This is a genomic window from Paenibacillus terrae, assembly GCF_000943545.1.
Lineage (GTDB): Bacteria > Bacillota > Bacilli > Paenibacillales > Paenibacillaceae > Paenibacillus > Paenibacillus terrae_A.
The window spans coordinates 1-52,428 of sequence record NZ_JTHP01000048.1; the positions used below are offsets into that span (position 1 = coordinate 1).

Consider the following 52,428-nt stretch of genomic DNA (forward strand, 5'->3'; position numbering starts at 1 on the left):
ACACGACGACTGCACGCGATTCCCTGTCGTATACCGGCCATTCCCCCTCCGGCAGCACAGGCTTTCCGTCACGTGCAAAAGCAACCCATGCCTGCTGCATATCGTAAGCCAGCGTCCTCATAGGCGGATGAACGTCCAATCCGAGCTTACCTAGCAGCTCCAGATTATCAAAAACAAACGCAATTTCCGCGCCGTGAACCGCTTGTCCGAATACAGGATGCCCCGGCAGTGTCCAGTCAAAACGGTACATCCACACCGGGGCATGAACCGCTTGTGCAACCGCTAGAGCCAGCGCAGGTCGCCAGAAGAACAGATCGGTCAGCATCTGCGCTTGCCCCTCAATCGTAACAGGGAAAGGTTCCGTCAAATCGCCAACATCTGACATGCCCGTCATCATTTCCAATGCCTGGCTCGCCATCGACTTGTTCATCAGATGGGATTCCTTGCGAATAAAGTAAGCACCCTCATGCAAATTCGTTCCGATCAAAACGGATACCTGCTTGGCTGATCCTTTGGCAATCGCAGATAAAGGTACGTCAGGCAAGGTCACACCGTCCACAACGGGTTGATAGAGCATCGCCAGCCCCGAACCCATCATTTCATGCGTCTTGGCCATGGCAAGCATGAGCGCTTCCGTCGGTAGCGTAAACAATCGTTCCGGATGCAGGGTGTCCACCCCCAACTGCTGGAGATATGCAGCCGTGACTTGCTCCGCCTGTGAAGTCGGCAGCACCTGCGATGCTCCGCTTTGTAAAATAGCACGCTGGAACAGGCCCTCAGCGGCCGGCATAGCCAATAACGCGGCAATGCTCATAGCTCCCGCTGATTCACCGAACACCGTCACCTCGTCCGGGTTACCGCCAAATGCGGCGATATGGTCCCTGACCCATTCCAAGGCAGCAATCTGATCCAGCAGCCCCGCATTAGAGGTCAGTCCGTCTCCCCGTGGAGTCAGGTGCAAAAAGCCCAACGGCCCGAGCCGATAATTGAGCGTAACGACGACAACATCGCCATTTTCTGCCATCCGTGCCCCATCATATAATGGAATAATTCCCGACCCGGTTACAAAGGCTCCGCCGTGAATCCACACCATCACGGGTCGTCCCTTTGCAGGTGCCTCCGAAGCAGGCGTCCAGACGTTCAGGTACAAGCAGTCCTCCGACTGCTCAGGCGGTTCCACCAGATTCCCAGTCATACTCTCAGCAGATGGCATAGGCTGCGGACAGATCGGTCCAAAGTTCGTCGCATCCCGCACTTCTTCCCAAGGCTTCAAAGGCTGAGGTGCGTGAAAACGCAATTCTCCCACAGGAGGCTGTGCATATGGGATGCCTTTCCATACATGATATCCATTCACCGTTTCCCCACGAAGCTGACCCAGGCGGGTATGTACTGTAATACTCTCCATAATGAAGCCTCCTTTAACTCTATTATACCCTTTGCGCAGGCCCAAACCAAAAATCGAACAAAGCTAATCCAAAGTTTACAAAGCCAAACACAAAAAACGCCGGGAACGCTTTTTGCGCTCCGGCATTTTTATGGAAAGAAAAGAGGATAAGCGATTAATCACGAACCTCTTCCTTCGGGATCAGCTTGTATATTTCTTCGCTTTCCATCGAATCAATCAGTCGGTCCAGCCACTTGTAATAGGCCACAGCCTGCTTCATTTTCAAACGATCCTGCTGGAGAACAGCCTTAAACTCCTCATATTCCCCGCCCTGCTCCAGCAATCTGTCCAGCTCCTCAATGGCCTTGCGCAGCACCAGCAAATTCGTTTCAACCGCTTTTCTCCATTTAATAGCAAAGAAGTCTGTGAACGTTTGATGCCAGTCATATTCGACTTCATACAAATCCTTGCGTGAGCCTTTGCTCCACACCTTGTTGACCATTTTCAAATCCAGCAGTGTTCGGACACCGGTACTCATGCTCGTTTTGCTCATTTCCATTTCACGACCCATTTCGTCCAGCGTCATCGGTTTATCCGCAAAAAAAAGCAAACCGTACAAATGCCCCGCAGACAGGGTGATCCCATACAAGTCCATATTTTTACCTATAGCTTCTATGACACGTTTGCGAATTTTTTGCAGCGAAGCCTGCTGCTCATCACCTAACTGGTACAAGCTCATGCTTGCATCCTCCTAATTTTAGAGCATTTTGCCTAAGATCGTATGAACGACTTTTACCCGTAACCGATTGGCTTTGACGCAACACATGAAATCTTTCAATAAAAAATGAAATGTTTCAAAAGCAAAGCTCCTGTCTATATTACAACAGCATGGGTCGTTCAAAATCATAATTCGCAAAATTGCTAATGATAGTAAACTTTTAAAATTATGGATATACATAAATCTTTTGCTTATGGTTATATTTCATTGTCTATTTTAAAAAAAGAGCTATCGGTTGTAAAGTTCCGGATGTTTGAGCATTCTAAAGAACGAAGGAGCATATGGCAGGAAACTTTGTACAGTTTTTACTGTACGTACTTTATGAACAGTTTTTTAGTTTGAAAAGTAAGCAATGCTTCTGTTACAATTAATTTTGTCATTAACCGTTTCAGGATGTTCAAAATATTGATTTTTATACTCGATCCTTAATGCAACACGGGGTTAATACCAAGCAAAGTATAGAAAGAAGAGGTGTATGTATGACGATTTTGGAAGTCAAAAATGTCAGCAAACTCTTTGGTCCTCACGCAGAGCAAGGTGTTCCGCTCCTGGAGCAGGGCTGGGGCAAGGAAAGGCTGGCCAAAGAAAAACAAATTACCGTTGGTGTTAATAAGGCCAACATGGAAATTAAGCAAGGTGAAATTTTCGTTATTATGGGTCTTTCGGGCAGTGGCAAGTCCACTTTAGTGCGAATGCTAAATCGCTTGATTGAACCTACCTCCGGTGAAATTCTGGTACACGGCAAGGATCTCCGCAAGATGAACAAAGAACAACTCCGCGAAGTTCGCCGTAAAACCATCAGTATGGTTTTTCAAAAATTCGCCCTGTTCCCACATCGGACTGTAATGGAAAATGTAGAATACGGCCTTGAAATTCAAAAGGTAGAAAAAACGAAACGCCAGGAAAAGGCACAGCAAGCGCTGGAACTGGTCGGTCTTAAAAACTGGGGCGATAAAATGCCCGATGAACTGAGTGGCGGTATGCAGCAGCGGGTCGGTCTGGCACGGGCGCTGGCTAATGACCCTGAAGTGCTTTTGATGGATGAAGCATTCAGCGCACTGGACCCCCTCATTCGCCGTGACATGCAGGATGAGCTGCTGGAGCTTCAAGATAAAATGAAGAAAACGATTGTGTTTATTACCCATGACCTGGATGAAGCGCTGCGGATCGGTGACCGGATTGCATTGATGCGGGACGGATCGGTCGTGCAGATCGGTACACCGGAAGAAATTATGATCCAACCGGCTAACTCTTATGTAGCCCGCTTCGTCGAGGATGTGGATCTGTCCAAGGTATTGACGGCTGCTCATGTTATGCTTCGTCCAGAAACGATCACAATGGATCGCGGTCCGCGTGTTGCTCTGGAATTGATGCGCGAACGTGGGATTTCCAATCTGTTCGTCATTGATCGTACCAAGAAGCTGTTGGGCGTTATCAATGCTGAAGATGCTGTCCATGCGCTGCGCAATAATTTGAAGATTGAAGATATTCTCATGACGGACGGACCGCAAGTTGCTGCGGAAACGGTCATTAATGATTTGTTCGAAATTACAAGCTCGGCCAAGGTCCCTCTGGCTGTGGTCGATGACAAACAGAAGCTGTTGGGTGTTATCGTCCGTGGAGCTTTGTTGGGCGCACTTGGCGGAGATGTAACCACCACGAAGGAGGTGAATGCCCTTGATACCGAAACTGCCAATCGCTGAGTGGATTCAGACTATTGTAGACTGGATGGGTATTCATCTGGCCGGATTGTTTAATGTTATCTCTTCTGTTATTGAAGCTGTTGTAGGCTTTTTCTCTGGGCTGTTCATGCTTCCGCACCCTCTGGTGTTCATCGTGATCATCGGAATTATCGCATTTATGATCGGTCGGGTTCAGCTTACGCTGTTTACCGTCATCGGCTTCCTGCTGATTGACAACCTGGGCTATTGGAGCGAAACGATGAATACGCTCGGACTGGTCATTACGTCCGCACTCGTATCCATTGTCATCGGGATTCCGATCGGGATCTGGTGTGCATACAGCAAAACGGCGTCACGCATTATTACGCCTTTGCTTGATTTTATGCAGACGATGCCCGCGTTCGTCTACTTGCTCCCTGCGGTTACCTTTTTCAGCCTTGGTGTTGTACCGGGCGTAATCGCATCTGTTATCTTCGCGATCCCTCCAACCATTCGCATGACGAATTTGGGGATTATGCAAGTGTCGGGTGAATTGGTCGAAGCCTCCGACGCATTCGGTTCAACCTCGGCGCAAAAGCTGTTCAAAGTACAACTGCCGCTGGCTATGCCAACCTTGATGGCTGGTATTAACCAGACGATTATGCTGTCACTGTCTATGGTTGTTATTGCTTCTATGATCGGTGCGGAAGGTATTGGTGCCGTTGTATACCGTGCCGTGACACAACTCCAAATTGGTAAAGGTTTTGAGGCCGGATTGGCTGTCGTTGTTCTGGCTATCGTGCTTGACCGTTTCACGCAGAACCTGTTCAAACCAGCGAAAAGAGGCAAAAGCCGCGTATCTACCAAACAAAAGGTATGGATTACCTCTGCGGTTACGGCTGTCATTCTGATCGCTGGCGCATCGCAATATTTTGTTGGATCGAACCCTTCTGCATCTGGCAAAGGAAACGCTGCTGCCAACCCGGTTGGCGAAGAAGTCGGCTACAAAATTATCGGAATTGATGCCGGGGCAGGTATTATGAAATCAACTGCCAAGGCGTTAAAGGACTACAATTTGTCCGACTGGAAGCTGGTAGAAGGTTCCGGTGCAGCGATGACTGCAACACTAGACAAAGCCATAAAAGCGAAAAAACCGATCATTATTACAGGTTGGACGCCGCACTGGATGTTCAACAAGTATGATCTCAAATATTTGGAAGACCCTAAAAAATCTTATGGTGAGGCCGAGGGTATTCATACGATTGCCCGTAAAGGACTGCAACAGGATGCTCCTATTGCTTACGAGTTTCTAAAACGGTTCAAATGGACACCGGAAGACATGGGTGAAATGATGGTTGCTATTCAAGGCGGAACCAGCCCTGAGCAAGCTGCCAAGGATTGGGCTGAAAAGCATGCCGATAAGGTGCAGGAATGGACCCAAGGACTGCAACCTGTCAATGGTGACACCTTCAAGCTCAGTTATGTGGCTTGGGATTCTGAAATTGCCAGCACGAATTTGCTGAAATATATTTTGGAAAACAAATTGGGCTACAAAGTAACCGCGTTGCAAGTTGAAGCAGGTCCAATGTGGACGGGTGTCGCCAGTGGGGATGTGGATGCTTCTCCGGCTGCATGGCTGCCACTGACACATGCGGATTACTGGGCTAAATACAAGGATAAGCTTGATGATCTGGGCGCTAATATGACGGGTGTCAAAACAGGCTTGGTTGTTCCAGCTTATATGAATGTTAAATCTATAGCTGATTTACAAGGCAATGGAGCCGCAGCGGCTCCAGCTTCTGCCGCTGCGGGGGACTTTGGCAAGGAGGTCGGATACCGTATTGTCGGTACCGACCCCAGTGCCGGTCTGATGAAGCTGACTGCCGAAGCTATGAAGGAATAAGCCGCTTCAAGTGGACTGCCGAAGATATGGGTGAAGTGATGATCGCCATTCAAGACGGTGCTGCTCCACAACAAGCTGCCAAGAGCTGGGCTACAAAGTGACTGCCCTTCAGGTAGAGATTGGCCCTATGTGGACAGGCGTTGCAGGCGGGAGTGTGGATGCTACCGCCGCTGCCTGGCTTCCACTGACGCATGCCGATTACTGGGCAAAGGACAAGGCTCAGGTGGACGACATCGGAACCAGCATGACTGGCGTTATGTCCGGGCTTGTAGTTCCATCCTACGTTCCCATTGATTCTATTGAGGACTTAAAGACGCAATAATATTTCATTCAGCCAATACGATATACACTTAAAACCAAAAGGCAGATCAGGAGTAAAAACCTGGTCTGCCTTTTTAATATGCGTATTTAGTTACTCTTAGCCTTTTAGCCTTTAAGTGTAACTCCCTCTTGCGTTGATATATCGGCATGCTGGTCTGCCGTCTGACGCTGTCTAAAGAATAGCGGATAAATGGCGAAGGACACCAGCAGACTCACACAGCCAATAACGCCCAGCGCAATCGTATCCTTGAAGACGTACGTGATATCCAGTCCTTTGAGGGTGATATTCCGTACAGCATCCAGAAAATACGTCAGTGGCAATATTTCGGCAACCCCCCGCAAGAAGCCGGGCATCGCTTCCAGTGGCCACGTATAGCCTGACAGCATAAAGGAAGGAACGGCAATCAGCATGAGGGTTTGGGTCGCATCCACTCTTGTCTTGGAAAAGAGGCTGAACAGGAACCCTAAACCACACAAGGCAAAGTTAAAGGCCAGCGACACCAGAATCAGCGGCAACACCTGCCCCCTGAACGGAATATCAAAGCATAGGGCGCTAATACTGAATACAGTCAGCACATTGAAGGCTCCCGCCACATAATACGGTGTCAGCTTGGCAATTGCCAGTCGCCAAGGGGTATTTTTCCATGCGGCAAATTTTCCCCAAGTCCCTGCTTCCTTATCCCGCGTACAGGACAAAGCAATACCGAGCAGCAAACACTGCTGGAGAGCGGCAGAAATGACCCCCAGCGGCATGAACAGCTTGTAATCATATACCGGGTTGAACAGCACTCTGGACCGGAACGGGATGGTACTCAGCGTTGAGGCGGCCTGATCGGCGTTCATTCCCTTTTGCTTCATGGAATTGACCGAAACCCCGGCGCTCACGCTACTGATGACCTGATTTGCGATCCGGCTGGCGCTGTTGGAATACATCATGTTACTGCCGTCAATCAGGGTCAGCACAGGCGGGTTCTCCCCATGCTTAAGCCGGGTGGTGAAATTGTCGGGAATGACGATGCCTACCTTGGCTTCCCCGGTTTCCACCTGACGGACAACATCCTCCTGATTGGTGGCCTGCCGTGTAACGGCAAACGAATCTGTCGCATCGAACGCCTGAATGATCTGGCGACTGAGTTGTGAATTGTCTCCGTCATACACAGTGACAGGCATCTCGGTAATCCGCTGATGAGAATACAGGAAGCCGAACAAGATGGTATACACAATCGGTGTAATCAGCAGAATAGCCATAAAGCGCCGATCCCGGAAGATGCTCAGCCATTCCTCACGAAATACATCGCGGATACGAAGTCTTTCCTGTTGATCCTGCATATTACTGCGCCCCTTTGCCTGTAAACAGAACCGTGGAGCCTGTCGGAACCGAAGCCGCAAGATCCGGCAAAGCTATTTTAACACCAAAGGAACGGACATCCTTATCACCGGAACTTTGGCTCGGTTTTTGAATAGCAAAGTCGGCAGCCGATTCCAGCAAAATAACTTTACCTTTCAGCTCCTTGCCGCCCGACAGCAGTTTAACTTGTACAGTATCCCCTGCCTGGAGACCATTCAGGGACGTTTCCGGCACATAGAATTTAGCCCAACGCTGCGTCGAAGTTTCAATCGTATAGACCGGGAAGCCTGCACTGGCCATTTCGCCCAAGCTGAGCGATTTGGATTTTACAATACCGTCCTCAGATGCGCGTAGCGTGGTGTAGCTCAAGTAGGTCTGAGCTTCCTGAAGGGCAGCTTCCGCCTGAGCTACTTGTGCGTTGGCACCTGCAACCGCCGACTGTGCCTGCTCTACCGTGGATTGCGCCGCCTTCACAGCGGATTGCGCCTGTTCTACCGAAGCCTGGGCGGCTTTGACATCCTCCTGCTGCAAAGTAACCTTGCCTGCTCCTGCCTGTGCTTCCTTCACCGCAGCCAATGCCTGACGGTATTGCGCTTCAGCCGCCGTAATTTCTTCCTTGCGGCTTCCCTCGCGTACCATATTCAGTTGCTGGGATGCTGAATTGTACTTGGCTTCCGCCTGTTGATGGTCCAGCGTCGCTTGATCCAGTGAGGCTTGGGTTGCTGCCCCGGCTTCTTGAAGCTTTTTGGCACGCTCCAGGTTTTTAGCGGTCAAATCCAGCGTTTCCTTGGCAGCCTTCACACTCACTTGTGCTTGCTCCAGCTCTTGCGGTCTTGCGCCGCTCTTGAGGGCATCCAGCTTCGCTTTGGCCGCAGCCGCAGCCGCTTGTGCCTGTTCGATCTGACTGGAGGAAGCCTGTGCAGTCACGCCAACTGCTGTGGTACCTTGGCTCTTTTTGGCCTGAGCTGCACTCACGGTAGCCTGTGCCTGCCCCACTCCCGCTTGAGCCTGCAATACTCCTGCCTTCGCTTTGGACACATTACTCTGGGCTGCCAGCAATGCCGCCTGTGCCTGTTTCACCTTGTCTTCCAGCTCACGGCTTTCCAGATGGGCTAACACCTGCCCTTTTTTTACCTTGTCGCCCTCACTCACGAGCATCTGATCAATACGTCCCGCCATCTTAAAGCTGGCATTGAGCGTATCCGATTCTACATAAGCTGTCGGAATGGAAGAGGACTGATCCGCAGACAGGCTACTGCCACCCTTTTGAAAAGCGGTCAGAGCATAAATCCCTATGGCGATTAAAACAATAAGTACGGCGTAAATCGTATATTTTTTAGCTTTCATGTTCTCATCACTCCATCTGTCTATTTATGATGCATACCCAGCGCATTACAAACAAAAATTTCAATACTCTCCCGAACTTCCTGCAAGTTCATCGTTTCGCCCCAAACCATTGATCGCATCGGTGCAAAAATGTAAATACCAAATAAGCAATTTGCCGTCGTTTTCGCATCAAGCTTACTCGAAATTTTCCCGTAAAACTTACCAGAGTCGATCTCCGCTTCCATAAAATCAAAATAGTCAGCCAATACCTGCCTGATATTAAAATGCTGCTCCTGCGAAACCCATCCCTTGCTAACTAGCAAACGACAAAAATCCGGCTCTCTTCCAATAAACTCAACGTGTACTTGAATCAGCTTGTGAATCCTCGTTTCTACCTGATCCTTCGGAACCTGAGACATGGTTTCACGGATATCCTGAACAAAGCGCTCCATCCCCATCTTCAAAATATAAATGTACAGATCTTGTTTATTTTTGAAGTTGTAATAAAGGGTCCCTTTAGCAATGCCGCATACCTTGGCGATTTCCTCCATATTGGTTTCATTGAAGCCACGTTCGGAAAAAGCCTTAAGCGCACCGTTAAAAATAATTTCCTTCGTCTGGTTTTTCATGCTTCCTCCTTTTTTGAACTGACCGTCCAGTACAAAAATTATACGTTTATTATAAGCCCATTTTTAGTTATCCAGCAATAGGAAATGTACAAAATACACAATTTTAGACAGTTCGTCTAAACGGACGTTCTAAAAACGGGAGAATTCAGACATACAAAAAACAGACCGAACAAGTGAGGGGGTCACTTATTCGGTCCGTTATTTTATAAAATCGGCTGGTAAAGGGGTCGCGTATTAAGTTTACCAGCCGCTTTTAAGGGAAGGCCGATTATTTTTTTACTGTTTGATTGTATTGCGCAATTTTGCCTGTAATCTCTTGTGCGGCTTGATCCAACGCCTGTTTTGGCTGTTGCTGTCCGCTCAAGACGGCCTCGATTGCACCCTCTACGATTTGACGCGCTTCCGGGAATACGCCCATCACTGCGCCTTGTGTAGCCGTGGATTGCGCCGATGCGTGCAATTGGTCAACAGCAGTTTGGAATTGCGGGTATTTCACCATATTGTCCTTAAGTACCTGCTCGTTATAAGCTGCTTTGGTGATCGGGAAGTACCCCGTATTCACGCTCCATTGTGCCTGTACAGCCGGGGAAGCAACGAATTTAATGAACTCCCACGCTGCCTTTTGCTGGGCTTCAGGCTTGTTGTTCATGATGTACAAGCTCGCGCCGCCTACAACCACGCCGCCTTCTTTCGCTTCGTTCGCTCTTGGCAGAAAGCCAGTGCCTACCTCAAATTTATCGCCAACCTGCTCCACAATATTACGCAGCGAAGCGGTGGAATCCAGTGTCATAGCAATTTGTCCTGCGGAAAAAGCTTTGGCAGTATCATCGGAGTTACGTCCCAGATTGGATACAACCTTTTCGTCGATCATTTTCTTCCACCAAGTCAGGGTTTTCACACCTGCATCTGAATTCAGCAGCGATTCCGTTGCTGCCTGATTGCGTCCGTTGCCATTATTCACATAATCCGCATTCTGATTAGCAAACAACTGCTCCATAAACCAGCCATAGATAGCGATGGATGCACCGGATTTCCCGTCCTTGCTCAAGGCTTTTGCAGCCTTTTCGAATTCATCATATGTTTTTGGAGGATTAGCCGGATCAAGTCCCGCCGCTTTAAAAGCATCCTTGTTATAGTACAAGATCGGATTCGACGTATTGAAAGGCATTGCATTCAATTTACCGTCGATGGTGTAATACCGTGTAATATTCGGCTCAAGCTGCGACAGATCGAACTTGTCTGCATCAATAAATTGTTGTACAGGAGTGATCATCTTGGAGTCGATCATGAATTTACTGCCGATTTCATACACCTGAATGATGTCCGGGCCGCTGTTGGAGCCAAGTGACGCTTTCAGCTTGTTCAAGCTGTCATCATATTTGCCTTGGTATACCGGCTCTACCTGAATGTCCTTGTGGCTGGCGTTAAAGTCAGCGGCGATTTGCTTGATCGCTTTTTCACCGTTACCGGACATGGAATGCCACCAAGTCAACTTCACTGGAGAACCTGCTGCTGTTCCCGCATCGCTACCGTTGCTTGGCTTCTCAGCCGCCGTGTTATTGCTACAGCCTGCTGCAACAACGATTGCAGTCAGAATGAGCAAGGTCAAAGCACTTTTCAGACGAAAAAATCTCATAATCTCTCTTCTCTCCCTTTGATTAAATGATTCTCGAATATAGATCAAGCTTTATATAGGCTGCTTGCGCAGATGTTGCTGTTTGCCCGAAGGGAAATCCCCTTCAGGATCAACCTTTAAGTGCACCCGCTGCCATCCCGCGTACCAACTGCTTCAGACCAAAGATCAGCAGAAGCAGAGACGGTAAAATGACGAGTGCCGTACCCGCGAACACAAGATTCCATGAGGTGGATTCCTGAAATTCGAGCATGGAAATTCCGATTTGTACCGTACGCATATTCTCGCTGTTCGTGATCAACAACGGCCACAGGTACGAATTGTACATATTCAGGAACGAATACACAGCCAATGTTCCGAGCGCCGGGCGCGATAGCGGAAGCACATGGAACAGGAAGTAACGGACATGTCCGCACCCGTCCATACGAGCCGCCTCGAACAATTCCTTGGGAAGCTGGAGAAAAAATTGCCGCAGCAGGAACGTTCCGAATGCCGTCGCCAGAAACGGAACCGTCAGCCCTTGATAGGTATCCAGCCAATTCCAGCTACGTACGGTCAGATAGTTCGGAATAATGGTCACTTCCCACGGGATCATCATGGTAGCGACAAACATGCTGAATATGAAGTTCTTCCCCTTGAATTCCATTTTGGCAAAGGCATAGGCCGCCAAGCTGGCTGTAATAAGCTGGCCGATCATTGTCAAGCCTGAAATGAGAAAGGTGTTACCGATGAACGCTGCAATCGGAACGATTTCAAATACGTCGGTAAAATTGGCCATATGAAAGGAATGCGGGAAAAAGCTCGGTGGATAGGCGCTTGCTTCCTCCGGCGACATGACAGCCATAAAAAACGTATAAATGACCGGATATAAAATCAAAGCAGCCGCAATCGTAAGCAACACATACACGAGTGTTGAATTAAGATGTCGTTTCATTGGTAATGCACCTTTCTTTCCAACCATTTGAACTGGATCATTGTAAGCAGCAGGATGACGACAAACAGTACAATTGCCTGTGCGCTGCCCGTTCCGAATCGGAAATTAACGAAGGCCTCCTGATAAATGGAATACACGAACACATTGGTGCTGTTCACTGGACCGCCCTTGGTCAGAATGTTAATTTGAGCAAAAGACTGGAAAGCTCCAATGATGGATACTACAGTTACAAAGAAGATCGTTGGCGACAGTAGCGGCATGGAAATTCGCCAGAATGTTACCAGCGGACCTGCCCCGTCCATTTTTGCACTCTCATACATGTCTTCTGGAATCCCTTGAAGTCCGCTTGATAAAATAATGTAATTAAAGCCTAGATTCATCCAGATGGTCATAATCGCTACGGAGAACAACGCCCAATCCGGGCTGGTCAGCCACGGAACCGGATTGATATGTAGCAGGGAAAGCACGTAGTTAAACATCCCCAGAGTCGGATGAAAAAGAAATTTCCAAATGACCGCAGATGAGCCGACCGACAGCACCATCGGCAGCGAAAAAGCGAACTGGAAGATACGCATCCCCCGCAGCTTGCTATGTGTAAGTGCAGCCAGCACCAGCGCCAGTAAAATGCCTACAGGCACCGTCAGCAGCGCAAACAGGAGCGTAACCTTGATTCCTTGCAGGAATTGACCCGAGCTAAAAAGTGTAGCAAAGTTGTCTAACCCAACATAAGCTGCAACATTTCCTGCGGGATCTGTGGAGTGCAAGCTGAGATAAACCGACTTGATCATCGGGTAAAACATAAATACAGCAAACAAAATGAGCGAAGGAGCCAAAAACGTATACGCTAGCGCGTTTTCGCGCAGTCTCTGAATTTTTAGCGAACCCGTGCGTACGCGGGCCTTAGACGAAGTCTGTTGCTGGCTCCTCGTCCCGAGTCCCATAGATTTGTTAAGCTCACCCAAAACGGAGCGCCCCTTTCTTTTCAAACCAACCTCAGTAAGTGTATCGTTTCGATGTAAAGGGAACATCAAGTGGGTTGGAGCAAAATGTTAATGTTTCATGACTTTGTAAAACCTGTCCCATCTGGGTAGCTGCACAATGGCACAGACTCCTGCATACGATACATCATTATATGAGTATGGAGGTCAGAGGCGAATGCCGTACAACACTGTCAATCCGCAAACCTTATATCAGGCAAGACCGGAATTTCAGACAGAACTCAAAAGGGTCCACGATCATCTGCATCACCAGTTGGGTCCTTACGTCAATCACACCGTCCGGGTTCAAACAATGGATCATCATGTGTATGAAGGAAGGATTGTCCACATCGACGCGGATCACTTGTATTTGAGAGTTCCTCAACCGCACCACACGCCCTCCCCAGGCACCCCCACTCCCTATCGTTCCTATGCCTACAGAGACGTCATTCTGCCGCTGGTGCTGTACAATCTGCTGGTGGTGACACTGCTGAGCTAACGCTCGATCCATTCAGTCACAAAACAAAAAACCTCCAATTTCGTGAACAGCCGACCATCGGCATATTACGAAGCTGGAGGTTTTTACGTATTTATTTTACATTTTGGACAGGAATTTAACTGAATTAGAAGCAGATAAATTTTGGGAACAAGGAATGGTATGTGCTCCTTCTTGGCAAGCTAATGTGAGAAAACGTCAGAACGGAGAAGAAGCCTAATGAAATATAACCGATTACTGTCTGCAAGTATCGTTGTTTCGTTGTTCTGTGCCAGCTTTTACGCCACACCCTATACCGAGGCCGCCTCGTATGCCTCCCCTGCACCAACAAAGGGTAGAGCCTATTATGAAGAACGTGGCGACATTGTATGGGAAGTTCCTACCCAGCGCAAGGTGATTGCCCTCACATTCGACGACGGACCGGATGAAAGAAAAACGCCCGCCATTCTGGATTTACTCAAGCAATATGACGCCAAAGCGACCTTCTTTGTCGTCGGCAGCCGTGTAGAAAAACTCCCTGACATTGTCAAACGGGAACGAAAAGAAGGCCATGAGGTTGGCAACCATACTTTCCATCATCCATCCTTCCATAATATTTCCCGTAACAAAGCTCTGTCTGAAATGGATCAGGGCCAAGCCAGCATCGTTCAAGCAACAGGGGTTGAAACCCATCTTTTCCGTCCACCGGGTGGTTCCTATACCGACTCGCTCGTCAAACTATCTAAAGAAAAAGGGCTTAAATTAATTTTATGGTCCTGGCATCAGGACACCCTGGATTGGCGGAAACCTGGTGTACACCGGATCGCCAATAAGGTACTTCGTAATGCTCGCAATGGCGATATCGTCCTCATGCACGATTATGTATATAAAAGTACACAAACCGTTGAAGCCCTCAAAATCATTTTACCTGAGCTGAAAAAAAGAGGCTTTACCTTCGTCACCGTATCCGAACTGCTTGCCAATCGTGAGACTCCTGAAGGACTTATTGAGGTGAATAAATAAAGGATGGGAATAAATTCCAAGCCAATTCTTCCCTTTGAAATCATTGGCTACATAAAACGTTCTTCATACGGAAAATATATTTATGAATTACCAACTATCTCAAGGAGGCAATAACATGAAAAAAGCAATATTGACTGTAGCGTCCCTGGCTGTACTTCTGTCAGCAGGATCAATGGTATCTGCAGCACCCGCAACGGAAAAGCATGAACACAAAATGCACCAACATAAGGTAAAGGCTCATGCGAAACATGAACACAAGCTGCACGCCAAGAGCAAACATGAGAAAGTCCACAAGCTACATGCGCGTGAAGCTGCACCTGCCAAAATGATTGGAGAAAAAAGCATTCATGCGAAAAGTATAAAAGCAAAGGCTACTAAATTACCAAAAACCGGATTCGGTGGCGCGAGCGAGCAAATGAATTAGGGAGGGGTAAAAGGAGAGGGTTAGCTTGTTAACCCTCTCTCTTTCTTCATATGAACAATAAGTGGATTATTCGTATCATTGTGCTATTGATTTTGCTGGGTAGTACGAGCTGTTCATCTTCGGCTGAACCTCAAGGTAGCTCCCATACTAACTCCAGCCACACCCCGGCTAAGCATGAAATTCAACAAACTAAAACGACGAAGCCCTTACAGGTTAAAAGTAAACCTTTCCAAGGGAGCATTCCACGTAAAATCGATATTCCTGCGGTTCGTATTCATTCGATTATAGAACCGGTAACCTACTTAGAAAATGGTCAAATGGGCGTTCCAGGCAACACGGATCGAGTAGGTTATTTATCTACTGGTATATTGCCAGGAGCGGCAGGTAATGCAATTATGGATGGTCATGTTGATACATACACGGGCCCGGCAGTTTTTTATCCTCTTAAAAAACTGAAAAGGGGGGATTTTGTGTATGTGACTGGCGATGACGGTTGTAAGCTACAGTTTGTTGTGGAGTCGGTAAAATTTTACTTAACCTCCGCAGCACCGATTCAAACGATTTTTGGCCCTACAGAAGAACACCGTTTAAACTTGATTACCTGTGCCGGACGCTACAGTCGAAGCAAGAAGGAGCATGAAGGAAGGCTGATCGTCTTTACCAAATTAACACACATGAATTCAGCCTGTGAGAAAATTATGGTTCAAAACAAGGACAATTCCAAAAACAACCCAATTATTTTCAAGGAGAATGAATAATTGTGCTTAGGATCAGAAAATTACAATTGCTGTGCATGATCTTAATAATAATTCCGGCTTACAGCTTCTCTTTATTTCGTGCACAAGCCGAGCCAGCTAAACAGGATAACGTTACCCCCTTTCTTCAAGAACTGTTTGATGACCGTACCCGGTTGTTAATGGATCAGGACAAAACGCATATCGAAGACCATTACTTATTTAAAGATAGACGAAGCAGCCAATATGCGTACCTTCATGAACTGAACAGGGCCGAATATATTCAAGAATGGGCCAAGCTTCGAAAAATAAAATTTGTGAATGCGGAAAGTTCCATTCGGATAGCCCGGGCCATAGTGTTGGGCGATACGGCAAAAGTGTCACTTGTTCAGTCCTTGAAATTGAGCTATGAGTATATCGACAGCTATCCCGGTCGGCATGATTTTGGAATTGGAACACGTCATGGCATTACACTGAGAAAAAAAGATAATCGTTGGTACGTGGAACGTGAATGGTATTCAGATCCTCTGGAAGAGAATTCAAAAAAGATTCAAAAATCCGACTTATTTTTTACTCCCCATGAAGTTCCGGCAACACCAGAAAGGGTTATTCATAAATACAACAGGGCCCGCGCCGTTGACTATGCGAACAAGTATGCAGGAACGACATGGGGAGCAGGTAATGGTCAGCGATATAATCAAAAATACCTGGATTATAACTCCAAAGGAGGCGATTGTACCAACTTCTCCTCCCAAGTTATCGGGGACAAGGAGGAAGGCGGAGGGCTTCCTATGAAATCTGGGTGGCATTACTTGTATGGCAACGGTGGAAGCCAAGCCTGGGTTCAAACGGACGCTTTTAAAAATTTTCTGTTACGCTCCGGCTATGGAAGGATTATAGGACAAGGTAGCTTCTCTGATATTGTTCAATCGGTCAATGAACGGCAGCAGCACCTTAACAGACCACAGTTGCTGCCAGGTGATTTGATTGCTTACGTATTAAAAGGTGATGTAGACCACTTCTCCGTTGTAGTCGGATTTGATCAGAGTGGCTATCCCTTAGTCAACTCCCATACCGCAGACCGTTTCAGAGTCCCCTTCGATTTAGGGTGGGATAAAAACACCAAATATTTGTTGATTCATATACAAGATTAAGCATCATGGCCCTTAAGACTTGTTCATATCCCGGAGGTTGCTGTCATAGGAATAATGTGGACAGCTTCTAATGGGGTGGAAAATGATTTGAAATTACCTCTTATATTAAAACAAACCATGGTGAGAGCTAATGCGATGATTGTTGTAAAAGCCATCGGTTTGGTTGGAAAAGTATTTATGACACGACTTGTTGGAGCTGAAGGAATGGGCCTTTATCAGCTAGCCTATTCCTTCTATAGCTTAATATTGATGATTATTTCAGGGGGATTGCCGACAGCATTGGGTATGTTTACAACCAAGCATACGGCAAGAGGCTGGCGGTTATTCAAAATTTTTTCAGTGTTCATGATCCTCACGGGATTGGTATGCAGTGTACTAACCTTTTGGTTCTCAACACCGATCGCTAATTTGCTCGGCTATCCACAGCTTAATTTTGTGATTCGATGCCTCTCCCCTGCTATACTGGCCGTTCCCTTGCTAAGTCTGCTGCGCGGATATTTGCAAGGGCTTGAAAGATACACCGCGATTGCCCTTTCGGAAATCATAGAGCAAACCGCCCGGATCGGTACTTTAATGTTGCTGGTGCCACTATTTATTCAATCCGGCATCGAGTTTGCTGTAGGCGGAGCGGTACTGGGAACTTTTACAGGCGCATTGTTAGCCTTTGCTGTGCTTACTGCTTTTTTTATGTACAATCGTCCCTCTGTAGCTTTATCCCCCCCATCAAGTCGAGCAGATTTACCTTTAGTGGTACAAGCTTCCTTTGCTATTGCGCTTACACGCTTGCTCATCCCTGCGTCTGATTTTATGGATGCGATCATCATCCCCCAACGATTACAGGTTGCCGGGGTTTCTTCCAAGGAAGCAGCGGAAATGTTCGGTATTGTCACTGGTATCGCCCTTGTCGTCGCTTATATGCCTACTTTGATTACAGGTGCACTAACACATACGCTCACTATGAAAATAACTGCGGATTGGCAAAATAAGAAATATAACGCATTCTACAAAAAAAGCCATACTGCCATTCAGGTAGCATGGGTCTGGGGATTAGCCTCAGGTTTTTTCATTTTTGAATATGCCCCAGAAATCTCCCTATTTGTTTTTGGTATACAAAATGCCGAAATCCCCATTAAATCGTTGGCTATGTTACCGCTACTCGTCGGATTGCGGGAAATTACAACAAGCATCTTATGGGCACAAAATCGAAAGAAAACTCCCTTTATTGGCCTTTGCGCAGGTGTACTTGCCAATTTCATTATTCTTTACTCCATAGTTGCCATTCCCGAGTTCGGGTATACCGGCATGTCCCTGGGAATCATAACACTGGAGCTGATCGCAACAGGCTGGAATTTCAAAACGCTAAAGCTCTTCCAACGAGCCAAATCCCGTGCAGGCATTGTGCTATTGGTGGATATTCTCGTTTTTGAAGCCATTCTTATCGTGGTTACGCTGTGTTCCAAGGCGTTATCTTCATTGGGCTGGCCGGAGACGGTTCATATGATTGTAGAGGTACTCCATTACTGCTTCTGGTGTGCTATGTATTTGAAGGTACGATTAAAGAGCGTTTTCGAAGAGTAGGGAGGGCATCCCCTTTGTTCCTCCTTTCCCAGTAACCCAGGTCAATTCGATAAGGCGATCTGGTTCAAGTCTTAGAAATCTTCCGTAATGCGGATGACGTTTTCCCTCAAAATGCGTTACTGCTTGGTCCACGCTTGATACAGGACAACAGGGGACGCCTCCATTTTTCGTTCCACCGTCAGATGAATGCGTCCTTTGTGAAATATCTGGCAAAGAAATAGGTAGTGTCATTTCATCTTCAATCCCTTCAGTCCAACAGCATTTTGATCATGTCTACATTATTATAACCATAAAGATGTAAGATAAAAAAAGCCACTCAAATGAGTGATAGCTAATCATCATCTGGATTCTTTGCTGCTGCTTCAAGTATTTGGGCGCTTCCTCAGAAGACAGAGAAAGGTTGGAGCATCATTTTTACGTCTAATGTTTTTCTCGGATTACATTTTTTATTTTGGATTGAATCTTCTAGCAGATGGTCTGTCTGGAGGCGCGCTCTGAGATATAATGAGCCGTCTTATTTGCATGTAATCAAACCAAAGAAAAAAGGCTACTCAAAAGTTCAACGAACTCATGAGAGCCTCAAAAAAATCTGATCAGAGTTAACATCTCCTAACCCCTTGCTACAACAAGGGTTTTTGGCATTTTCACATCATGCCGTCCATGTTGTGCGATTGGTATATTGGAGGATGGGCTTTTCAAAACGATTGAGGTCGGCATTCTTCCTCATCTCCAGTACTTCCACCGTACTTATGAACGTGAGGAATTCTACCGTTTACTGTGGTACATCCTTCGAAGCGATGGTAATGACCGCCTCCTGGCAAGCGAATGGCTGGTCCTGTTGTTCCTCTAATAATGTGCTTATGTTGATCGTTAAATGATGTTTCCGCATAATAATGATGAACATGCGGAACACCACTTGGAGCCGGCTTTGTTACACCAGCGTAATGGTGGCAGTGTCCCACATCAAATGATGTAGTCCCTTTAAAAGGATGCACGTGATCATTATTAACTGGTCTACCGTCCCACGAAGTAATAAAAAGCCTATGCGAATGGTTGGAGTCGGAATCACCGGAATGTACAACAAAACCTGTTACTGGTATTTCCATCAGCAACCTCCTCTCTTCATCAACTGCTACATACTATGAAAGAGGTAGTGTAAATGCTCAATCTAAACGAAATATTGGCGTATTACCTGGATTTTTGTGAAATAGGGCTTACTTTAAGTTGATTTTCACTATAATGAATATTTTTCATTTGAGTGCAACATTTCATAAAGCTATTCCGTTTAGTAACTTGAACAAACAAGTTGAAAGAGAGTCATTAAAATGAAAAAAACAGCAATTAGCGCAATCTGTGCTTTAATCTTACTTTCTGCTGCACAGGCAGCCTTTGCCGCAGAACCCGTTTTAATAGCAAAGCAACCTGTTACTCAGGCTAAACAAAACAATCAGAGCCAATACAAAATTTTAACAAATGGTACAAAACTGGATTTGGGTAGCTTACATGCCTATAAAAAAGGGACCCTGGTTTTAGATAATGGATCAGTAAAAACAACACTAACGATCGGTACAGATAATTACTACGTTCAAAGCAGCCATGCGATTGGTATGTCCGCCCCAACCAAATTAGGTGCTGCTCCTACAACTGTAAAAGGTAATGTATATGTTCCAGTAAAAATATACAATATTCTTTTCTCCAATCCTAAAACGGTTAACGTTACCCAACAAACCATTACTATTCATACACCACAAGAGGAAAATGTACAAATTCCGAATCCGCTTGTAGAATTTAAAACATTACAAGCTGCTGAAAAATCTGTAGGCTTTGCAACTTATGCACCTTCAATCCTTACTGATGAATACAAGCAAGATTTGATCCAAGTCATAAGCAATTCAATCGTTGAAGTTTTTTATAGCAATGGCAAAGATACCAATCGTTATAGAGTAGCGGAAGGCAGCGAGGATATTAGCGGAAATTATGAAATTTATAGTCAAGTCTCCAAAAAGGATATACATGGTACTGACATCACAATAAAGGGGAATAATAATGTAGTAAATCAAGCAGCATGGACGCAAAACAATAAAAGCTATTCCTTGTTCTTGGAATCTGGCGTATCCGTTCAAACCCTGGAAAAAATTCTGAAACAGTTGTCTGTATAAAAGTATTTATGAAGTAACTAGCCCCCCATCACTCTAACAAGCTGATGAGAGGCTCTACTGTTTAACGATAAATAACCTTTTTATTTACATAGCTATACCTTTCAGTCCAATGTTTTGGAGGCTAGCCATTGCATCATCGTTGTTTTCTTTCCGTTAATCACCTTCGATACTTCGTTGTTATACACGTAAATCCAGGACCAATGGCCATTGTATTCATACGGTGTTTTGTCGCTCTTCTTGTACAAGCCGGAAGTATCCACTACGTTGTCAAATAACGACATATGAACATCCTTTGCTCCGGCATTCACTAAACGGTTGTAGGTCGGAATCATATAATCGTTAGGCGGTACTATGGTGTCGGTTTTGGCGGCCACAAACCAGATCGGCAGATCCTTCATTTCGCTAATTTGTTCATCGGTTATAAGACTATCCTTCAAGGCTTCACACACGACCATAGCTGCTGCAAAATAGTCTTTATAATCACGGATCATCAGCATAGTCATATAACCGCCGTTGGAGTCTCCGCCAATGTAGATTCGATCTGTATCAATGTCTTTGTTCTTGGCCACGTAATCCTTAATTAAGGACATCAATGCTTGCTCATATTTGGAGCTTCCGTCTCCAAAGCCTGTAAAACCATCCATCCAGTAGGTTGGAGTCTGAGGTGCCAACACATAAGCCCCACCAAAATAGGATTGAATATCCTTAGAAGCAAAATTCGCTGCTTTATTGCCGGAAATCGGAATGGTTGGATCTGTGCCTCCCTCTCCCATACCGTGCAGCCAGATCACTAGAGGGTTTTTCACTTTGTCTTTTGCCGGCGTATAGTCCGCATAGGTTAAAGTAACCCCGTCAAAAGAAGCTTTGCCAGTTTTTAATTGGTCAACAAGCTTCCGTATCTCACCTGTGGAAGTATCAATCTTCAAGCCGGAAATCGTTCCTGATTTGGTTTTAATAGCTTTTTGCTGCGTGATCGTGTATTTGTTATCATTCCATCCGTTAAACCCGGAACCTGCATCATAATGAATAGCGGAGCCTAATGTTATGGTTGGGCCGATCTCCATTTCCAACACAACGTAGTTTCCGGTTTTCTTTACAGGGTTGCCGCTTTTGTCCGATACATAGGCCTTAGTGACCTTCCGGTTGCCTTTCTCAATAAAGGGATTTACCAGCCTGCTATCGCTTCTTTCTACATGCACCTTAAATGTATCCTTTGTTATCGCATCTTTAGGTACCGGCTTATCCAGGTTAACAATGATCTTCGTAATGGTTGCTCCCCAATCCTTAATCTCCGCAACCGTCCGGTATGAGGCAGGCTGTATCTTTGCATCCTTGGCCCATGCACCGGAGCTGAAAGCAAGGGTTGTACCGATAGCCAGAGTAAATATCATGGTTGTTTTAGCAGCCTTTTTAAACCGTTTAAACATGATGTCGTACCTCCCAGGTCCATTTGTGAAACGCTTACATTATTTATTTTAATGATTTCTTTTATTTGCATCCCGCCTTTTATTAACCTAATTAAGGTCAATTACTGACTCCTGGCCCCAGAATACCCCTTGTTCCCTTTCCGATATTGATGTGGTGTAACCTGATAAACCTTCTTAAATACCCTGGCAAAAGATTTCTCGTTCGGAAATCCGTGCTCCAACGCAATTTGTATGATGGAATGATCCGTATTCATAAGAACACGAAAAGATCCCTCCAAACGGATGGCATTGATATATTGAAATAGAGTCATCCCTACATGCTTGACAAAAAAACGGGACAAATACTCGGGAGATAACCCAAAAACCTGAGCTATGGAATCCAGTGATAAGCTCCCATCGTAATTCTCTTTGATATAATCGGTTATCAACGTCAGCCGCTCCAAATATTTATTGGAGTTAATGGCGCGAATAGATTCGTTGTCGATTTTAAAATGCTTTAACAAAAGATACACCAGTTTATAGGATAGCGACGTTAAATGGATATGTGCTAAAGGGTCATTATTCTGGTTGAGGTAAGCTGCAAATAATGTGTTTAACAAATCACGCAGCTCCGCAAATTGCTGCAATCTCTGCTCGTTGGTTTCGAAAATGGATATACAGTCAAATGAAATGGGATTACTGCCGTTAACATTTTCTTTAATAAATCCACAAGGAATCAGAACGGTTATAGCCTCTCTTCCTTTTCCCTTAGCCACAGAAAAGGAATGAATAGCATTTGAATTGATGAGCACTATATCCCCCTCTTTGGAGCTATAATTCGCGCCATCAATATAGATATTATCAATTCTTCCTGAAAGCACATAGGATATTTCTATGCTGTCGTGCCAATGCCCAGGTATGTAAACTGGTTCATTTGAGGAATGAACTATAATTTTTAACGGAAAATGATTGTCTGCCTGGACCATTTCATATTTGTACTCCAAGTTTGTCGCCCCTCTCAGATGTGAACATAGTAATATAGAAGAAAATGGCTTCAGCAGAATGCCGAAACCACTTATATTTAACCTTTCTCTTTCTATAAATAAAAAAACCTAAGTACAACAAAATACATAAGATCCTTGGATCTTAACATTTTGTTCCTTAGGTTTTGCCTGCGTAACAGTAACAATCCTAGTACTATTCATTTAACTAAGCTAAGTATATAGTGGGTTAAAATTTATGTCAACGCTTTCATTTTGATTTTTAGTGTTTTAAGTCCACCGATATACCACTGCATTCAAACCACCTCAAAATAGAACATTCGCTCTTATTATATACAAACATACGTTCTGTATTGAACACATAAAAAACGCTGGTGCTAATTGCCAGAGTTCTCCTGTCCATCCTAATAACAACCACTGCCATTACATTGACAGTGGTTGTTATTACTATATGGACACCAAATACGGCGCTCTTCTCTTAAATTGCACAACCTCTTGAATGCCTAGGCCATGCAGCAGCTCTATCGCTTCCGCAAAGCCTTGCTCAACATCCCCTACCTGATGTGCATCCGAACCAATGGATACCGCTCTGCCGCCTAAATTCACATACATGTCGAGAATATACGGATGAGGGTGAATCCAGCCTTGTCGATATAGTCCTGTCGTATTCAGCTCAAGCACCTTTTCCTTCTCGATGATTAGCTTCAAAATATCATACAAAACAGGTTTGCAAGCCACAATATCTTCTTCATCAACTGGATAAGTCGTATATCTCGTAACATAATCCAAATGGGCAACGATATCATAATTATCCATCTGGTCGATAGCCTCTCTTACTTGCATAAAATAGTGTTTAAGCCTTTGCTGGATGGGCAGATCATGATAAGCCTTCTCGGAAAAGTCAAGGTAACCATCATTATGCGCAGAAAGCAAAATGACGTCAAACTCGCGCTGAGCCAAATATTCGTTTATGACGTCTTTATAGTCGCTTCGAAAGCCAACCTCGATGCCTTTGCGAATCTCCATAGGATAACGCAGTAATAGCTCTTCCACTTCACTATGGTAGCTCTTCCAGTCAATATGAACATCCTGCTTGAAATATTTGCAATCATACTCTAAATGGTCTGTCGTAACGATAGCAGGCTTCCCCAGTGCGAGCGCATATCGCACAAGCACCTCCAGCGTTGAGTTGGAGTCAGGCGAATAGGAGGAATGCACATGCTGATCGATTAAGAGATTGGGTATTGTCATCTTTTACTCCTTCTATTTCTATTGAAACTGCAAAAGATTGCGCCCTTCGTCTGTCATATCGAACAGATGGAATTTATTTGGCCTAATGCCGATCAAGACCGTCTCGCGCTCCTTTAGCAGTTTCTCGTTATCGGTCAGTAAACGAATCATAATATCGGACTGTCCAGCTGGATCCGTCATTTTAACCAATTGCCCATTACCTAAATGCTCAATAAGATCAATTTTTAGCATAATAGATGCTTCATGGGGCTGCTCCGGAAAGAACAAATCATGAGGACGTACGCCCAGCTTAACCGCTTTCCCTATGTGCTGCTCCTCAACCCTGCGCGCCGGAGGGATTTCCAATTCGAACAGTTTCGTCTTCACCCACTGCCGGTTCTCTCTCAGCTCCACTGTTCCGTCAATCAAATTCATAGGCGGATTGCCTAGAAAGCTTGCGACGAACAGGTTAGACGGATGATGGAATAGTTCATTCGGGGGTGCGTATTGCTGAATTTTTCCGCCGTTCAGAATAGCTACCCGATCAGAGATGGCTAAAGCTTCCTCTTGGTCATGCGTGACAATAATAGTCGTTACTCCTAATTTGCGTTGGATTTTCCGAATTTCGTCTCGTACATCCAATTTTAATCGCGCATCCAAATTGGACATCGGCTCATCCAGTAGTAAAATTTCCGGGTCCTTGGACAATGCTCGCGCCATGGCGACACGCTGCTGCTGGCCGCCTGATAGCTGCGAAGGCTTGCGATCGAGCAGATGATCGATTTGCAAAATTTTACTCGTTTGCAGAGCACGCTCGTACGCATCCTTCTTAGACATTTTCCGCTCGCGAAGCGGAAACGCGATGTTGTCACGAACCGTCAAATGAGGATAAAGCGCATAGGACTGGAACACCATACCAATATTTCGATCCTTCGGCTCCACATGATTGACAAGCTTATCCTTAAAATAAATTTCCCCGGAAGTTGGCTTCAGTAACCCAGCCAGCATCATAAGTGTAGTCGTTTTCCCGCAGCCTGAAGGACCTAGCAGCGCAACAAATTCACCTTTTTCAATTTCAAGATTCAACCCGTCAACTGCACGGCTTTCGTTTTGCTTACCATCATAGTTTTTCACGATATTTACAAGAGAAATCATACCTGCTTTGCTCCTCCCAAATTGACCTTCAGGAATACTTTTTGAGTAAAGATATAGAACACAACTAGCGGAATCGTGTAAAACAAACCAATCGCCGTGATCAATCCATAGTTCATAATGACATTTTCCTTCGTTACCAGACGAGACAGATAGCCAGCCAGCGTCAGCATATTGTCATCGAATATAAAAAGCTTGAATAGAAACCATTCACCGTAGGCGCCTAAGAAGGCGAACACTGCAATCGCCCCGATGCCTGGCAATACATACGGAACGAGCACCTTCATGAGGGCTCTAAATCTCGTACATCCATCGACCATAGCCGCCCATTCCAAATCCCACGGTACCTCGTCGAAGAAACCTTTCATAATATACACTCTGCCTGGCAATGATCCTGATATCGCAACGAGAATAACGCCTAAGTACGTGTTCACCAGATTCATTTGAACAAGGATGAAAAAGGTAGCGATAATGAGCGTAATGCCTGGAAATGAGCGCATCAGGAACAGGAACTTCATTGCGCCCAGCTTTCCTTTGAAATCGAGCCTGGAGAATGCATATGCGGCAGGTACGGCAATAAAAATTTCAATCACCACAATAAGAAACGAATAGACTAATGTATTTAGAACAATAGGCCAAATCGCCGGCAGGTTAACCCCCGCATACTCGACAGGTTCTTTGACAAAATTGAAGTTCTCCAGTGAAAATTGGCCTGTCGTGCTATTAAAGGTTGCCGAGAGAAAATACCATATAATCATTCCAACGATAGGCATGGTGAATAACAGCAGATATGTGTGCACGAGCAGCTTTTTTACAGTAGTTGTCGACATCTTGGCCCTCCTAATCTTCAATGCGTGATGGCTTGATCATTTCATCGAAATCAAACAGCCTCAGCAGCCATAATGTCAAAATAAGCGAGATCAGAACTACCACAAGAGAAAGAGCGGCACCGTAGCCATAATATTTTAAATTAAAGGCCTGCTGATACGCATATAAAGATAACGTTGTCGTGTCTCGCATAGGCCCGCCATTGGTCAGTAGCAAGATGAAGAAATAGGAGGACACAAAACCGATAAGGTCGGATATCGTAATATACATTAACGGCCATTTTAATGAAGGAAGGATAATTTTAGTGATGACCGATTTTTCACTTGCTCCATCTACTTTGGCAGCCTTATACAAATCTTCAGGTATGGAGCTAATTGCAGCCGATAACAGAATCATGCCGCCTGAAGTTGTAGATACAATGGTAGCAATGATCACGACAGCCATAGCGATTTTCGTAAACCACGAAATGGGATCGCCATCTGGCTGGAATAAGAGCAGAACCTTATTGATTAACCCCTCATCCGTAGGATCAAATAAATATTTCCAGAACGTAACATATACAACAGCAGGAATGATGCTCGGAATTAACCATAGGACACGATAAATGACTGCCGTAAATTTACCCTTCAAGAAGTATTGGGTCGCAATCGATATAAATAAACCAAAGAACAAAGAGAACACGAGCGTAATAACTGCAAATATGAAGGTGTTCCATAAAATTTGAGGCATGCTGTAATCGGAAAATATTCGCTTGAAATTATCCAAACCAACAAAGTTGATTTTCATTGATGCATTCAAATCCGTGAAGGACATGATAATGGTCGCAATAGCCGGAAGAATAAAAAAGACTAGCACCAGAAGAGCAAAGGGCATAATGAATAAATATGGGTACACTTTCTTGGTAAAAGGCTTCTTGTAAGCCGTCTTGGCCAAAGCCACTGGGATCTCCATAATGAGATCTGCACCTGCTTCCTATAAAGAAAATATACAGAAAAGGTGCTCATGCAAGCAGAGCACCTTTTCTGTATCATCGTTATTCTACAATGAGACTGTCCGCTGGTACATTTTGTTGTACATCCTTTTTGAATAGCTCATAGGCTTGAGATGCTGTTCGACCTTTTGTCAGAATAGCATCAATTCCAAGCGTAAAAGATTTCATATAGACCGCATAATCCATTTGAGCCGGGCGAGTTTTCGTAAAATCGATTAAATAAGCATGATCTTTGTAGAAGCTCATTTTTTGGAAGCGAGGATCCTCCTGTGCTGCCGCCGTTACAGGCAGCTTGCCGCTCTTAAGCGTATGATTAATCTGCAGATCTGCATCCAGCACATGCTCAATCAGCCTTTGAACATAAGGCATCTTTTCATCATCCACATTAGCTCCTACATAGATCATCGCAGGATTGCTGTAGGATACAGGCTTTCCACCCTGCTGAACTGACGGAACCGGAATCCAGATGGCATTTTCCTTAAACCATTTTTCATAGCCAGCCAAGTCATCATCCATGCCAAGTTGCTTACGCATGACTTGATAAAATTCAGTACGGGCAAATTCAGCGAATAACTGGCCTTTAATGAACAGCTCCGCAGCCTTGTCCGTATCAATATCAGCAATCCCCTCCGTGACTACGCCGCGCTGCAGTGCGTCATACCAAAACTCATAGACCTTCTGCGTATTTGGCGACAGCACCATCTTGTTCTGTTCCGCATTATAATTGAAGTTGCCGAATGTATAATTCCAGCCCTCAAATCGGGTATCCTCAACTCCAAAGCCTACCTTAACCAGCTTTTGCTTAACAGCCGCATCTGCAAGATCAACAAGCTCGCCGAATGTAAAACTGCCGGCATCAACGCGAGCCTTCAGCTCATCGATTTGCGCGGCTGTCCAGCCCAAGCCTTCCAGTGCCTTTCGGCTAATGAATACGGGAGAAGCGTCCATATCCTGAATAACGCCATAGTAGTGGTTTTGGTACTTCATAATGTTATCGTAGGATTTTGGCATGTTTTTGAACACATCTGATGTCCCAACCCAATCCACATCGCGGATTAGACCGGCGTTCAACTGCCACCCAATATCTACGCTGGAGTTAATAAACACATCTGCTACTTTTTTAGCTTGCGCTTGCAAAATCAGCTCATCATCGCCAACGCCAGGCCACCAGTCTATTTTGATCTGCACATTTTTCGACTTCAATTCTTCGTTCAAACGCTTTTCTGCTTCTATAAAATTGTCCTTACGCGCTCCCCATGTGTTCTCGCGAACGGAGATCACGACCTCTTTCATATTCCCATCATTGCTAGAAGACTCTGTAACCGAACCAGAATTTGAGCCTGTACTACATCCCGCTAACAATGTAATACTTGTAATTACACTAACTAATCCAAGTGCAAGCCTCTTCATGCTTCTAAACCCTCCTCGTTTTCCAGCTATCACTGGCATAACTAAACTATAACGGAGAATTGTAAAAACCGTGTCAATTACACATCAATTATTTGTTTTATTTTATTTTTAATTGCGTTCATGTTGTTTTCATGAGTTATTAATCTGTTTTCATTTTGTGAATACTTGCTCCAGTGATTGATCCAAAATCAAAATAGCTTCCTCCATTTGTGTAATACTGGTAATTAGTGGGGGAACAAGCGTAATGACATTTCCGCTGGATACCTTGAAGCTTAGTCCTCGGGACAAGCATTCATAGAGAACTTTCTCAGCGCCTATCACTTCCTTCTTTTTTGTCTCGCGATCAGATACGAGTTCTATTGCCGCAAGCATGCCTTTTACCCGAACATCACCTATTACGGCATACTTCTTCTGCAATTCCCCAAGATGAAAAAGCAGCCATTTCTCCATACTTTGCGCATGGTCAAGCAGGTTTTCCTTTTCGATGTATTCAATGGTAGCCAAAGCTGCCGCACAGCCTACAGCGCTTTTCTCATGGGTATAATGTCCGAGTGAAATATCGCCCGCAATATTCAAATGCTCTCTCGCAACGATGCCCGCCATCGGAAAAATCCCGCCTCCAAAACCTTTACCAATGACGACGATATCTGGAACAATATCATAATGCTCGTGAACGAACATTTTGCCTGTACGACCTAATGCCGTCGGTATTTCATCCAATATGAGCAACACGCCATAATCGTCGCAGACTTGACGAAGTCGTTGCATATAGGCAACGCTAGGAATCTGTACATCCGTGCTTCGAATAGGCTCAAGAATGACAGCGCAAACATCAACTTCTCGTTCCAACATATAGGATAGGTAGTCCAGAGTTTTGGCAGCAGCCGTTTCTCCTTCACCAAAGATTGAACGATAGCTGTTATAAGGCATCATATGCTCTGTTCCAGTCATCAACGGTCCAATCCCACTCCTGAATACAGCTTCGCCACCAACTGATATTGCATCCAGGCTTGCGCCATGAAAGGAATCCCACGTCGAAATGGTTTTGTGCTTACCGGTTGCTCTGCGTGCAAGCTTTAGTGCTATTCCAATAGCACTTGTACCTCCGGGTGCAAATAGCACCTTGTTCAAATCTCCCGGTGCAAGCTCGGTCAGCTTCTGTGCCAGATCAATCGCAACCTGGCTCGTATAACGGCGGGGTAGAAATGGCAGCTGCTGCATCTGTTTAATGATGGCATTCATTACATGCTCATTTTTGTAACCCACCTGATGAACGCTATTTCCATGAAAGTCCATTACTCTGCGTCCATCCACATCCTCAATGTATATTCCCTCTGCACTTACAATGGCATTTAAACATGGCGTGGACATCGACTGATGAAGAAAGAGCTTGCTATCCTGGTCCAAGACAGCAAGCGTCTCTTCACTTAGATGCTCATCTTGCCAAGCTTGACGTTCATCCGTTCCATTGATATCTCCTTCTATACGACTATTGATGCGGATTGGCATAAGGCAGCTCCTTATTCATCAAACGTTCATTGATTTGCTCAATCATCGCAGGCAACTGGGACATGTCCTTAATAACGGCATGCGCTCCCGCTTCCATATAATTCTTGCTCACAGCAGCGATGTTGTGACGTTCCTCCTCTGGCGACAGATGTTCTGCCTCAGCCTCCGTGAGACCGAGCATAGAGCTGCCTTTCACAATGCCAATCGCCCATACACCAGCACTATTCGCCTCTTGAATGTCAGAAATCGTATCTCCGACCTTAACCACTTGAGCATGATGACGCAAGCCAAGCTGTTTCATATTCTCATAGATCATATACGGATAAGGTCTGCCTTTGTCCATAACAAGATCAGGAGTTACCCAATGATCGGGTTCATAGCCATATTTCTTCGCTGCTTTCTCCACTATGGAAAGCATAGTCGAAGTATAGCCTGTCGTTGCTCCAATTTTTAAGCCTTGCTGTCTCAATTGATGTACAGTCTCTACAACATGTGGATTTGGCTTTCCATATTGCGGGAGAATAGACAGCAGTCTAGGTTCAAATCGATCATGCAGCTCATCAATATCCGCCTCCGTATAACTACGGCCAAATTTCACCTGAAAAGAAGCTTCTATTCTTGGCATTTGCAGCAACGATCGAATATGATCCCGCTTCAGTTGCCCCATTGGAACACGAACCTCTTCCATCGTTAATGGGATGCCCATTTCCTTGAAAATATCCATAAACACCTGCACTGGTGCAAAGCAGCCATAATCAACTGTCGTCCCTGCCCAATCTAAAATAATGCCTTCAATTTTCATATTTGGTCACTCCAACATAACGTAATATTTGCTCACTTAATCGCTCCATATCCTTGGCATGCACATCCCCTATATTCCCGATTCGAAATACATTAGCATCTGTTAATTTGCCAGGGTAAATGACAAAACCAGCCGACTTCAAGAAGTTATAAAAATGTTCAAATGCAAAAGGAATATGTGTTGGATACAAGAAGGTTGTAATAAATGGAGACTGTAGCTCCCTTGGCAAGTAGGCCGTAAAGCCAGCTTGAGTCAACTCTTCCACGACGATTTGCTGGTTGGTCCGATATCGCGCATGACGGGCTTCCACGCCGCCCTCTTCATCTAGCTCCTTTAGTGCCTGCGCAAACGCGTGCACGACATGCGTTGGCGAAGTAAAGCGCCATTTGCCAGCATCCTTCTCCATCGTCTCCCACTGGTCATACAAATCAAGCGATAACGACCGCGCTTTTCCTTTGCATTTTATGAGCTCATCCCTTTTACATAGAATAAAGCTAAAGCCTGGGACACCCTGAATGCATTTATTCGCGCTGCTGATGATAAAGTCGATTTGCAGCTGTTCTACTTCAATCGGAATGCCTCCGAAGCTACTCATGGCATCAATTATTGCTATTCGATTATTCCGCTTAATCACATCCATCACCGCTTCAAGCGGATTCAGAATGCCTGTGGTCGTCTCACAATGGACCATGGCCACATGTGTAATAGCTTTATCCTCAACCAGTTTCCGCTCCACTGCTTGTGGATCTACCTGCGTATTAGCTTCAAATACAAGAGATAGATGAGGAATTTTGAGCACATTTGCGATTTCCTCGATGCGCTTCCCATACGCGCCATTTTGCAAAATTAACAGCTTGCCGTTACTTGGAATGACCGATCCAATTGTCGCTTCAATCCCGAAGGTACCACTGCCTTGCATGAACAGAGCTGTGTAGTGCTCCTTCGATGCACAGCCAACCTCTAATAGTTGTAGGCGAATCTGCTCGACAATCGCCTTATACTCATGATCCCAAGTGCACCAATCCTTTAGCATCGCCTCTTTGACCGTTGAGGTTGTGGATAAGGGACCCGGTGTTAATAATAAATACGGATTGCTCATAGCTCCTCCAATAACTGCCGCTCAGATTTCGGGTAGATTGGATTGCTCCACGCTACTTTGCCCGATGCATCGACACATTCCACGCGCACATATTGCTCATTATTTTGAATGAGATATTCGGCTTCGGTGATGCATTGGCCCGTCGGATCCATTTCAGCCAAGCCATTGTCCGGGAAAGTAATAAAACGAATGCTTCGTACAGGAGAGCATTTGACTTTAAACCTGTCGTTCTCAATGCGAAGATCAAGGATCATGGGACCATTGGAGCTATAATAATGACCTGCTTTTATGGACTCGATAATCGCCTGTTGCTCTAATTGATCGGTCTCTACAGCGATCCAACCTCCATAAAATTCGGATACCACCATATCAGTCGGCCCCCCGTGAGCATCGTCTGCGGCGATTGCGTTTACCTGCTTGCCTCGCTTGAGAACATAGTCCCAGTAGGATACACCATAACCTACCGCCTCTTGGATTTCGGATTGGTGATTATAGATTTCGATCGCTGTATAGCCCTCAAGTTTAAGCAAATCCTCTTCCCGATTTTTAGACCATTCGGGATGATTCATAATGACAAGATTTCCTTTGCTCCTCATTTCATCAATCAATTGCTGAATGGTATCCAAGCTCTCATAATCCGGCTTTGCATGTTCCTCATCATGCTGAAAAGGCCTCTCTGCCAACAATGAGCGATCCAAAAGTCCATGCAGATGATACTGCTGACCGGTCGTATTACGTTCCATCTCGCAAGCCATTTCATAGCCGTCCAGCATAATGAACGTTTCCGTGTCATACGCATCGCTATGAAAATAGATCTCATGGTCACTCAAGCACATAAAATCATAGCCCTTAGAGCGATAAGCTTCTATCATTTGCTCTACGGTATACTCGCCATCACTGCGAAAAGAGTGTGCATGAATGTTTCCTTTATACTTTTGACAGACAGCATCCAAAAGAACAGCATCTCTCATTGTTGTTCCTCCTCCGCCAAATCTCCCACAAAGATCGGATTAGACCAAGCTACTCTGCCCTTCTCGTCCACACATTCGACCCGAATATATTGCATGTCCTTCTGAATCATCATGCTTCCAGAGGTCATCAGCTCACCTGTCTCGTATTGCACGAGGAACGGCCCGCGTTGTGGAAATGCTTTAAACATAATATATTGGCAGGGCGAGCACTCGACGTTGACGAACCTATCCTCCACACGATAATCCAGGATCTCAGGTCCAGAACTGGAATAAAACTGTCCCTTCTTTAGTGCATCTATAATCCCTTGCTGCGAAAGCTCCTCCGCCTCGACAGAAACCCAGCCGCCCCCATACTCAGCAATTTTGCTGTTAGGGTCATGATTGTGCGAGTCGTCCGCAGCGATCCCAAACACACGCTTGCCATTTTGAAGCGCATGATCCCAGTAGGCCGCTCCATAAGACGAACTTGGCGTCCATTCCGTGGCATGATTGTATATTTCAATCGCAAAAAATCCATTGTACTGAACCATATCCTCGAAACGTGTCAAATGCCATTCCGGGTGATTGAAAATGACGAGATTTCCATGAGCCTTCATTTCATCAATGAGCTTCTGCGGAGATTGTGACCCTTCCCAAGGAATAGGGATCTCAAATGATTGCAAATGATGAAATTGTTCCTTCTCCGACTCTATTGTCGGATCACCCAGCACTCCAAAGTGGTAGCCAGAGTCTTTATCCGGCACGTGATTCAAACCTCCTCTTTCCATGCCTGGCAGCACGATGAAAGAATCCGTATCATATTCAGCCGTACGAACGAATACATCATGATCCGTTATACTGATAAAGTCGTAGCCCTTATCCTTGAACGCAACGACAACATCCAGCGCCTCTTGCGATCCATCTGACCATGTCGTGTGTAAGTGCAAATTTCCTTTGTACTTTCGTTTGCTTTTGTCTAAATACACTGCGTCTTTCATCGTCACCACTCCTGTTTTTATCATCATCAGATTGACTAGGAACCTGCTGAAGCGCAAAATTATGAACACAAATAAAAAATGTTTTTAATTGCTTTTATTTTTATTTATGTTGTTTTTATTATTCTACTGCTAAAAAACAATCAATACAATGCGATCCCAAATATTTAACATAGAGATTACAAATTTAACACAACAACAAACAACACAAAAAAAGCTAGTAGAGAAGGAATTTCTTCTCTACTAGCTTTACGCCTGAATCAAGCCTCACGTATATGATTCACTCGGCATCATCCATTTTGTATTGGAGTCTTCCAACTGCGCCTTCCATTCTGATGGAGGCTCCAGTTCCGAAATAACCACATCGACATTCTCGAAGTCGCATATCTTAACCATCGATCGTTTGTTCCATTTTGATGAATCCGCCAGAACAATGGACGTTTCCGACTGCTGAATCCATTTGCGAGTTAACGTTGCTTTTTCATAGTCATAGCTTGTAAATCCATGCTCCATCGATAAGGCATCTACAGTTACAAATGCCTTATTCACAAAAAAATCCGACATATTTGCTTCTGCAATAGCACCTGATACACGGAGATGCTTCACGCTCACTTCGCCGCCAAGCATAATAATTCGGCCATCGAATTGCTCTCGTTTTTTGAGCTCGATCAAGGACATCATGGCAGAGATCGAGCTCGTTAGAACGGTAACCTGCTGCTTCTGAGATAGATACGGGATAATCTGAAGCGGTGTCGTGCCTTCATCTATAAAGATAACGTCATGATCATCAATTAGTGTAAAAGCAAGATATCCAATTTTCTCCTTCGCCTCTTGGTTAATACAGGCTCTTTCAAACAATGCTGGCTCTACCTCTACCTTCAGCTTGATCGCACCGCCATACACCTTCTTGAGCTTATTCTCCTTCTCCAGCTCATCCAAATCTCTACGAATCGTTTCTGTTGTAACCTCGAACATGCGTGCCAGGTCGCCCGCAATGACCTTCCCATGCTCGTTTAGCAAGTTCATAATACTTAGCTTTCTTTCTTCACCCGCAAGAGACATTGCAAATCCTCCTATTCTTCCTCGCTACTATTCCCACGTATTTAGACACTCACTTGGACATTATAAAGATAACGCCGAGGAAGGCGTCTCAGGGACATTCTTAATCAAATTCCGCATCCATTTCTGGGAGCGATAACGTTTATACCCTATGAAGGCCTTGCTCATCTCTTCACACAAAAATAATGCATACACCCACTCCGGCGGCAGACGGAGCACATATGCCCCAACAAATACTGCCGGTAATGCAATGGCCCATGTTGTAATTAAAATCATACTCATCGTAAACAAATTATCTCCACCTGCTCTAAACATACCGACAATCCATACATTATTCAAGAAAAATGCGGTCATTGTCACAGCCTGCAGCAGAAGGATATTTCCTAAAGAAGCGTGAACCTCCCCACTTAAGTAAGGAAAAATAAAGGACACAAACGGCGAAACCATCATCATGACAACACTAACGATTATACCCGTAATGACCGAAATCCGAGTAAATCTGCGAGCATAATCCAGCGCCTGCTCCTGCTTGTCCTGTCCCAGCTTTTGTCCGATCATCACTTTTGCCGCGTAGGCAAATCCGTGAATCCCCATCATAAAATATCCTTGTAGCGTATTTGCAAGCTGGAATGTAGTCAATGCGGCGATGCTTAATGAACCAAAAGCTACGGCATACAGCATATTTCCGATCGACCACATGCCTTCGTGAAACACTAGTGGGGTTATCGTTTTCACCACCTGCTTGCGCAGTATCAGAGGTAAACTGAACAGCTCTTGGAATCGAATATTTAAATAATACGATTTGCTATAAATGAAAACAAACAAAAACAGAAGACTCGTACCTGAAGCTATCAACGTTCCCCATGCCGCTCCTGCAACACCCAGGTTGGGTAAACCCAACTTCCCGTAAATCAGCCCATAGTCGAGTGTAATATTAATCGCCATCGCACATAGACCGACATATAAAGTTATCTTAACCTTCCCTATGGATCCCAGCGCCTGAGCATAAGCATCTCTAATCGCACTGATCAGAAAAACAAAAGCCATGATCGTAAGGTATTGAATACCAAGCTGTAGTATTTCAATGTCCTTAATAAATAGAGAAAGAATCGGCTCCTTCCAGATCCACACAACAACAAACGCCAGAAGACTGATGCAGATTCCCGTCAACAGCATAAAACCGAATGTTGCTCGCATAAGCGTATGCTGCTGTTTTCCGTGGTACTGGGTCATATAAGCAGTCATCCCATAGACTGCAGTAAGGATCATCGATAAAATGAAGCTGATTCTGCCTACTGCAGCGGTGACAGCAACTGCCCCATCTCCCAAGCTGGTCACCATTAGCATATTCACTAGCGAAAATGAATTAGCAACAAGCATTTGTAGCACAGAAGGAATAACTAATCCTTTCATCTCCCGAGTAAACCCAGACTTTCCGATCGTACCCTCTCCCAAGCATATCCCTCATTCACATTCAAATTGTACGATACCTAGCATGTTTTTCACTTCGTTCTGTTTGTTTAACTATAGTCTTCTTGTTGTTTTAGTTGCTTTTATGTTGCCTAACTCATCATACATATTGCTTGTCATTTAGTCAATGCATGAGGGCGAGAGATCATGACCTTTACCAATCCTTCAATTTCCATCGCAAAATGCCCACCAATCAAAAATAAACTCCACAAACCCACCAAACATGGTTTGATAGTTTCAATGTTCTTCTGCGTTGTTTTTTTGAACCGTCTGTCATCAAAAAAATCCTGATAAGTAAATTTCAATAACTTAGACACCATCTAACATTGGAGGTGCAGTTTTTATAATGGCTAAAGTGACCACACAAGAAAAAATACAAGCGGTAAAAAGGTATCTTGAAGGGAAGGAAGGACAGAAAAGCATAGCGAGGAGTATAGGAGTATAGGAGTATCGCATAGTATACTCCTAACATGGATTCGACAGTACGAACATCATGGAGAACAGGGTTTTGAAAATGGCTATACAACTTATTCCGTGGAAGATAAACTAAAGGTGCTTCATTATATAAACGAACATGGGACATCTATCCGCGAAGCAGCTGCGATCTTCAATATACCAACACATTCTCTGGTACTACGTTGGAAGAATCAACTAGAGACAGAAGGTGTAGATGCCCTCAAATCAAAGAAAAAGGGGCGTCCATCCATGAAAGAAGAATCCAAGAAACCTACTCCAGTTGAAGGCTTTATCGAGGCGTTACAAGCGGAAATAGAACGTTTGCGCATGGAGAATGCCTACTTAAACATAATCCATATCATACCACATATATCATCTATTGAGAGGTCTTTTTTTGGTTTATGCGCCTCACACTCCGGTCAAAAATAAAAAAACTCTGCCGACCAATTAGGTTAGCAGAGCTTTTAGTTTAAGGAAAATCTACACCATTCATCTTATTGTTGAATAACCTATAAAAGCAACATTAGAGCCTTAGTAACCCACCAAGCAGCAGTTTCATTTCCGGTAACTTGCAAAGCACCTGCATATATTGCATCTTCAATAGCTCCAGTAAAGTTATCAACAACACCAAGAATCTGTAAGAACCCCTCTACTCCAATGAAAGCTTTCACTGAGGCCGGAAGCTTTTCATATCCTGCTTTTAAAGCTTTTACTGCCCAGCTCAATTTCCCTTGTGTTTGATACTCTCCACGGTCTTCTTTATTTTGGATGGCTTTAATAAAATCATTTTTTTCCTGCTCAGACAAATTGAAATATTCGGCGATACCTTCGATATCTTGTAATTCAGATTCACTAAGAGAATCCTTAGCACTACTAGAAACACTACTAGAGTCTGTAGAAGGCAATGCGTACATTGAGGCTGGTACCGCAATCACACCTGATAGTAAAGTTGCGGCCATTAGTGAGGTTATCCATACTTTTTTCATCACTTCAACTCCTCATTGTTTTTTATATGCATTTACCATTGATGTAATAGTTACTCTATTTATGGTAAACTATAGTTGATTTTATGACAAGTTCTATTTTGATTAATTATTTTTTCAGGAGGTATTTGGTGAAAAACATTTGGAGATTTATCATCGCGCTGCTCATCGGCAACATTATCGGGAATCTAACATACGGAAGGTTAGAATTTTTTCAATACAACACAGGAACTGGATTTTTCACATTAGAAAACCTCATTAAGTTTATTATCGACTATGGTCTGGCTGTGATTATTGCATTAATCATATACATCTTGATTGGAAAAGTTTTTACGAGAAGTGATCAGGAATAAACCAAAAGGACTCCTTACTGGTTATAAACCAGCGGAGTCCTTTTTCACATCTACTCTAAATTCAAATTGCTTACGAAACAAGTAAAGATCCGTTAATCTTAACTGCATCAGGCGAAATTAGTTCATTCGATGAATGGTTTGGGAAATCCATCAATGAAATATTCCCCCGCCGACAAAACCCAATGAACGCATAGGCTATTACCAAATGCGTTCATTGGGCTCTACTTTTTACCATCCTTAAAAAATGAGTCAAGTCAAGTGAAGTAGTATTATCCAACAATTCTTTTCACGAAATTAAATCCAACACGCTTTAGTAATTATGACCAACAGGATAAAGAGCACCAAAATTGCACCCGTCGATGTGAAAGGACAAAAATGTTTGGCTTTATGCTCATGTCCACATTCACTCACATGAACTCCTCCTTTTTTTTAGATACAGTATACAGTATGTGTCCTTGAAGAAATTGACAGGGCTAAGCGGCAATTCGTAAAAAAAAAACCCTTTGACGTATGTGGTCAAGACCCCATTTTATAGACACTGAAAAAAGCCCCTAGGCTATAAGCTGCTTCCGATACTCTTTCGGAGGCAGCTTATTTAACTTTCGTTGTGGTCGACATTGGTTGTAAAATCGAATATATTCTTCTATTCTCCTTTGTGCCTCATCCATATTTCGGATATCATATGGGTAGAGCCCTTCCGTTTTGAGATGCGAGAAGAAGCTCTCCATCGAGGCATTATCATAACAATTGCCTCGGCGAGACATGCTGATTCGGGCACCAACCTTTGGCAGCATGTCATGGTACGCATAGGACGTGTACTGGAATCCCTGGTCGCTGTGAACGATGAGGCCAGTCACGTCTTTTTGCTGTTTCCAGGCTTGTCGAAACGTCTGTAAAACCCGTTCGTTATCATTTCTATGGCTCATCTGGTACGCGATAATTTCGTTATTGAACAAGTCTTTAATCGCAGATAGATATAGCCAGCAATCACCCACACGATATTGCGTGATATCTGTGACCCATTTTTGATTTGGTTTGTCCGCCTTGAAATCCTGTTTTAGCAGATTTTCGCCACACGACCTTCCGTAGAAGAAGCATAGTTGCAGCGATGCTTCCGACGAATTTGTGAGCGGATTCCCAAGACCTGCATGAGCCGGAGTACCTTTTTATGGTTCATCCAGACTCCATGATCGTGCTGCAAAAATAGTTGGATTTGACGGTAGCCGTAGACCCCGTCATACTTGTGCGCCTCATCTCCTGCATCCAGATTTCCAAACACTTTTTTAGCATATCGTTTTCCCGTTTTAACTTTTGGACGTACCTGTCCTGGTCCATATATTCCTTCCGTCGTCCTCGCTGGTCCATAAGTCCGAATTCACCGAGTTCCTTGTACTTCCGCATCCATTCTTTCAACCGATGTCGATCTGCAATCCCGAACTTCTCCATAAGTTTACGATATGTCCAACCTTCTTCGATATGAAGCCGTATGGCCTCTACTTTGGTTTCAAACGTATACTCTTTAAACTTCTGTCCTTTTTTCGCTGGCATAAAAATGCACCCCCTAGAAATTCATCGGATAAACCAGGGGTTTATTCCAATGTCTATTCTAAGGGGTGCACTTCATATCACGATCAGGGTTTTATATTCGCGAGAGTCGGCAAATTTGCTGGGTATCCTCAAGTTATAAAAATGGTTGAACTCAGGATGAAGAGACTTTTAAAACTAGCCGGACTTAATCCTGATCTCACCCCGCACTCACTTCGCCACACCCATACGTCACTATTAGCTGAAGCTGAAGCCACTCTCGAACAAATCATGCAGCGGCTAGGACATGCGAACGACGAGATAACGCGCAGAATATACCTTCATATAACTAAGCCAAAAAGAAAAGAGGCTGCTCAAAAGTTCAGCGAACTAATGAGAGCCTCAAAAAAATCTGATCAGAGTTAACAAATTGTTAACAAATGAACATATCAATCGCCTAAACCCTTGTTACAGCAAGGGTTTTTGGGTTTATTACATCATTCCGCCCATTCCACCCATACCGCCCATGTCAGGAACGCCAGCAGCGCCTGCAGGTTCTGGTTTGTCAGCGATAACCGCTTCGGTAGTCAGGAACATAGCTGCTACGGAAGCAGCGTTTTGCAGTGCGTAACGAGTTACTTTTGCAGGGTCAACGATACCAGCGTCGATCATGTTTACCCAGTCGCCAGTAGCTGCGTTAAAGCCTACGCCAACTTTTTCGCGTTTCAGACGCTCAACGATTACGGAGCCTTCTTCACCCGCGTTAGCAGCGATCGTGCGGATTGGAGCTTCCAGAGCGCGCAATACGATGTTCACACCTGTTTGCTCGTCGCCTTGCAGTTCAACGGCTGCAACAGCGCTGTATACGTTCAGGAGCGCTACACCACCACCGGATACGATACCTTCTTCAACCGCAGCACGGGTTGCGTTCAGGGCATCTTCGATGCGCAGTTTGCGTTCTTTCAATTCTGTTTCAGTAGCCGCACCGACTTTGATAACTGCTACACCGCCGGACAATTTAGCCAGACGCTCTTGCAGTTTCTCTTTGTCGAACTCGGAAGTCGTTTCTTCCAGTTGTGTACGGATTTGGCTAACACGAGCGTCGATGTCGGCTTTGTTACCAGCGCCGTCAACCACAATCGTATTTTCCTTCGTGATACGCACTTGACGTGCTGTACCCAGTTGATCTACGGAAGCAGTTTTCAGGTCCAGACCCAGTTCTTCCGTGATCACTTGACCGCCTGTCAGGGCAGCGATATCTTGCAGCATTGCTTTACGACGGTCACCAAAGCCTGGAGCTTTAACAGCTACAGCGTTGAATGTACCACGCAGTTTGTTAACAACGAGCATAGCCAGCGCTTCGCCTTCGATGTCTTCAGCGATCAGCACGAGCGGCTTGCCTTGTTGTACGATTTTCTCAAGCAAAGGCAAAATTTCTTGTGTATTCGTGATTTTTTTGTCTGTGATCAGGATATATGGATTGTCCAGCACAGCTTCCATTTTGTCCGTATCTGTAATCATGTACGGGGAAATGTAGCCACGGTCGAACTGCATACCTTCAACCACTTCCAGCTCAGTTGCAAAACCGCGGGATTCTTCAACAGTGATCACACCGTCTTTACCCACTTTTTCCATAGCTTCAGCGATCAGTTCGCCTACTTCGTCATCAGCAGCGGAAATACCAGCTACTTGTGCAATGGATTGTTTGCTTTCGATTGGCTTGGAGATCGCTTGCAGTTCAGCAACAGCTGCTTTAACTGCTTTGTCGATCCCTTTACGGATACCGATCGGGCTTGCACCAGCAGTTACGTTTTTCAAACCTTCTGTGATGAGGGCTTGAGCCAAAACAGTAGCGGTTGTCGTACCGTCACCAGCTACATCGTTGGTTTTGGTTGCTACTTCTTTAACCAGTTGAGCGCCCATGTTTTCGAAAGCGTCTTCCAGCTCGATTTCTTTTGCAATCGTTACACCGTCATTTGTGATGAGCGGGCTACCGAATTTTTTCTCCAGTACAACGTTACGGCCTTTCGGTCCGAGTGTTACTTTAACAGCGTTAGCCAATGCATCTACCCCACGAAGCATGGAGCGACGAGCGTCTTCACTAAATTTAATGTCTTTTGCCATTTGCGATAAACCTCCCATGGATTATGAATGATTTGTTCGATTCCTATATTCAGGTCTTGTCCGGATTCCGGTTAACCAATGATCGCGTGGATATCGCTTTCTTTCATAATCAAATATTCTTTACCTTCATATTTGATTTCCGTTCCAGCGTATTTAGAGAAAATTACACGGTCGCCTTCTTTTACTTCCAGAGGAATGCGGGCACCGTCTTTCAATGCGCCTGCGCCAACCGCGATAATTTTGCCTTCTTGCGGCTTTTCCTTAGCAGAGTCAGGAAGTACGATTCCGAAGGAAGTCGTTTGTTCTTGCTCAATTGCTTCCACCAATACGCGTTCACCCAAAGGTTTGATCATGAAAAAATAGCCTCCTTATTAAGTGTTTTATTCCGTTATACGGTTGTTATGTTGTATGTATTAGCACTCGACACTCGTCAGTGCTAACAACCAACTTTATGATACTCAACTTGAGATTGAATTTCAAGTCCCTGATGTATTTTTTATGGGAATTTTTATGGACGGCCCTTCTCGATTATATCCATCTGTCCTAAAAATAACCGTTACCTCAGGCTAATGGTTATTTTTAGGGCAGCTAAGCTGCTATCTTTTATGATCTGTTTTCAAGGCAGCTAAGCTGATACTTTTCATGATCTGCCAATCCCTGATCTTCATGGTCTGCAAGTTGCCATGTAGCTCCAGAACCCGAAGATACCGTTTTGCACGGAAACTCGGGTTCTACCTGTTACCGATCCGGTGCTACACGCAGTTGTGCCTCCCGTTCCTCGTCCGCACGCAGTTGCTTGCGGTACACCACTACCGACATATACACACTCACTTCATACAGTACCAGTAACGGGATCGCCACCAAAAAGTCGGAGATAAAATCAGGGGGAGTTATGACGACAGCAACAAAGACAAGCAGAAAATAAGAAATTTTCCGCCATTTGCGAAGCCTCATCGGAGTGAGTACCCGAATCCCCGTCAGGAACATGATGAGCAGTGGCAGTTCAAACAACAGAGCCACAGGCAGCACAATATTAAACATGAAGGTGAAATATTGGGCGATGCCGTACGTTTCATGCAGTCCCATGCTTTTGGTGACAGACGACGTAAACTGAATCGCCATCGGGAAAACAATAAAATAGGCAAAAGCTGCACCGATCACGAACAACAGCAGCACATAAGGCACATACCGCAAAGTCGCATTCCGTTCTTGCGGTCGCAAGCCGGGGCTAACAAACTTCCACAACTGGTAGCATGCAAACGGCAGCGCCACCGCAATCCCGATCAGCATGGCGATCTTCATGTAGATACCTATTCCGTCCCAGAAGGAAAATGCATTCAACTGAAAAGCCTGCGCCGAACCGGAGCGAATAAGCCAGTCATAGACAGGACCTGCGGCGAATAAGCCACCAGCCAGTGCCAGAACAAATACAATCAGCACATAAATAATTCTGCGCCGTAGCTCGCCCAGATGCTCCATGAGCGGCATTTCATGCTCTGGTGGGGTCAAACTCGCTCCTCCTTTCTGGATCGGACGCAGCTGCGCCTCCTAAAAAATAAAGCCCTTCCCTGGAGAAGAGGCTCTTCTTGAAATTGTAAAAGGCATCAAAAATGAAACTAACCTAAGATAACCGTTTATCCTCCGGCTGGGGCTGCACTTCTGAAGCCGACGTCTGGGATGCTTTGACCGCACTATCCTTACTGTCTTTGTGTTCAGTCCGTTGGTCTTCAGACAAAATATCACGTGCTCCGTTTTTAAACTCACGGAATGTACGCCCCACAGCGCGACCCAGCTCAGGCAGCTTGTTCGGGCCGAATAGCAGCAACGCCAGAATGATTAACAAAATATAACCCGGTGCTCCAATATTAGGCATGTGTGGTAACCCTCCTTATGTTGACGGGCAAAATTACAAACAAGAACCAGCATCTGGTGCACAGGCGCAGAAACAAACATGGAGACCATGCTTGTCCGTTGTGTGTTTCTTGTATAGCTAGCCCGCATACAGTCATGTAAATTCTTACGGATATCATACCACACTCGACGTGCTGCCTTCTACCGGAACTGGCCTGTCACCATAAGAAGCGCCTCTGGCAATTGATCCATAATAGCCGCCAAATTTTCATGCACTCCCTTGGGCGTTCCCGGCAAATTCACGATCAGCGTACGCCCCCGAATCCCTACGATGCCACGAAAAAGCATGGCCGCCGGATTTTTCTGCATCACAATCATACGCATCGCTTCCGCCATGCCTGGCACTTCCCGTTCCACGACCCGCCGAGTCGCCTCGGGTGTCACATCACGGATTGCCAGCTCGGTTCCACCCGTCGTTAGCACCAGGTCTGCATGAAAATAATCGGTCATTTCGATTAAAGCCGCAATAATTTCATCCGGTTCATCGGGAACGATCCGGTACTCCACAATCTCTCCGCCCAGCTCTTCTTCGATGAGTTCCCGGATGACCTGTGCGCTTGTATCCTCACGCTCTCCCCTCGCCCCTTTATCACTGGCTGTCAGGATCGCCGTTTTCCACACCATAAGATCACCCTTCTCCTATCATGAAAGAATACTTTCTCTTCTGAAAATCAGAAACAGCCACGCTGCATTCTCCATCACATCACAGTACCCTCACGGCGACATGTTGTCTATGTCAAGGTTCCCGGTGGTCCTCCCTTTGGAAATCCCCATGCTTGCCACCTGTTTTCGATTGCAGCATGGTAGGGCCGATGATCATATCTTTTTGCAGCGCCTTGCACATATCATACACGGTTAACGCTGCGGCTGAAGCCGCTGTCAAAGCTTCCATTTCCACACCTGTCTTGCCCTCGGTCTTCACTTCCGCTTCAATATGAAGCACATCATGTCCATTATCGGAAAACGTAATATTCACGCCCGTCAGGGCCAGCGGATGGCACATCGGAATCCAGTCCGACGTTTTTTTCGCGCCTTGAATCCCGGCGACCTGGGCCACAGCAAGAACATCGCCCTTGCCGATCCTACCCTCTTTCACAGCCGTGAGTGTAGCCGGATTCATCGTAATCCGCGACACGGCGATTGCTGTACGAACCGTGGACGCTTTGCCCGAAATATCCACCATACGAGCTCGTCCCTGTTCGTTAAAATGAGTAAAGGAATCCACGACTCCCTCACAGCTCCTTTCACATGCCAAACTTCGCTTCATTCATCGTTTGTTTTTTCTGATTTTGCAATATCGCAATGTATGGGACCTTCCGGGGTAAAAAGCACATCCACCCTCAAATCCCCCGGCTCCATGGGTACCTGCTTCTGCAATTGTCCCGGCAGCAGCAGCGAAACATAAAGCGGACCTGCATTACCGTTATCACGCTTCTGCGCCTCTACCTGTACGGTGAAACGATCATAGTAGCCTCCGCCGTAGCCGATTCTGCCCCCATGACGATCAAAGGCCAATCCCGGCACGACAACCCAGTCGATTTCCGACCACATTTCAGGCACCCATTTTTCGCATGTGGGCGCAGGCTCAGGAATGTTCCAAATGCCGGGCACGATATCGTCGTGCTGACCCATCTGCCTCAGCTCCATGGTCCGGGTTACCGGGTCCACTCTCGGAGCCAGCACACGGTCTCCGCGTGACCAGCAATGCTCAATAAAGGGAGTCGTCGAAATCTCGCTGCCAAAAGAAAGATAGCTAAATACCGTCAGCCTATCTCTGTTTCTGTCTATTCTAAGCTGCTCCCATGCCTCAATTGCATGCCGACAGGCCACAGCCGATGCCTCCTGCCGCGTCAGCGGGTCCATGAAGTCCCGCGCCTCCCGTTGCTGCAAGCGCAGCGCGTTCTTCACACTACAGACATCCAAAGAATATCCGTCCTCCCGCACAATCGTCGATAATGCTTTAAAACGTTACTATTTGTCCAATTGTCAGTAAGTCTTGTACCTTGCAAGCTTTTTTCATTTTTTTTCAGTTCTCGTTTAAGTTTATCATTGTTTATACAAATTGACTACACGCGGCTCAAGGGTTTACAGGGTGATAGCAGTGCATTAGTGGGTATTTTCATGTAAACTGGAAGGAAGACACCCTGCGGAGGAAGCGGGGAAAACTGTGCATAATGTAATGGAGGAACGATACGCGATGCTATTGCAAGTAACTGGAATTACGAAATCCTACGGAATTGAGCCCGTTCTGGACGGGATTAACCTTCAAATATTGGAACGTGAACGCATTGGACTGGTAGGTGTGAACGGCGCGGGCAAATCGACATTGCTCAAAATCATCGCTGGTGAATTATCATATGACGGTGGACAAATTTTCAAGGCGAAGGAGACCAGCATTGGTTATTTGGCACAAAACAGCGGCTTGAACTCCGACCGATCCATCTGGGCAGAAATGATGCTCGTATTCACTCCACTGATCGAAGCAGAGCGGGAACTACGGCAGATGGAGCAGGAAATCGCCGACCCCGCCAATGCGCAGAACGAGAAGCGCTATGCAGATCTGCTGGAAAGATATGCGAGAAGATCGGACTGGTTCAAGGATCACGGCGGCTATGAAATGGAGACCCGGATTCGCAGTGTGCTTCATGGCATGGGCTTTGGCTCGTTTGCACCGGAAACGCCTGTATCCACACTGAGCGGTGGACAGAAAACACGTCTCGCGCTGGCCCGCATCCTGCTGCTCGCCCCTGATGTACTCATGCTGGATGAGCCGACCAACTATCTGGACATTCAAACGCTGACCTGGCTGGAAGATTATTTGCGAGGCTATTCCGGCTCGCTGCTGGTCGTATCCCATGACCGTTATTTTCTCGACAGACTGGTGACCACCATTATTGAAATCGAGCGTCATCGTTCGACCCGGTATACAGGTAACTACAGTCGATATATGGAGTTGAAAGCTGCCGAGTACGAAAGCAATCTCAAGCACTATGAGAAACAGCAAGGGGAAATTGCCCGTCTGGAGGCATTCGTACAACGCAATATCGTACGGGCTTCCACGACCAAACGCGCCCAGAGCCGCCGCAAGCAGCTAGATAAAATGGATCGAATGGATCGGCCGATGGGGGATCTGAAAAAAGCCCATTTTTCCTTTGAAACAGCTTATATGTCAGGGAAGGAAGTACTGGAGGTACGCGACCTCTCCGTAGCCTATGAAGGTAAAAAACCGCTATTTCAGCATGCATCCTTCGACTTAAAACGCGGCGATACCGTTGCCCTGATTGGTCCGAACGGAATTGGAAAATCGACGTTGCTCAAATGCCTCACCGGAACTTTAAAGCCTGCTGCCGGGTCGATTCACTGGGGCACAAAAATCAAAATCGGCCTGTATGATCAGGAGCAAACGAACCTGAACCCGGCCAATACAGTGCTGGAGGAGCTATGGAGCGAATATCCCCATATGGAGGAAGCGCGGATCCGCACAGTGCTGGGTAACTTCCTGTTCAGTGGTGACGATGTACTGAAAAAGGTAGCCACATTAAGCGGCGGTGAAAAAGCCCGCGTCTCTCTCGCCAAGCTGATGTTGCGCGAAGCCAATGTACTGATTCTTGATGAGCCTACCAACCATCTCGACCTGTTCAGTAGAGAAGTGCTGGAGGCTGCCCTAATCGACTATGACGGCACGCTGCTGTTCATCTCCCATGACCGTTATTTCCTTAACAAAATGGCGGAACGTGTCATTGAACTTCATCCTGAAGGAATAGAACATTTCCTGGGGAATTATGATGACTATGTAGACAAAAAGCAGGAGCTGGCGGAAATTGCGCAGGAAGCTCTGGAGGCCAGTCAGGCAACACGCAGCAAAGCATCATCTGTATCCGCAACGGATGAGACAACACCCAAAACAGGTGCAGCAGCCTATGCCGCAGACAAACAGGCCAAGAGCGAAGAACGCAGTCGCCAGCGCAAGCTGGAGACACTGGAAAATCAAATCAAAGAGCTGGAAGAACAAATTACCGGGCTGGAGGAACAAATGACTCTGCCAGAGGTTTATCAGGATTACACGGCGCTTCAGGATATTCAAGCACAACTTGACGCACGTAAGCAGGAATTGACAGCAACCTACGCATCATGGGAGGAACTGTTAGAAGAATAAGGCATGCTTTAAAATATGGACTTAAAAATTTCACATTTGCCCCATCCGCATTTTTATACACAAAGATATCCACAGAATATGTGCATGAAATGTATTGAAAAATGGCCTTTTAGGCCATTTTTCTATTGATAAAAAGCCATTTTCATATGAAAACCAAATTTATCCACCATTTTATCCACATTATCCACAGATTTCGCAAAACCTAAAGATGCAAAATGTCCCCTGTTCTTGCATCCTAAAAAAGTCTTAAGCTGCTTGCTTTGAGCTTAATTATCCACATTTCGGACGGGATATGTGGATAACTTTGTTCACAACTTGACAAATCATATCATTGTTCGGGGAGTATTAAATTTCAGATTTTTTTGATGAATGCTGAAAAATCGTGCAACATCATGACGAACGCTGCGTGAGAATTAGACAGTAAAATTCCCCGGCTCAAATTCCTGTATTTATACCTCTTGAATTTTATATATAGAGATGTATACGTATTTTTCGAATTTAGCTTATATAAAACATAAAAAGACACGACTCAAACGCGTCGTGTCCCTATCTACTATCTTCACTTACATTCAGTTCACTAGCACAATGCCTCTCCAATTAAGATTGGACGGACCACTCTTCCAGAGACAGCCCGGGATCAGCTTTCATGTCCAGCGAGGTGTATTCTCCGCGCTTCCACTTGGCGAAAGCTGCGGCACCAATCATGGCTGCATTATCTGTACAATATTTCATAGATGGCACAAGTAACTCGATACTTTCACGCTCGCAACGTTCGCGAAGTGCCGTCCGCAGTCCGCGATTGGCGGCAACACCGCCACATAGCAGCAGTTGCTTCGCGCCGTATTCACGCATAGCACGAATCGCTTTTTCTACCAGCACCTCCACGACCGACTCTTGAAAGCCTCTTGCGATAGCTCCGGCATGAACAGTTTCTCCGCGCATTTTCGTCTGGTTGATCACATTCAACACCGCCGATTTCAAGCCGCTGAAGCTAAAATCATAAGAATCCGGCTCCAACCATGCACGGGGCAAAGTGATAGATTCCTCCGATTCATGAGCCACACGATCTACGTGCGGACCGCCGGGATACGGAAATCCAATAGCCCGTGCCACTTTGTCATAGGCTTCCCCAACCGCATCATCCCGCGTGCGCCCAATCAGGTGAAAATGACCCTCGGACTCCATCCATACCAGCTCCGTGTGCCCACCCGATACGACCAGAGCGATGCACGGATATACGATTTTATGCTCCAGCTGATTTGCATAAATATGTCCTGCAATATGATGGGTTCCGATCAACGGCTTGCCGAATGCCATGGCGGCGCTTTTGGCGGCGACAATGCCCACCAGCAGCGCACCGACCAGTCCCGGTCCTTGCGTCACGGCAACCGCCGAAAGCTCGCGGGGCGTAATTCCCGATGCTTGCATGGCCTCGTCCAGCATGTAGGTAATGCTCTCCACATGCTTGCGGGATGCCACCTCCGGCACAACTCCACCAAAGGCTTTATGTGTTTCAATCTGACTGGAAATCAGATTAGAAAGCACCTCTGTGCCATTTTTCACGACAGACACAGCCGTTTCATCGCAGCTCGTCTCCACTGCCAATATATAGCAAGGCTCGCCAGAGGCGGCGCCTGTACCTGCTTTTTCCTCTTGCGTCATTGCTTCTGCACGCTTCCTTCCTGTTCACCGGATGCCCCATGTGCGGGAAGATCCGCCCACATGATCACGGCATCCTCGTTATTATCCGAATAATAGCCCTTACGGACGCCCGCTGGCTTAAAGCCTTTTTTCTCATACAAGCCCTGAGCAATCCGATTCGTCACCCGTACCTCCAGTGTCATGCGTTCCATCCCCAGATAAGAGGCCGTTTGCATTAGCTCGTCCAGCAGCTTATCTCCAAGCTTGCGCCCGCGATAGGCCTCACGAACGGCAATATTCGTAATATGAGCCTCGTCCATAATCGTCCACATCCCTGCGTAGCCGATGGCCTGTCCGTTCAGCTCCATAATCATATATTTAGCAAAATGATTCATCGTCAATTCATTGCGGAACGCTTCTTCCGTCCACGGTAGCGTGAACGCTTCATGCTCAATCGCCAGCACATCGGGAATATCATCCAGCTGCATCAGTCGAAACTCCAGCTTTTCTTCCCGTTGTATGTTCTTTACCATGTTGTTCACCGCTCTCTTCAGCGCTGACGAAGCAGATTGGCTTCCGCCTCCGCCAGCTGGGTATAGTTTGGAACCAGCGTATGTAACTCGTCATGTTCCTGACGAAGCAGCTTATCCGCCCCAAGACGGCCAACCCATCTTCCTTCCAGCTCATACGGTACGATACGAAGCTCGCTCCATGCACGCAGGCGCTCGGCTGTTTCTGCGTGAACCGCCGTTTCACCAACCAGCCAAATGACCGCAGGGCGCTGTTCGGACGGCAAAGCCTCCAGCCGTTGCAGCAGGTCCTCAGTCCAAGTGGCCATCAATCGGATCGCATCCGGTTCCAGACCCTGCGGAATCCCGGTATTGCCGTCCACATTCGCTGCGAACAAGCCTGTGTAAACCTGTCCGCGTCTTGCATCCAGCACTGGAACGATCCAGTCTGCCGCCTGCTCTCCAGCCAAGTGTTTACTTGCTAACTCATTTATAACTTCTTGCTCCTGCGACTCGGTGCCACGGCTCCAACCGCCCCAGGCCAGCGCGTGCAAAGTGGATACGGATGTCACCGGGACGCCCCAGGCCCAAGCAAGTGTTTTCGCTGCGGTCACCGCAATGCGAATACCTGTGTAAGACCCCGGTCCGACACCCACCGCAATGCCGTCTACATCATCCTGTGTCAGCCCGTCTTCGTTCAGAAGCCGTTCCAATTCGGAAATCACGTGCACCGAGTGATTGCGTTCGCCATAGACATTGCTTTCTCCCAGTAACTCTTTTCCGTTCATCAGGGCGGCCGCCATCACGGTCGTCGCTGTATCTAACGCCAAAAACCGCTCACGCGGCTTTACATTCTCATCTGTATGCTCTCTTTGCATGCTTCAAACTCCATTCTCCCGCAAACTGCGGCACCATTGTTCATAAGGCTCGCCGTACCCGGTCAGGTGAATCAAGCGCTCCTCCACATCCGTTGTTTCTATATACATGTGAAGCCGCTGCTTCGGCAACATATCCGGTATAATACTGCCCCATTCCACCAGACACACGCCTGTCCCGTAAAAATATTCGTCCAGCCCAAGATCCTCTGCCTCATCCTGTGTAATACGGTACACATCCATATGGTACAAGGGCAATCGGCCTTCATACTCCTTAATGAGCGTAAAGGTGGGGCTGTTTACGATACCCGGGACACCCAGATGACTGGCAAAGGCTTTGGAAAAAGCGGTTTTGCCCGCTCCCAGATCTCCATCCAGCACAATCACCGTTCCAGGAACCGCTTTGGCTGCCAGAAACCCTGCCAAAGTCCCGGTCTGAGCCTCTCCGACAGAACGGAACGTAAACTGTTCCTGCGAAATTGTCATATATTTTAATCACCTTTCGTCCAAATCGGACCGTTCCAACTTGTCCTTTATTATATAGTTCACCTTATGTCGCCGCAAGACATGAAGACATGCTATTGTAAGATAGGTGTAACATACAGGGAGGGAAGCGAAACGATGGGACAAAACGTTTTACTCATGATTGACGTACAGCAGGCTATGTTTATGTATGAAGAGAAGCTGTATCGAGAGCAGGAGGTAGTAGAGCATTTGCAGCAGCTTTTGACCAAAGCCAGAGCAGCAGGTACGCCCGTTATTTTTATCCAGCATACCAGCGAGACGGACGAGGATTTTCGGGAAAACAGCATAGGGTGGGCCATAGCCGATACAGTGAGTCCCCTTCCCCATGAGCGAATTGTCCGTAAAACATCCTGGGACAGCTTTTACCAAACCGAATTGGACGATGTGCTGAAGGAACTGGGAGCTGATCGGCTCATCATTGCCGGGATGCAGACCGAGTTCTGCCTAGACACGACCTGTCGGAACGCCTACAGTTTGGGGTACCAGAATAATGTGCTTGTATCGGATGCGCACAGTACATTTGATAGTAAGGTGCTGAGCAGTGAACAAATTGTAGCTCATCATAATGGGATGCTTGGCAATCGTTTTGCGCGTTTACTCGCGACGGAGGAAGTACATTTTTAATATGAACCATTTGAAGGCATGTATGATAAAATAATAGAGCGAGTCACCCGCCAAAAGTTTCTCGCTCAGAGGTCGATTGCTTTCAAGCAGTCGGCTTTTTTATATGTCAGGATTGTGCAAAATTCGATTCCAGTCGCTCCTGGTCATACCTCTGTCAAGTAGACAGATGAAAAAAGCTATGCAGCCAGTGCGTGCCGATATTCAATCGGTGCGCGCTGTTTGAGTTTAGCTTGAAACCGTTGGTAGTTATAAAAGTAGATATATTCCTCTACGGCTTGATGGATCTCTGCTTCTGATTTACACTGGTGAAGGTACAACTTCTCTGTCTTGAGATGCGAAAAAAAGGATTCGATGCATGCGTTATCCAGGCAGGTTGCTTTGCGAGAGTGGCTGCCTTTGACGCT

Annotated in this window: 52 protein-coding genes and 3 pseudogenes; 15 read left to right on the top strand and 40 right to left on the bottom strand. The window is 45.8% G+C overall.

What is annotated here, in order from left to right; genetic code table 11:
• Both QD47_RS20365 and QD47_RS20370 read right to left on the bottom strand, forming a co-directional pair.
• A partial coding sequence (locus QD47_RS20365; RefSeq protein WP_044647847.1) for a carboxylesterase/lipase family protein occupies positions 1-1,405 on the bottom strand: 1,405 nt, incomplete at its 3' end.
• Between the two features lie 154 nt (positions 1,406-1,559).
• Positions 1,560-2,123 carry a GbsR/MarR family transcriptional regulator gene (locus QD47_RS20370; protein WP_014280355.1) on the bottom strand — a complete coding sequence of 188 codons (564 nt, stop codon included), beginning with the start codon at positions 2,121-2,123 and terminating at the stop codon, positions 1,560-1,562.
• Between the two features lie 518 nt (positions 2,124-2,641).
• Here QD47_RS20370 and QD47_RS20375 point away from each other — a divergent pair.
• The 3 genes from QD47_RS20375 (at position 2,642) to QD47_RS20385 (ending at position 6,048) form a co-directional block, all read left to right on the top strand.
• Complete coding sequence (locus tag QD47_RS20375) at positions 2,642-3,865, top strand: quaternary amine ABC transporter ATP-binding protein (protein WP_044647848.1); 1,224 nt, start codon at positions 2,642-2,644, stop codon at positions 3,863-3,865.
• A complete protein-coding gene (locus QD47_RS20380) occupies positions 3,840-5,726 on the top strand; it encodes a glycine betaine ABC transporter substrate-binding protein (RefSeq protein WP_044647849.1) in 1,887 nt (628 codons plus the stop codon). Before QD47_RS20375 ends, QD47_RS20380 begins: the two co-directional genes overlap by 26 nt.
• A gap of 97 nt (positions 5,727-5,823) precedes the next feature.
• Positions 5,824-6,048: a glycine betaine ABC transporter substrate-binding protein gene (locus QD47_RS20385; RefSeq protein ID WP_235332312.1), complete on the top strand. Its 225-nt coding sequence runs from the start codon at positions 5,824-5,826 to the stop codon at positions 6,046-6,048.
• Between the two features lie 104 nt (positions 6,049-6,152).
• On the opposite strand, the gene QD47_RS20390 is transcribed toward QD47_RS20385, so the two are convergent.
• The 6 genes from QD47_RS20390 to QD47_RS20415 form a co-directional block, all read right to left on the bottom strand.
• Positions 6,153-7,376: an ABC transporter permease gene (locus QD47_RS20390; protein WP_044647851.1), complete on the bottom strand. Its 1,224-nt coding sequence runs from the start codon at positions 7,374-7,376 to the stop codon at positions 6,153-6,155.
• Between the two features lies 1 nt (position 7,377).
• Positions 7,378-8,742: an HlyD family secretion protein gene (locus QD47_RS20395; RefSeq protein WP_044647852.1), complete on the bottom strand. Its 1,365-nt coding sequence runs from the start codon at positions 8,740-8,742 to the stop codon at positions 7,378-7,380.
• Between the two features lie 20 nt (positions 8,743-8,762).
• On the bottom strand, positions 8,763-9,350 hold the full coding sequence (locus QD47_RS20400; protein ID WP_044647853.1) for a TetR/AcrR family transcriptional regulator: 588 nt from the start codon (positions 9,348-9,350) through the stop codon (positions 8,763-8,765).
• Positions 9,351-9,618: 268 nt separating this feature from the next.
• Positions 9,619-10,986 (bottom strand): ABC transporter substrate-binding protein, encoded by a 1,368-nt coding sequence (locus tag QD47_RS20405; RefSeq protein WP_044647854.1) that lies wholly within the window; start codon positions 10,984-10,986, stop codon positions 9,619-9,621.
• 109 nt (positions 10,987-11,095) lie between these two features.
• A complete protein-coding gene (locus QD47_RS20410; protein WP_044647855.1) occupies positions 11,096-11,917 on the bottom strand; it encodes a carbohydrate ABC transporter permease in 822 nt (273 codons plus the stop codon).
• On the bottom strand, positions 11,914-12,879 hold the full coding sequence (locus QD47_RS20415; RefSeq protein WP_044647856.1) for a carbohydrate ABC transporter permease: 966 nt from the start codon (positions 12,877-12,879) through the stop codon (positions 11,914-11,916). The genes QD47_RS20410 and QD47_RS20415 overlap by 4 nt, the downstream gene beginning before the upstream one ends.
• Before the next feature lie 193 nt (positions 12,880-13,072).
• On the opposite strand from QD47_RS20415, the gene QD47_RS20420 reads away from it, so the two are divergent.
• From QD47_RS20420 to QD47_RS20445, 6 genes are all read left to right on the top strand, one after another.
• Positions 13,073-13,393: a hypothetical protein gene (locus QD47_RS20420; protein WP_044647857.1), complete on the top strand. Its 321-nt coding sequence runs from the start codon at positions 13,073-13,075 to the stop codon at positions 13,391-13,393.
• Between the two features lie 216 nt (positions 13,394-13,609).
• The gene (locus QD47_RS20425) at positions 13,610-14,392 is read left to right on the top strand and encodes a polysaccharide deacetylase family protein (RefSeq protein ID WP_044647858.1); all 783 of its coding nucleotides are present in this window, start codon (positions 13,610-13,612) and stop codon (positions 14,390-14,392) included.
• A 115-nt stretch (positions 14,393-14,507) separates the two neighbouring features.
• The gene (locus QD47_RS20430; RefSeq protein WP_044647859.1) at positions 14,508-14,816 is read left to right on the top strand and encodes a hypothetical protein; all 309 of its coding nucleotides are present in this window, start codon (positions 14,508-14,510) and stop codon (positions 14,814-14,816) included.
• An 80-nt stretch (positions 14,817-14,896) separates the two neighbouring features.
• Positions 14,897-15,574, top strand: coding sequence for a class F sortase (locus tag QD47_RS20435; RefSeq protein ID WP_044647890.1), 678 nt, complete (start codon positions 14,897-14,899; stop codon positions 15,572-15,574).
• A gap of 2 nt (positions 15,575-15,576) precedes the next feature.
• Positions 15,577-16,704 (top strand): amidase domain-containing protein, encoded by a 1,128-nt coding sequence (locus tag QD47_RS20440; RefSeq protein WP_044647860.1) that lies wholly within the window; start codon positions 15,577-15,579, stop codon positions 16,702-16,704.
• An 87-nt stretch (positions 16,705-16,791) separates the two neighbouring features.
• Positions 16,792-18,282, top strand: a complete 1,491-nt coding sequence (locus tag QD47_RS20445; protein WP_235332313.1) for an oligosaccharide flippase family protein — start codon at positions 16,792-16,794, stop codon at positions 18,280-18,282.
• Here QD47_RS20445 and QD47_RS34215 read toward each other — a convergent pair.
• Together QD47_RS34215 and QD47_RS20450 are read right to left on the bottom strand one after the other, a co-directional pair.
• Positions 18,277-18,513, bottom strand: a pseudogene (locus tag QD47_RS34215) (SRPBCC family protein); the annotation flags it as partial. The gene QD47_RS20445 and the pseudogene QD47_RS34215 overlap by 6 nt on opposite strands.
• 464 nt (positions 18,514-18,977) lie before the next feature.
• Entirely contained in the window at positions 18,978-19,388 is a 411-nt protein-coding gene (locus tag QD47_RS20450) for a YmaF family protein (protein ID WP_044647861.1), read from the bottom strand.
• A gap of 219 nt (positions 19,389-19,607) precedes the next feature.
• Between QD47_RS20450 and QD47_RS20455 the strand changes: the two genes are divergently transcribed.
• On the top strand, positions 19,608-20,441 hold the full coding sequence (locus tag QD47_RS20455; protein ID WP_044647862.1) for a DUF4367 domain-containing protein: 834 nt from the start codon (positions 19,608-19,610) through the stop codon (positions 20,439-20,441).
• A gap of 101 nt (positions 20,442-20,542) precedes the next feature.
• Here QD47_RS20455 and QD47_RS20460 read toward each other — a convergent pair whose 3' ends face one another.
• The 14 genes from QD47_RS20460 to QD47_RS20525 all read right to left on the bottom strand — a co-directional run bounded on the left by QD47_RS20460 (position 20,543) and on the right by QD47_RS20525 (position 36,328).
• On the bottom strand, positions 20,543-21,868 hold the full coding sequence (locus tag QD47_RS20460; RefSeq protein WP_044647863.1) for a prolyl oligopeptidase family serine peptidase: 1,326 nt from the start codon (positions 21,866-21,868) through the stop codon (positions 20,543-20,545).
• Positions 21,869-21,969: 101 nt separating this feature from the next.
• Complete coding sequence (locus QD47_RS20465) at positions 21,970-22,833, bottom strand: AraC family transcriptional regulator (protein WP_235332316.1); 864 nt, start codon at positions 22,831-22,833, stop codon at positions 21,970-21,972.
• Between the two features lie 462 nt (positions 22,834-23,295).
• Complete coding sequence (locus QD47_RS30150; RefSeq protein WP_052646826.1) at positions 23,296-24,099, bottom strand: histidinol-phosphatase HisJ family protein; 804 nt, start codon at positions 24,097-24,099, stop codon at positions 23,296-23,298.
• Positions 24,100-24,117: 18 nt separating this feature from the next.
• Positions 24,118-25,233 (bottom strand): ABC transporter ATP-binding protein, encoded by a 1,116-nt coding sequence (locus QD47_RS20475; RefSeq protein WP_044647865.1) that lies wholly within the window; start codon positions 25,231-25,233, stop codon positions 24,118-24,120.
• Complete coding sequence (locus tag QD47_RS20480; RefSeq protein WP_052646828.1) at positions 25,230-26,060, bottom strand: carbohydrate ABC transporter permease; 831 nt, start codon at positions 26,058-26,060, stop codon at positions 25,230-25,232. The genes QD47_RS20475 and QD47_RS20480 overlap by 4 nt, the downstream gene beginning before the upstream one ends.
• Positions 26,061-26,070: 10 nt before the next feature.
• Positions 26,071-27,009 (bottom strand): carbohydrate ABC transporter permease, encoded by a 939-nt coding sequence (locus tag QD47_RS20485; RefSeq protein ID WP_052646830.1) that lies wholly within the window; start codon positions 27,007-27,009, stop codon positions 26,071-26,073.
• A gap of 82 nt (positions 27,010-27,091) precedes the next feature.
• A complete protein-coding gene (locus QD47_RS20490; RefSeq protein ID WP_044647866.1) occupies positions 27,092-28,459 on the bottom strand; it encodes an extracellular solute-binding protein in 1,368 nt (455 codons plus the stop codon).
• Positions 28,460-28,609: 150 nt separating this feature from the next.
• Positions 28,610-29,968, bottom strand: a complete 1,359-nt coding sequence (locus QD47_RS20495) for an aspartate aminotransferase family protein (RefSeq protein ID WP_044647867.1) — start codon at positions 29,966-29,968, stop codon at positions 28,610-28,612.
• Entirely contained in the window at positions 29,949-30,770 is an 822-nt protein-coding gene (gene phnX / locus QD47_RS20500; protein WP_044647868.1) for a phosphonoacetaldehyde hydrolase, read from the bottom strand. Before phnX ends, QD47_RS20495 begins: the two co-directional genes overlap by 20 nt.
• Entirely contained in the window at positions 30,760-31,869 is a 1,110-nt protein-coding gene (gene phnW, locus QD47_RS20505; RefSeq protein WP_044647869.1) for a 2-aminoethylphosphonate--pyruvate transaminase, read from the bottom strand. Before phnW ends, phnX begins: the two co-directional genes overlap by 11 nt.
• Positions 31,866-32,840: a CehA/McbA family metallohydrolase gene (locus QD47_RS20510; protein ID WP_044647870.1), complete on the bottom strand. Its 975-nt coding sequence runs from the start codon at positions 32,838-32,840 to the stop codon at positions 31,866-31,868. The genes phnW and QD47_RS20510 overlap by 4 nt, the downstream gene beginning before the upstream one ends.
• Entirely contained in the window at positions 32,837-33,817 is a 981-nt protein-coding gene (locus QD47_RS20515; RefSeq protein WP_044647871.1) for a CehA/McbA family metallohydrolase, read from the bottom strand. The genes QD47_RS20510 and QD47_RS20515 overlap by 4 nt, the downstream gene beginning before the upstream one ends.
• Before the next feature lie 264 nt (positions 33,818-34,081).
• Positions 34,082-34,876, bottom strand: coding sequence for a DeoR/GlpR family DNA-binding transcription regulator (locus QD47_RS20520; protein WP_044647872.1), 795 nt, complete (start codon positions 34,874-34,876; stop codon positions 34,082-34,084).
• 60 nt (positions 34,877-34,936) lie between these two features.
• The gene (locus QD47_RS20525) at positions 34,937-36,328 is read right to left on the bottom strand and encodes an MATE family efflux transporter (protein WP_044647873.1); all 1,392 of its coding nucleotides are present in this window, start codon (positions 36,326-36,328) and stop codon (positions 34,937-34,939) included.
• A 361-nt stretch (positions 36,329-36,689) separates the two neighbouring features.
• On the opposite strand from QD47_RS20525, the pseudogene QD47_RS33360 reads away from it, so the two are divergent.
• Positions 36,690-37,162, top strand: a pseudogene (locus QD47_RS33360) (transposase); the annotation flags it as partial.
• Positions 37,163-37,308: 146 nt separating this feature from the next.
• Here the strand turns inward: QD47_RS33360 and QD47_RS20545 are convergent.
• On the bottom strand, positions 37,309-37,785 hold the full coding sequence (locus QD47_RS20545; protein ID WP_044647875.1) for a hypothetical protein: 477 nt from the start codon (positions 37,783-37,785) through the stop codon (positions 37,309-37,311).
• 128 nt (positions 37,786-37,913) lie between these two features.
• Between QD47_RS20545 and QD47_RS20550 the strand changes: the two genes are divergently transcribed.
• Positions 37,914-38,135 (top strand): hypothetical protein, encoded by a 222-nt coding sequence (locus QD47_RS20550; protein WP_044647876.1) that lies wholly within the window; start codon positions 37,914-37,916, stop codon positions 38,133-38,135.
• A gap of 551 nt (positions 38,136-38,686) precedes the next feature.
• On the opposite strand, the gene QD47_RS34220 is transcribed toward QD47_RS20550, so the two are convergent.
• Genes QD47_RS34220 through QD47_RS31040 form a run of 3 tightly spaced genes read right to left on the bottom strand, consistent with a single transcriptional unit; the run spans position 38,687 to position 39,683 of the window.
• Positions 38,687-39,241 carry an IS3 family transposase gene (locus tag QD47_RS34220; protein ID WP_152643836.1) on the bottom strand — a complete coding sequence of 185 codons (555 nt, stop codon included), beginning with the start codon at positions 39,239-39,241 and terminating at the stop codon, positions 38,687-38,689.
• Entirely contained in the window at positions 39,193-39,414 is a 222-nt protein-coding gene (locus tag QD47_RS34225) for an IS3 family transposase (RefSeq protein WP_161797189.1), read from the bottom strand. Before QD47_RS34225 ends, QD47_RS34220 begins: the two co-directional genes overlap by 49 nt.
• Positions 39,309-39,683, bottom strand: a complete 375-nt coding sequence (locus tag QD47_RS31040; RefSeq protein ID WP_044647877.1) for a helix-turn-helix domain-containing protein — start codon at positions 39,681-39,683, stop codon at positions 39,309-39,311. Before QD47_RS31040 ends, QD47_RS34225 begins: the two co-directional genes overlap by 106 nt.
• A 69-nt stretch (positions 39,684-39,752) precedes the next feature.
• Between QD47_RS31040 and QD47_RS20565 the strand changes: the two are divergent.
• A pseudogene (locus QD47_RS20565) lies at positions 39,753-40,085 on the top strand (tyrosine-type recombinase/integrase); the annotation flags it as partial.
• Positions 40,086-40,151: 66 nt separating this feature from the next.
• Here the strand turns inward: QD47_RS20565 and groL are convergent.
• The 7 genes from groL to QD47_RS20600 form a co-directional block, all read right to left on the bottom strand.
• The gene (gene groL, locus QD47_RS20570; RefSeq protein ID WP_044647879.1) at positions 40,152-41,783 is read right to left on the bottom strand and encodes a chaperonin GroEL; all 1,632 of its coding nucleotides are present in this window, start codon (positions 41,781-41,783) and stop codon (positions 40,152-40,154) included.
• 71 nt (positions 41,784-41,854) lie between these two features.
• Complete coding sequence (gene groES, locus QD47_RS20575) at positions 41,855-42,136, bottom strand: co-chaperone GroES (protein WP_025685233.1); 282 nt, start codon at positions 42,134-42,136, stop codon at positions 41,855-41,857.
• A 385-nt stretch (positions 42,137-42,521) separates the two neighbouring features.
• Positions 42,522-43,292 carry a twin-arginine translocase subunit TatC gene (tatC, locus tag QD47_RS20580; RefSeq protein ID WP_044647880.1) on the bottom strand — a complete coding sequence of 257 codons (771 nt, stop codon included), beginning with the start codon at positions 43,290-43,292 and terminating at the stop codon, positions 42,522-42,524.
• A 112-nt stretch (positions 43,293-43,404) separates the two neighbouring features.
• Complete coding sequence (locus QD47_RS20585) at positions 43,405-43,656, bottom strand: twin-arginine translocase TatA/TatE family subunit (RefSeq protein ID WP_044647881.1); 252 nt, start codon at positions 43,654-43,656, stop codon at positions 43,405-43,407.
• 179 nt (positions 43,657-43,835) lie between these two features.
• Positions 43,836-44,318: a MogA/MoaB family molybdenum cofactor biosynthesis protein gene (locus QD47_RS20590; protein WP_013309212.1), complete on the bottom strand. Its 483-nt coding sequence runs from the start codon at positions 44,316-44,318 to the stop codon at positions 43,836-43,838.
• 112 nt (positions 44,319-44,430) lie between these two features.
• Positions 44,431-44,919: a cyclic pyranopterin monophosphate synthase MoaC gene (moaC, locus tag QD47_RS20595; RefSeq protein WP_044647882.1), complete on the bottom strand. Its 489-nt coding sequence runs from the start codon at positions 44,917-44,919 to the stop codon at positions 44,431-44,433.
• Between the two features lie 38 nt (positions 44,920-44,957).
• Entirely contained in the window at positions 44,958-45,617 is a 660-nt protein-coding gene (locus QD47_RS20600) for a 5-formyltetrahydrofolate cyclo-ligase (RefSeq protein ID WP_044647883.1), read from the bottom strand.
• Positions 45,618-45,891: 274 nt separating this feature from the next.
• Between QD47_RS20600 and QD47_RS20605 the strand changes: the two genes are divergently transcribed.
• The gene (locus QD47_RS20605; RefSeq protein WP_044647884.1) at positions 45,892-47,850 is read left to right on the top strand and encodes an ABC-F family ATP-binding cassette domain-containing protein; all 1,959 of its coding nucleotides are present in this window, start codon (positions 45,892-45,894) and stop codon (positions 47,848-47,850) included.
• A 597-nt stretch (positions 47,851-48,447) separates the two neighbouring features.
• On the opposite strand, the gene tsaD is transcribed toward QD47_RS20605, so the two are convergent.
• From tsaD to tsaE, 4 genes are read right to left on the bottom strand one after another with little or no spacing between them, the layout of a single operon-like run.
• A complete protein-coding gene (tsaD, locus tag QD47_RS20610) occupies positions 48,448-49,512 on the bottom strand; it encodes a tRNA (adenosine(37)-N6)-threonylcarbamoyltransferase complex transferase subunit TsaD (RefSeq protein ID WP_044647885.1) in 1,065 nt (354 codons plus the stop codon).
• The gene (gene rimI, locus QD47_RS20615; protein ID WP_044647886.1) at positions 49,509-50,024 is read right to left on the bottom strand and encodes a ribosomal protein S18-alanine N-acetyltransferase; all 516 of its coding nucleotides are present in this window, start codon (positions 50,022-50,024) and stop codon (positions 49,509-49,511) included. The genes tsaD and rimI overlap by 4 nt, the downstream gene beginning before the upstream one ends.
• 17 nt (positions 50,025-50,041) lie before the next feature.
• Entirely contained in the window at positions 50,042-50,878 is an 837-nt protein-coding gene (gene tsaB, locus QD47_RS20620) for a tRNA (adenosine(37)-N6)-threonylcarbamoyltransferase complex dimerization subunit type 1 TsaB (protein WP_044647887.1), read from the bottom strand.
• Positions 50,879-50,881: 3 nt separating this feature from the next.
• On the bottom strand, positions 50,882-51,361 hold the full coding sequence (gene tsaE / locus QD47_RS20625; protein ID WP_044647888.1) for a tRNA (adenosine(37)-N6)-threonylcarbamoyltransferase complex ATPase subunit type 1 TsaE: 480 nt from the start codon (positions 51,359-51,361) through the stop codon (positions 50,882-50,884).
• A gap of 135 nt (positions 51,362-51,496) precedes the next feature.
• Between tsaE and QD47_RS20630 the strand changes: the two genes are divergently transcribed.
• A complete protein-coding gene (locus QD47_RS20630; protein ID WP_044647889.1) occupies positions 51,497-52,024 on the top strand; it encodes a cysteine hydrolase family protein in 528 nt (175 codons plus the stop codon).
• A gap of 176 nt (positions 52,025-52,200) precedes the next feature.
• On the opposite strand, the gene QD47_RS31045 is transcribed toward QD47_RS20630, so the two are convergent.
• A partial coding sequence (locus QD47_RS31045) for an IS3 family transposase (protein ID WP_152643834.1) occupies positions 52,201-52,428 on the bottom strand: 228 nt, incomplete at its 5' end.

Bases quoted from the DNA above. Each gene is read 5' to 3' on its own strand.
- QD47_RS20585 (WP_044647881.1), bottom strand. From the start codon at position 43,656: ATGCCTAATATTGGAGCACCGGGTTATATTTTGTTAATCATTCTGGCG.
- QD47_RS20450 (WP_044647861.1), bottom strand. From the start codon at position 19,388: ATGGAAATACCAGTAACAGGTTTTGTTGTACATTCCGGTGATTCCGAC.
- QD47_RS20420 (WP_044647857.1), top strand. From the start codon at position 13,073: ATGCCGTACAACACTGTCAATCCGCAAACCTTATATCAGGCAAGACCG.
- QD47_RS20425 (WP_044647858.1), top strand. From the start codon at position 13,610: ATGAAATATAACCGATTACTGTCTGCAAGTATCGTTGTTTCGTTGTTC.
- tsaB (WP_044647887.1), bottom strand. From the start codon at position 50,878: ATGCAAAGAGAGCATACAGATGAGAATGTAAAGCCGCGTGAGCGGTTT.
- QD47_RS20370 (WP_014280355.1), bottom strand. From the start codon at position 2,123: ATGAGCTTGTACCAGTTAGGTGATGAGCAGCAGGCTTCGCTGCAAAAA.
- QD47_RS20490 (WP_044647866.1), bottom strand. From the start codon at position 28,459: ATGAAGAGGCTTGCACTTGGATTAGTTAGTGTAATTACAAGTATTACA.
- QD47_RS20485 (WP_052646830.1), bottom strand. From the start codon at position 27,009: ATGGAGATCCCAGTGGCTTTGGCCAAGACGGCTTACAAGAAGCCTTTT.
- QD47_RS20495 (WP_044647867.1), bottom strand. From the start codon at position 29,968: ATGCCAATCCGCATCAATAGTCGTATAGAAGGAGATATCAATGGAACG.
- QD47_RS20390 (WP_044647851.1), bottom strand. From the start codon at position 7,376: ATGCAGGATCAACAGGAAAGACTTCGTATCCGCGATGTATTTCGTGAG.
- QD47_RS20545 (WP_044647875.1), bottom strand. From the start codon at position 37,785: ATGAAAAAAGTATGGATAACCTCACTAATGGCCGCAACTTTACTATCA.
- QD47_RS20465 (WP_235332316.1), bottom strand. From the start codon at position 22,833: ATGGTCCAGGCAGACAATCATTTTCCGTTAAAAATTATAGTTCATTCC.
- QD47_RS20430 (WP_044647859.1), top strand. From the start codon at position 14,508: ATGAAAAAAGCAATATTGACTGTAGCGTCCCTGGCTGTACTTCTGTCA.
- QD47_RS20405 (WP_044647854.1), bottom strand. From the start codon at position 10,986: ATGAGATTTTTTCGTCTGAAAAGTGCTTTGACCTTGCTCATTCTGACT.
- QD47_RS20510 (WP_044647870.1), bottom strand. From the start codon at position 32,840: ATGAGAGATGCTGTTCTTTTGGATGCTGTCTGTCAAAAGTATAAAGGA.
- groES (WP_025685233.1), bottom strand. From the start codon at position 42,136: ATGATCAAACCTTTGGGTGAACGCGTATTGGTGGAAGCAATTGAGCAA.
- phnW (WP_044647869.1), bottom strand. From the start codon at position 31,869: ATGAGCAATCCGTATTTATTATTAACACCGGGTCCCTTATCCACAACC.
- QD47_RS20455 (WP_044647862.1), top strand. From the start codon at position 19,608: ATGAAAAAAACAGCAATTAGCGCAATCTGTGCTTTAATCTTACTTTCT.
- QD47_RS20475 (WP_044647865.1), bottom strand. From the start codon at position 25,233: ATGATTTCTCTTGTAAATATCGTGAAAAACTATGATGGTAAGCAAAAC.
- QD47_RS20520 (WP_044647872.1), bottom strand. From the start codon at position 34,876: ATGTCTCTTGCGGGTGAAGAAAGAAAGCTAAGTATTATGAACTTGCTA.
- QD47_RS20605 (WP_044647884.1), top strand. From the start codon at position 45,892: ATGCTATTGCAAGTAACTGGAATTACGAAATCCTACGGAATTGAGCCC.
- QD47_RS20630 (WP_044647889.1), top strand. From the start codon at position 51,497: ATGGGACAAAACGTTTTACTCATGATTGACGTACAGCAGGCTATGTTT.
- QD47_RS20515 (WP_044647871.1), bottom strand. From the start codon at position 33,817: ATGAAAGACGCAGTGTATTTAGACAAAAGCAAACGAAAGTACAAAGGA.
- QD47_RS20395 (WP_044647852.1), bottom strand. From the start codon at position 8,742: ATGAAAGCTAAAAAATATACGATTTACGCCGTACTTATTGTTTTAATC.
- QD47_RS20410 (WP_044647855.1), bottom strand. From the start codon at position 11,917: ATGAAACGACATCTTAATTCAACACTCGTGTATGTGTTGCTTACGATT.
- QD47_RS20375 (WP_044647848.1), top strand. From the start codon at position 2,642: ATGACGATTTTGGAAGTCAAAAATGTCAGCAAACTCTTTGGTCCTCAC.
- QD47_RS20590 (WP_013309212.1), bottom strand. From the start codon at position 44,318: ATGGTGTGGAAAACGGCGATCCTGACAGCCAGTGATAAAGGGGCGAGG.
- QD47_RS20460 (WP_044647863.1), bottom strand. From the start codon at position 21,868: ATGTTTAAACGGTTTAAAAAGGCTGCTAAAACAACCATGATATTTACT.
- tsaE (WP_044647888.1), bottom strand. From the start codon at position 51,361: ATGACAATTTCGCAGGAACAGTTTACGTTCCGTTCTGTCGGAGAGGCT.
- QD47_RS31040 (WP_044647877.1), bottom strand. From the start codon at position 39,683: ATGCCAGCGAAAAAAGGACAGAAGTTTAAAGAGTATACGTTTGAAACC.
- tsaD (WP_044647885.1), bottom strand. From the start codon at position 49,512: ATGACGCAAGAGGAAAAAGCAGGTACAGGCGCCGCCTCTGGCGAGCCT.
- groL (WP_044647879.1), bottom strand. From the start codon at position 41,783: ATGGCAAAAGACATTAAATTTAGTGAAGACGCTCGTCGCTCCATGCTT.
- QD47_RS20480 (WP_052646828.1), bottom strand. From the start codon at position 26,060: ATGTCGACAACTACTGTAAAAAAGCTGCTCGTGCACACATATCTGCTG.
- QD47_RS20400 (WP_044647853.1), bottom strand. From the start codon at position 9,350: ATGAAAAACCAGACGAAGGAAATTATTTTTAACGGTGCGCTTAAGGCT.
- phnX (WP_044647868.1), bottom strand. From the start codon at position 30,770: ATGAAAATTGAAGGCATTATTTTAGATTGGGCAGGGACGACAGTTGAT.
- QD47_RS30150 (WP_052646826.1), bottom strand. From the start codon at position 24,099: ATGACAATACCCAATCTCTTAATCGATCAGCATGTGCATTCCTCCTAT.
- rimI (WP_044647886.1), bottom strand. From the start codon at position 50,024: ATGGTAAAGAACATACAACGGGAAGAAAAGCTGGAGTTTCGACTGATG.